Genomic DNA, 57,671 nt, shown 5'->3' on the forward strand with positions numbered 1-57,671 from the left:
AGGTCTCAGGCGGCGAATTCAAATTCATGTTCGGCTTATGGTCGGACAAGATATTCCCGCAAACCGTTTGCTGGAAGGATAACACCACTCTTTATGTGAAAGCCCTCCGGGAGGAAAATGGCGCAGATCAAACTTATTACTATAAGATACCTTTGGATCAGGTACAATGATTCATTTTTGGTAAATGACCGATAAAGAGGCTGTCTCAAAATTTTATTTTTGAGTTCAGCCTCTTGTTTTATTGTCTATTGCTTTTCTTACCTAATTCTTTTTATACTCTTTTCCCTCTTATTCTTTTATAATAAAGCAATCTTGTAATAATAACATCGTTCGCCCGACTATAAAGTAAAGATTAAAACAAATGAAGTCGAACAAAAATGCATTTCTGAAGATGTTGACTGCCTATCAGGGGATTATCCACAAGGTAAACCGGGTATATTTCAGATCGGAAGCGGACAGAGAGGACAACTTTCAGGAAACCGTCTATCAGCTCTGGCGATCTTTCCCGGCATTGCAAAACAAGGAGAAACCCGCATCGTGGATCTATAGGGTAGCAATCAATACCTCTATTTCGAAAATAAGAAAGGATAGTCGCATCGAGTTTCATGACTCGCCGCCGGAGGGAGAGACCGTTGACCCTTGGGAACAGCAGGAACAGGACGAAAACTGGCAAAGACTTGTCAATGCCCTTCAAAAGCTGAATGAAATAGACAAGTCTATCATGCTGCTTTATATGGAAGACTATAGTTATGAAGAAATAGCAGAAATAGTGGGGATAAGCAGCTCCGCCGTCGGCGTAAAGATTCACAGGCTGAAAAGCCGATTACAAAAACAATTTAAAAAGTAAAGCATCATGGAAGCACATGACATTAAAGAAACCTGGAAAGCGGGAGTGGAAAAGAATATCAAACCGTATCCCGAAGAGAAACTGAACGAGATGGTAATCAAATCCGCGAGAAAATCAATCAAGACAGTGTATCCCGGAACCGTCTTCCGACTCGTTGTGGTCGCCGTGGTTGTTTACCTTATTGTAATGCTGTTTATAAGAGAGCAAAGCATGGAAAGAGCGTATGTGGATATAGCCGCTTTGGCCGTATTGTCCGTTTCCTATTTCCTTTGGGAACGTTCCGCTTACAGAATGCGGAAATACACCAACGGCATGGCTGTAAAGGAATGGTTGGAATACCGGATAAAAGAAATTGAGAAAGGCGTAAAGTTCAATACCAAATATGGTTGGATCGTATATACGTGTTCCTTTCTCTTGGCGATAGGTTTCTATGTGTTCTATCTGATAGTAATGAATATAACTCCCGGCATACTGAACGTCATCGTTGTTCCACTCGGCATAGCCATTTACCTGCTGATTATAGACCGTTCTTTAGGGCGGAATTACCGGAAAACCCTCCGTGAACTGAAAGATTTATATAAACAGTTTGAAGTGGAGGATTGAAAACAACTATATCAAGGAAACGAATCATCATCGGGCAGACGCAGGCACTTACTGTAAGCGCCGGTACATCCCATCCGACCGGAAATCAGAAAAACGGCCAGGCGGAAGATGAGCATGCTAATAAGGAACCAGTGATTTCGTATCACTTAATATTGAATACCTTATGAAGTAGATTTCCAGCCAAAATAACTGCTACCCAACTTTTTAAACGTATGTCAATACCCACTGGATATTTTAACTTTCAAAATTTAATTTATTACACTGTAAACACATAAGCTTTGAGTTTGATGAATACTTCTACAAATAGAATAAACCTTTTAGCTTATATTTTGATAAATGTTGATCCTCACCATCACGGCTCTTTCATTTAAACTCTGGTTAAATGCCTAAATCTTTGTTCCTCTTTTATTTGTATTTTTCCCATTGCATTAAGTTATTGTCAATGCAATATCTAATAAGTAGGCATACGATTGCGAAGAGTCTATCTGTCAGAAACTTTGAGATTTCGCCACTTTTTTAAATGAAAGAGCCGTGTCCTCACCATAATAATTTATAGCATGTTATTTGTTTAATTAGTTTGTATTCTATATCTTTGATGTATCAAGCTAAAACATCAAACACTTAATCTCCTGTAGGGTTTGATGCTAATCAATAACTTTAAATATCAATGTATATGAAAAATCTATCCTTTATCTATTTTTTATCTATCTTCTGTATTTTGTCTCTTGCCGGATGTAGCAAAGATGAAGATAAGATTGAAACTCTTATTATTGCCTCAGAACAACGATTGGGACTTTCGCCCGGCGGAGGAAACACATTCCCCTACTATATAGCCAAAAATACGGAGGATGACGAATGGAGATTCTATTGCTCCTATATCGAAGGATTCAATTATGAAACAGGATACGAATATGTTATAGAAATCAAGATACATGAAGATGATCTTGACCCCACAATGGCAGATCAGGAACTACGCTCATATTCATTACACAAAATTATATCTAAAGAGAAGAAAGATTCCGAGAACTTACCAGAAAATTCAGAACCTAAGACAGATAAAATATGAAGATAAAATATATCACATTATTCGTTGGTTTTCTTTTATTGACAGCTTGCGAAAGACAAGAACTTTTTACTGGTGAGGAAACGAAAATACTAGAAAACAGAATAGCGGAATCACAAGAAGAGGTAGTGACATTGAATAGTGGAATTCGATTAAGCAGACAAGGATCCGATTATGTTTTTCAAGGTGATATATTGTTGACACCTGAACAAGTGGGAATGTTGGATCAACCCATGATTACCAGAAGCGGATATTCTACAGATTGGAGAAAAAGATGGACAGGAAATATTGTATACTATTCGATTGCGAATGACTTCAGAAAACGGCCAAAACTGGAACGAGCCATCGAACATTGGAGTGAACGGACTAATTTAAAGTTTTATACCCGTACAAACCAGAAAAATTATATCGAATTTGCGAGTGATCCTAATATTTGTGATTCTTATATTGGCATGATTGGAGGTAAACAAAGAATTCGCATTGCAGATTGGGCAGAGATGGGAGATATAGCCCATGAAATCGGCCATGCAATCGGATTAGTACACGAACAATGCAGACCGGATAGAGATGATTATATTACGATACTCTATGATAATATAATAAAAGACAAATGGCATAATTATGACAAGCTAACTTCTGGAGTCGGCGTATCAAACATAACAACTCCTTTTGACTTTCAATCGCTCATGTTATACGGGTCATGGACAAGCTTTGCTATAGATCCTCAAAAACCGACAATGGTTAAAAAGTCGGATGGCAAAGGATTTTATCAACCTTCACAACTATCAAAAGAAGATGTTCTCTCAGTCAATACCTATCTATATTCCATTGAGAAGTTTCAAATAGACGGAGATGATGCCTTGTTAATACCAACTGACAATGCATGGTATCATATAATGTTTGTGCCTTCCGATGCAACAGTAACTTGGAGTATTTCTCCAGCAAATTCAGCTACTATTATTTCTGGGTAAGGAACACAAAATGTCTGTCTTTCTATTAATTCAAATACAGTCACGTCCCTAAAAGCTACTATACGTTTTAAATCTGGCTATGTGAGAACTGTTCCTGACTTTAATATCATTGCTTCCAAAGCACCTATTATTAAAGGTATTAAAATGTTTAAGTATGGACAGGGAGCAGGAGAATATACTCTTCAAGCATTAGTTACAGATCCTTCCGCTACATGTACTTGGGAAAGTGATCAGGATACTCGATTTTATGAAATTCTTTATCCGGACGATGCCAGCTTTCTGGAACACCCAAACCTATTCAAAGCAATTGACTTCTACACCACAGGAACTCATAATATAACTTTGTTTGCAACAAATAGTTATAGTTCCTCTTCCTATAGCCAAAGTGTATTTGCGGAAGACAAGAAAGACAATTGGTCATTTAGCATATTTCCCAACCCTGTCACTGCCGGAGAGAAGATTAATTTAAATGTTACATCTAACCACAAGTTCAGAAGTATTGAGAGATATACTATTTCCATTTATAAAAACAATAAATTAATGTGCCAATCATATAGTAATCAAAAGAATATATCTATTGATATTTCGGCATTAGCACAAGGAAAATATATTGTAATTGTAGATAATGGAATATCTAAATGTAGCCAGATATTATATATTAATTAGCAGAAATCTTACTCTACTACGAGATATCTACTTTGTAAACATCATTAAGAAATGTGTCAAAACTAAAATGACCACTCTAAAAAGTTACAGATTGTAACTAACAATTATAAAAGAGCCATATCAAACTCTGTTTTTGAGTAATGATATGGCTCTTTTCATCATTGATTTAGGGAGTCAAGTTTCAGATTAAAAGTTGTCCTTTCATCAAATTGCGTTTTGACACACACCTCATCAACAGCTCAATCAGTCCCAACACTTCCGAAATGTATGTGATAGTATACGTATCTTTATCGTTTGCCTGTAAAAGTCTCACTCTGACCTGCCGGAATTACAACTTCCTTCACCTTCCGCCCGATCTTCAAACGGCAGGCATTTCCCTGTTCGGAAAATACCTTTACCACAGTTTTACCTAATTTACTCCAGGCAATATCTATAATGAAACCACCGCGGGCACGCAGCCCCGTAACCTTTCCTTCTGCCCATACATCGGGTAATGCCGGCAGAATATCTATCACACCGTCATGGCTCTGCAACAACATTTCCGCCACACCGGCAGTATACCCAAAGTTACCGTCGATCTGGAAAGGGGGATGTGCATCGAACAAATTCTTATATAATCCCCCATGCCGATTTACTTCCGGCCCGAAGTCGGTGGGGGTGAATAAATTCCGTATAATGCGGTAAGCGTGATTTCCATCGTGCATACGGGCCCACATGTTGATCTTCCATCCCATACTCCAGCCCGTAGCTTCATCTCCACGCAATTCGAGCGTACGGCGGACAGCACTGACAAGTTCGGGTGTCTTGCCCGGTGTTATTTCACATCCCGGATGGAATCCATACAAGTGTGACAAATGGCGGTGGTGCGGTTCTACTTCATCAAAGTCTTCACTCCACTCCATAATCTGCCCCCACTTTCCGATACGGTAAGGCACCAGTTGCTTTGCTCCCATCACGTGCAGCAAGAGAGTATCGGCAGGAGGAAGAATAGAATCGGCAGCTAAAATCGCGGCTGCTTCGGCCGTATTGCTGAAGAGTTCACGAATAATGGCCATATCCATCGCCGGAGCCGGAGCTACGGCCGAAGTTTTCTTTTCCGGAGTCTGAAACTGATTCTCGGGTGAAACTCCCAACGGAGTTTGCCACATCCCGTTTTTTTCCACCAGCCAGGCGTTATAAAACCGTGCGGCATCGCGCATCAGCGGATAGGCTGTCTCACGGAGAAACTTCTTATCCCCCGAAAATAGGTAATGATCCCACAAATGCCGGCAAAGCCAGCCGGCACTCATATTCCACATAAACCAGGTAGGTTCACCGTCTGCCGGTCCCGACTCACGCCAGATAGAGGTGATATGATGGGAAGTCCAGCCGGGAAGGTTATACATCTTTGCAGCTGTAGCGGAACCATTGACCGCAAGTTCCCGAATCAGTCGGAAAAGCGGTTCACTGCACTCAGGCAGTCCGGTGGTTTCGGCCAGCCAGTAATTCATCTCAGTATTGATATTAATGGTATAACTGCTGCTCCATGCCGGAACCACATCCTTATTCCATATACCTTGCAGATTGGCGGGTTGTCCGCCTTCACGTGAAGACGCTATCAGCAGGTAACGCCCATACTGAAACAAAAGTGCTGCCAGAGCATTGTCCGGATTGTCCCTGAATCCGATAATACGGTGGTCGGTAGGCAGACCAGAATAGTCTTTCTCCGATTTCAAGGTCAACGCCACACGACCGAACAGCCGTTGATAGTCTGCCAAGTGACGTTTCTTCAGATCTTCATAAGGCAGTTGCCCGGCAACGGAAAGAATCGTATCCAACTTGGCCTGATAATCACTGCCGTCCTGTGAAGGACTTCTATCAAAGCCATTATAGCTGGTGGCAGCAGCAACCAAAAGAATTATTTCACCCTCTCCGCTCACTTTCAACTGATTGTCTTGCAAGGTGGCATTTCCTTTCAGTACCTTCACCCGGCTTTGGAAAAACATCCCTTTGCCGCCAACCTCATCGGCATACAGCACTTGTTTGTCGGTCTTTCGGCATCCGTGACTATCGAAAAGTTCCGGATGGCGATCTGTCAATCTGTTCTTTTCGAGGAAGTCCAGCGTCCGCCGCTCTACACAACCCGGAGCCTGTCCCGAAAGAATCAACTCTTCACCCGTACCATCCACTTTCGCTGTCGGATGCTCCGATGTATAGCTCACCGCTACATTTACAGGTGACCGACGTGAAGCAGAGATACGAATCACCATTACCCGGTCCGGATTGGATATAAAGTATTCACGGGTATAGCGGATGCCTCCTGCCTGATAGCGAATAGTATGTACGGCATCTTGCAGATTCAGTTCACGCACATAGTTTTCCACCTTTCCCTGAACATCAAAGCTTAGAAAAAGGTCGGCCAAAGGTTGATAGCTCTGCGAAAGCCTACCTTGCCAGTTCCGGGTTATCAATCGGTGGGCACCCGCATAATCGCCATGGTTCAACAAGGCAAGCACTTCATTGTATACACTTCCGATAGAAGGTACGCCAACACCGGAAAAAGGTTCACCGCTATACAGTGTGCTTTCATTCAGTTGCAAATGTTCTCTCCCGGCATCTCCGAATACCATCGCACCCAAATATCCATTTCCCAAAGGAAGAGCTTCATTCCAGTTGGCAGCAGGCTGCCGGTACCAAAGCGAAAGATTATTTCCGCCGAACAACAGGCAGGCTTCCAGTAAACAAAAAAGAGTGGTAAAAATGTGTTTCTTCATAACTATCAGGGTTAATTCATTTCAAAAACTGTATTTCTATATTCCCGGAAGGCAAAGTTATTAAAATAAATTTCCATCTTTGTATTCCTATCAAGAGAATATAGTTATGAAGACAGTAATCATTGAAAACAAAGAGCAGGTAGAAGAAATTATATCCCGTTGCGATATTTGCTTTGTCGGTATCACCGACCTGGAAGGTAACCCATATGTGATCCCCATGAACTTCGGCTATCAGGATGGAGTGATCTATCTGCATTCCGGCCCCACAGGCAGCAGCATCGATATGCTGGCAAAAAATAACCGTGTCTGCATCACTTTCAGTATAGACCACGAATTGGTATTCCAGCACCCCAAGGTGGCATGCAGTTATCGGATGCGGGCCAAAAGTGTGATTTGCAGAGGACGCGTAAACTTTATCGAAGACCTGGAAGAAAAACGTGAAGCACTCAATATATTGATGCGCCATTATAGCAGCCGGGAGTTTGTGTATTCCGATCCGGCAGTCAAGAACGTAAAAATCTGGGAGATTCCGATTGACAGTGTTACGGCAAAGGAATACGCAGTGCCGCATACAAAATAAATTCACCACAGATTACACCGATTTACACAGAATTTTCAGCCAGCAGATAAGCAGGCGAATCATCAGTCTGTGTCAATCAGCGTAATCTGTAATGAGAATAAATCAAAGCGGATACTCTTCAAACGCATACAAGATAGTCGATAAATAGCGTTCTCCCGTATCCGGCAGCAATACAACGATCAGCTTTCCTTCATTTTCCGGCAGTTTTGCCAGCTCTGTAGCCGCATATACTGCCGCTCCCGAAGAAATGCCGACCAAAAGTCCTTCTTTGGCAGCCAACTCACGACTGGTGCGGATGGCATCGTCATTTCCCACCTGCCTGATCTCGTCTACTACGGCTGCATGATAAGTTTTAGGAATAAACCCGGCACCAATCCCTTGTATCTTGTGCGGACCGGGAGCTCCACCGGACAACACCGGCGAATCGACAGGCTCTACGGCAACGATTCGTACGGCAGGATTATGCTCCTTCAAAGCAGCTCCTACCCCGCTTACAGTACCTCCCGTTCCCACTCCGGCTACAAAGAGATCCACCTTTCCATCGGTATCTCTCCAGATCTCCTGACCCGTAGTACGGACATGGACTGCAGGGTTAGCCGGATTTTCAAACTGTTGCAGGATAACAGATCCGGGAGTGGCAGCCCTCAGTTCCTCGGCTTTGGCGATGGCTCCTTTCATTCCGTTCGCTCCCGGAGTAAGCACAAGCTCCGCTCCCAGTGCTTTCAGCAGATTCCTGCGTTCCATACTCATTGTATCGGGCATGGTCAATATCAGCTTATAGCCTTTGGCAGCAGCCACAAATGCCAAACCGACTCCGGTATTTCCACTGGTTGGCTCTATAATAACAGATCCTGGCCTCAACGTCCCCTTCACTTCGGCATCTTCAACCATAGCCAGAGAGATACGGTCTTTCACGCTCCCTGCCGGGTTGAAATACTCCAGTTTTGCCACTACACGAGCCTTCAGCCCATTACTTGCATTGTAATTACTCAGTTCCAGTAACGGGGTGTTACCCACTAAATCTGTCAGTTTCTTTGCTATCTTTCCCATATCTGTCTATTTAGTATATATCTGTTTATTAATAATATGACAAAGGTAGTGCAGATTTAGTTCATTCTCAATACCATAAGTATGGTAAATTCATACTACGAATGAGGGAGAAACCTCCCCCTTAAAAACATCAACCGGACCGTCAGGTTACCTTCCGTCCGCAATAAAATTACGAATATAATTCGCTACCAGGCAACAGCCGGGGACGTATACCTGCCCATGATCGAACCCCTGCAATTCGTATAGCAATACCTTCTTATTACCGATATTCTTCAGTACCGAAGCCAATAAGGCATTCTCTTCATAGCGGTCGGCCATCTCAAGATTCCGGTCGCCGGTAATCAGTACAAAAGGCGGCGTATCTTTACGGACCTTGTTGCAAGGAGCATATTGGTCGATCACCGGAATACCCTCGGGCAACGAGCGTTCCTTACGTATCGTGAAGTGTGTCACAGTCTGTCCGCTGATAGGAAGATAAGCAGCTATGCTATCGGCATCTACCCCGTATTCCTGAAGATAAGACTTATCCAGTCCCACCATTAAAGTCAAATAGCCTCCTGCCGAATGACCGGTAACGAAAACACGTCTCGGTGAGCCTCCATACTCTTCTATATGTTTATAAGCCCAGGCCACGGCAGCGGCAGCATCATCGGTATAAGCCGGATTCTGAGCTTTAGGACTCAGGCGGTAATTGACAGCGACGACTGCAAATCCCTGATTCATAAACATCTCTGGAACATGCTTTCCGCCTCCCTCCAATCCTCCGCCGTGAAACCAGACAATCGTCGGAAAGTCTTTCTTTCCGACCGGATAGTAAACATCGAGCTTGCAACGTTCTTTACGGTAACCGTCCGTTTCCCCCGCAGGAATATACGAAATGTCTTTTACTGTTTTGTACGTCTCCTGTGCCTGTAAGGTGAAGGCAACGAACAGGAGAATAAATGATAAATACTTTTTCATGCTATTAAGTGTTTGTGAATTACTTGGGCAAATATAATACAATAACGACACTGTTTGAAAAAATAATAGCTTCCTTTATACACTCAATATCAAAAAAGCATAGATAAGTGGTTGTATTAATTCCTATTTAATTACCTTTGTCAATATCATAACCTCCAAACACTTATTTCAATATGAGAAAGATCACCCTCATTATGTTTACGCTGCTAATCTGTGCAGTGCAACAAGTAAAGGCACAAACTGACAGTATGCTCATCCGACCGACAGTAGATAAGAGAGTCGAACTACTTAGCATTATTTTCCGTTTAACGGGTAATCCGGAGTATAACAGAAACGATTTCAAACTCTACACAGACCGCATCGAATCGCATTTTTCTCCCTATAAAAACCACGAACTTATATCATTCGCACGCTCGTTGGTCAAGACTGACGGTGTTTCATACGATGCAGTGATGAGTATGGCCATCAATCTCGATAACCAGTTCAATCTGCCCGAAGATTATGGTTCACTGGACTCTCGTTGGAATAGGAGTCAAGTAGGGTCATTCATCAAACTGCTAAAGAAGTTTGTCAAAGACAGTCGTTTCGATGCCTTTTATCACTCGAACGAGAACTTATATAAAGAGGCTGTAAGTCGTTTTATGCCTATTTACAAAAGCATAGATACCCAATGGTATAATGATTTCTACGGGCAGAAGTCTAACGACCGGTTTCACATTATACTTTCAATGTCCAATGGCCCGGGAAATTACGGACCGAGTGTCACCGACAAGGAAAACGTACATAATGTCTTTTCAGTCATGGGAGCATGGGTTACTGATTCCGTAGGAATGGTTGTTTATCCGCCTGAATTAATCTTACCAATTTTAATCCACGAATTCAACCATTCATTCGTAAGCTTCGATCCGGAAATGTTCCGCACAAGCGGAGAACAGATTTATGCTGCGGTTGGCGAACAGATGGCGCGCCAAGCCTATGGACAATGGTCTATTGTCCTCACCGAAGCAATGGTACGTGCGGCAGTCATAAAATACATGAAAGACCATAACTTCCCGGCTGTCGAAATCACCAAAGAAACCGTCATACAAAAAACACGTGGCTTTGTCTGGATAAGCAAGCTGGTCGATGAACTCGAGAAGTATTCCTCTGGCCGCACGACATACCCGACCCTCAACAGCTATATGCCGCGGCTGGCAGAAGCTTATACAGGCTTTGCCCAATATACCGCAAACTATGATTCTATCCGTCCCAAAGTAGTTTCGATCGACGAATTTACCAACGGCGATACAACCGTTCGGAGCGACATCAAAACTATTACTGTCCACTTCGACCGTCCTTTGGTGGGCCGCGGACACTCTTTCAATTATGGTCACCTCGGAATGGAGGCAATGCCTAAAATTTTAAATGTCAACTACGCCAATGACAACCGTACCGTGATTATCGGAGTAGAATTGTTACCCGGGAAAGAGTATGGAATCACTCTTTTAGGACTCTCTTTCCGCACTCCGGAAGGAGATGCCATAAAACCCTACGAAATTTCTTTCAAGACGGCAGAGTGACACAAATTCTCTCTCACTGTCTGTGATCCAGGTAGTAAAAGGCAACCCCGTTTTAGACAAAAAGAGAAAGCAAATAACTGCATTAGCCTAAAATTGATTATCTTTGCACCCCAAAACGGAATATTATCAGAGTAATTGCTCTTTTTCAACTTTACAGGATTACTCTTCCATTTGATAGAAATACACAACTGATTGATAATATAAAAAAGACTATAATATTATGGCATTGCAATGTGGTATTGTCGGACTACCCAACGTAGGTAAGTCAACACTTTTTAATTGTCTGTCCAATGCGAAAGCACAGGCGGCAAACTTCCCTTTCTGTACAATCGAACCGAACGTGGGCGTAATTACCGTGCCCGACGAACGTTTAAATAAACTGGCCGAACTGGTACACCCCAACCGCATCGTCCCCACAACAGTAGAAATCGTAGATATCGCCGGACTTGTGAAAGGTGCCAGCAAAGGTGAAGGACTGGGAAACAAGTTCCTGGCCAATATTCGGGAAACCGATGCCATCATTCACGTACTCCGTTGCTTCGACGACGACAATGTAACCCATGTGGACGGAAGTGTAAATCCGGTTCGCGACAAGGAAATCATCGATTACGAATTACAGTTAAAAGACCTGGAAACCATCGAGAGCCGTATCCAAAAAGTACAAAAACAAGCTCAGACCGGAGGAGATAAAGCCGCTAAACAAGCTTATGACGTACTTGTGCAATTCAAGGATGCATTGGAACAGGGCAAATCGGCGCGTACGGTAACGTTCGAAACAAAAGACGAACAGAAAATAGCGAAAGAATTGTTCTTACTCACCAGTAAACCCGTAATGTATGTTTGCAATGTGGACGAAGCAAGTGCGGTAAATGGAAACAAATACGTAGACATGGTACGTGAGGCAGTAAAGGACGAAGACGCCGAAATCCTGGTAGTAGCCGGAAAAACAGAAGCTGACATAGCCGAACTGGAAACCTACGAAGACCGTCAGATGTTTCTTGCCGAAATCGGCCTGGAAGAATCGGGTGTGGCACGTCTCATTAAATCGGCCTACAAACTGTTGAACCTGGAGACTTACTTCACTGCCGGTGTACAGGAAGTACGTGCCTGGACTTACGAAAAAGGATGGAAAGCTCCACAATGTGCCGGAGTGATCCATACCGACTTTGAAAAAGGTTTTATCCGTGCCGAAGTTATCAAATACGAAGACTTCCTGCAATATGGCTCGGAGGCTGCTGTCAAAGAAGCCGGAAAGTTGGGCGTTGAAGGAAAAGAATACGTAGTACAGGATGGAGATATCATGCATTTCCGTTTCAATGTATAACTCATCCGGAATCATCTATTTTCATTCATAAACCGAAGAGGAAGGGTCATAACCCATTTCACCACTGAGTAACACGGAGTATCACAGAGTTTTTTTAAAAACTAATAATCAACAACTTTAAATCTCCTCCGTGTTACTCAGTGTCCTCTGTGGTGAGTCTCGACACCTCCTCCTGTTTTATCCCTCCTCTCTTCCAACGAAAACTCCCGGTTTTCTACTACTATCTTCAAGCAAATCATTATCTTTGCGACCGGATATCATGCCTAACAAGCAACACATAAAATATCAATAAATATGGAAAGTACCAACAGACTTCGTTATCTTATCGCAGGAACCGGAGGCGTAGGCGGAAGTATAGCCGGCTTTCTGTCACTTGCCGGAAAAGACGTCACTTGCATTGCCCGTGGAGCACATCTGCAAGCAATACAACAAGACGGACTCAAATTGAAATCAGATTTGAAAGGTGAACATGCTCTACGGATAAATGCCTGCACGGCAGAAGAATATAACGGAAAAGCTGATGTGATATTTGTATGTGTCAAAGGGTATTCCGTAAACTCTATCACAGAACTTATCAAGCGGGCAGCCCACGACCGAACGATTGTAATTCCCATATTGAATGTATACGGCACAGGGCCACGCATCCAACGTCTCGTACCGGGAGTCACCGTACTGGACGGATGTATCTACATTGTAGGCTTTGTTTCCGGACCGGGCGAAATCACTCAGATGGGAACCATCTTTCGTCTGGTATATGGTGCACACCGGGGAACCATTGTTCCGGCAGGGATGATGGAGGCCGTACAGAGGGACTTACAGGAAAGCGGCATCAAAGTAGAAATTTCTCCCGACATCAATCGGGATACCTTCATTAAATGGTCTTTTATTTCAGCCATGGCAGTCACCGGAGCTTATTTCGATGTCTCGATGGGAGAAGTTCAGAAACCCGGCAAAGTGCGCGATACTTTTATCGGACTCTCTACCGAAAGTGCTGCTCTGGGAAAGAAACTCGGAATTGAATTTAAAGAAGACATAGTCACATACAATCTGAAAGTTATTGATAAGCTGGCTCCCGAAAGCACAGCATCCATGCAAAAAGATATAGCACGCGGACACGAATCAGAGGTACAAGGTCTGCTCTTTGACATGATAACAACAGCCGAAGAGCAAGGCATCGATGTGCCTACTTATCGGGAAGTTGCTAAAAAATTCATCAAACAATAAAGATATCAATATGAACAACCTTCTTTTATCTATCAACTGGAACCCAAATCCGGAATTATTTAATCTTTTCGGCATCTCAATCCGTTATTACGGACTATTGTGGGCTATCGGAATATTCTTTGCTTACATAGTGGTGCACTATCAATATCGTGATAAGAAGATAGACGAAAAGAAGTTCGAACCGCTTTTCTTTTACTGTTTCTTCGGCATCCTGATCGGGGCACGACTGGGACATTGCCTGTTCTATGATCCGGGATATTACCTGAATCATTTTTGGGAAATGATACTTCCGGTTAAATTTCTTCCGGGAGGTGGATGGAAATTCACGGGTTATGAAGGACTGGCCAGTCATGGAGGTACCCTCGGGCTGATCATTTCTCTCTGGCTCTATTGCCGCAAAACGAAAATGAACTATATGGATGTGGTAGATATGATTGCCGTAGCCACTCCTATTACGGCATGTTTCATTCGCCTTGCCAATCTGATGAATTCCGAAATCATAGGTAAGGTAACCGATGTATCCTGGGCATTCGTTTTCGAACGGGTAGACATGCAACCCCGACATCCGGCACAGCTTTATGAAGCAATCGCCTATTTTATGCTCTTCCTGGTAATGATGTTCCTCTATAAAAACTATAGCAAAAAACTACATCGGGGGTTCTTCTTCGGACTTTGCCTGACAGCTATCTTCACCTTCCGCTTCTTTGTAGAATTCCTGAAAGAAAATCAGGTGGACTTCGAAAATAGCATGGCACTGAACATGGGTCAATGGTTAAGCATCCCGTTCGTAATCATCGGTGTTTACTTTATGTTTTTCTACGGAAAGAAAAAGAGTGTAAAATGAAACATATTATTGATATTAAAACTTGGGAGAGAAAAGAAAATTATGAATTTTTCCTTGGTTTCCAGAATCCTACTATCTCCATTACTTCAGAAGTAGAATGTTCGGGTGCCAAAACACGTGCCAAAGCCGCCGGAGAATCCTTCTTTCTGCACTACCTTTATGCCGTGTTGCGTGCTGTCAATGAAATTAAAGAGTTTCGATTCCGCATTGATTCTGAAGGACAGGTAGCCTATTTCGATACAGTGGATATGCTGACTCCCATTAAAGTGGCAGATAACGGACGTTTTTTTACTGTACGACTTCCCTGGCATCCTGATTTTAAGACTTTCTACACAGAAGCCAAAGCCATCATTAGCGGAATAGATCCGGATAAAGACCCTTATGAAGCAGAAAAGACAGGAGGTAATGATTTACTGGATGTAGTGCTCCTCAGCGCCACTCCCGATTTATATTTCACCTCACTGACCTGTACACAGGAACATCGTCACGGTAGTAATTACCCGTTGATGAATGCAGGTAAAGCCGTCATAAGAGGTGGTGTATTAGTGATGCCCATCGCTATGACCATTCATCATGGGTTTATTGACGGACACCACTTATCTCTGTTTTATAAAAAGGTGGAAGAATTTCTTAAATAATTATTTTCCCCTGACTATCTTTTTGATATCGTTCAGTTTGTTTAATGCTTCAATCGGAGTCAGATTATTCACATCCAGATTAAGTATCTCATCCCGGATCTGACATAAGACCGGGTCATCAAGCTGAAAGAAACTCAACTGCATACCTCCACGATTCTCACTGACTTCTGCCAGCGGCTTACCGGAAATTCCCTGCTGGCGGTTGTCAGATTCGAGTTGCTTCAGAATTTCATTGGCACGTCTCACAATACTTTTAGGCATACCGGCCATCTTGGCCACATGGATACCGAACGAGTGCTCACTTCCGCCCCTTTCAAGTTTCCGGAGGAAAATAACTTTGTTATCCACCTCCTTAACCGATACGTTATAATTCTTAATGCGCTTAAAGGATTTCTCCATTTCGTTTAGTTCATGGTAGTGGGTAGCAAAAAGTGTACGTGCCTTTGCCTTCGGATGCTCGTGGATATACTCTACAATAGCCCAAGCTATGGATATTCCGTCGTAAGTAGAAGTTCCGCGTCCCAATTCATCGAATAGGACAAGGCTTCGGGAAGAAATATTATTCAGAATATCAGATGCTTCATTCATCTCGACCATAAAAGTAGATTCTCCTACAGAGATATTGTCACTGGCACCGACCCGAGTAAAAATCTTATCTACCAATCCGATATGGGCGCTTTCGGCCGGAACGAACGAACCAATCTGGGCAAGCAGGGTGATCAATGCAGTCTGCCTTAACAGAGCCGACTTACCGGCCATATTCGGACCGGTAATAATGATAATCTGCTGGGTAGCGTTATCCAACAACACATCGTTAGCTATATATTTTTCTCCGATAGGCAGTTGCTTTTCAATTACCGGATGCCGTCCCTGACGAATATCCAATACATCATTATCTTCAATCACCGGGCGGATATAATTGTTCTCTTTGGCTACATTGGCAAATGAAAGCAGGCAGTCAATGCGGGCTATCTGGTTGGCATTGATCTGGATGGCAGGTATAAATTCACTTAATGCCTGTACAAGTTCTGTATACAGGCGAGTCTCCAATACCAGGATCTTGTCTTCGGCACCCAGAATTTTCTCTTCATATTCTTTCAGTTCCTGAGTGATATAACGCTCCGCATTTACTAACGTCTGCTTACGTATCCACTCTTGCGGCACTTTATCTTTATGCACATTCCGCACTTCAATATAGTATCCGAAAACACTGTTATAAGCAATCTTCAAACTTGGTATTCCTGTCAGTTCACTTTCACGTTGCTGTATCTTAAGCAGATAATCTTTGCCAGAATAAGCTATCTGACGTAATTCATCCAGTTCCGGATTCACTCCGTCTTTAATGACTCCTCCCTTATTTATCAACAAAGGAGGATCATTATTAATTTCCTTCTCAATGCGGTCGCGAATAGAAATACAAAGATTCAACTGCTCTCCAATACGATTCAAACTGGGATTATCGGCCTGTTGACAAGCCTCTTTAATAGGTTCAATTGCTTGTAAAGCAACTTTTAACTGTACTACCTCACGAGGAGAAACACGCCCGACGGCTACTTTTGAAATGATACGTTCCAAATCTCCGATCCGATGCAGTTCGTCTTCAATCAACTCCCTGAAATCCGGTTTACGAAAGAAGTACTCTACTACATTCAGCCGGTCGTTAATGGGTTTCTCATCTTTTAAAGGAAATACCATCCAACGCTTCAACAGACGGGCTCCCATAGGACTGATAGTCTTGTCAATAACATGAAGCAAACTGCTGCCGCCATCGTTCATGCTACCGATCAACTCCAGACTGCGCACTGTAAATTTATCAAGACGCACATATTTGTCTTCTTCGATACGGGCTAATGAAGTGATATGTCCTACCTGCGTATGTTCCGTCATATCCAGATATTGCAGGATAGCTCCGGAAGCTATAATACCATTCTTGAGATGCTCAACCCCGAATCCTTTCAGATTTTTTGTTTCAAAATGCTTCAGCAACTTCTCCCGGGAACTGGATTCGGTAAACACCCAATCATCCAGTTCAAAAGTAAAGAATTTACTTCCGAAGTTTCCTTCAAACATTCCGCGTTTCCCACGTTCGAAAAGAATCTCTTTCGGAGCAAAATTATTCAGCAGCTTATCTACATAGTCAAAAGGTCCTTCAGCCGTCAGGAACTCTCCGGTAGAAATATCCAGAAATGCTATTCCACAAGCCGATTTTCCAAAATGAACAGCTGCCAGAAAGTTATTTTCTTTATAATTTAAAACGTTATCATTGATAGAAACACCGGGAGTAACTAACTCCGTAATGCCGCGCTTCACCAATTTCTTCGTTGTCTTAGGATCTTCAAGCTGGTCACATATGGCCACCCGCTTACCTGCACGGATCAATTTCGGCAAATATGTATCTAACGCATGATGCGGAAATCCCGCCATCTCAACGGTTTTACCTTTTCCATTGGCACGTTTTGTGAGAGTAATTCCTAATATTTCAGCTGCAATAATCGCATCGGTAGAATAAGTTTCATAGAAGTCTCCGCACCGGAACAGCATCACTGCATCCGGATGCTTAGCCTTCAGGTCAAGAAACTGTTTCATCATCGGGGTTAATTCAATATCATTGCTCACGGATAGTCTTCTTTTTAAGTTCATAAATAACAAGGCAAAGATAGCGGTTTCCCTCAAATCTACCTATCCTAACAGACAGTTTTACCATACCTAAAATAATGTATATTGATCGGTCTGCCCCTTATTCCGATAATAAGTTTGGCTATCATCATTTCTAAATAAACCTTTCAAAAAGAGTCTGTTTTATTAATAACTTTATTATATCCTTTAAAATATATTATAAAATACCTATTTTTATCCGAATTACTTGCTATTTCCGCAGGAAGTCGTACCTTTGCAATGTGTTTTTCATAGTATTAGATTTAAGGTTAACAAAGGTTGGAGCAAGGCGTTGCTCCTTTTTTTATGCCTATACCCCAACATTCTCTCAACTGAAAGAAATATCAAAACGCCCTCCGATCCACCCCAAAATAGAATATCAGAGCCTTCAATACTTAACAAATCACATTATTTTCTTAAAACGTGTTATAAAACATACTAAATTACTTGGTTTATTTGCTATTTTCGCAGAAAGCCGTACATTTGCAATGTGTTTTTCATAGTATTAGATTTAAGGTTAACAAAGGTTGGAGCAAGGCGTTGCTCCTTTTTTTATGCCCGTACTTATCTATCCCACTCCATAAGGCTTCTCTAAAAAAGCTTATAAAAACCTTAACTTTTAGCCTGTTAATAATTTCTATCATGAAACAAATGGAGCAATAAACGTACATAAAGACAAAAATACTGGTAACAGTGATTATATTAGCAGAAAAATAATAAAGAAATCGGGATATAGTTTACAAAGACTATATCCCGATTCGTTATCCTTTCAGCACATCTTCGTGCTCAAACCTATTGAATGAATGTCATCATTTTTATCTTTTGAGTAATCATATACCTAATCGATGATTACAAATATAAATACTAAAATTCAAATTATCAACAAATATAAGATTTTTATTTTCTGATTCTTCCTTTCCATACCTATTTTGTTTTTTAGCTATCTTCGTGGTTATCTGAAAATAATCATGTAAATTTGCTCCCTCATATAAAGCATATATTATAAATCACTATAAACAAAAGGTTATCGCTATGGAATATAATTTCAGGGAGATCGAAAAGAAATGGCAGAAAATTTGGGTAGACAACCATACCTACCAGGTAAATGAAGATGCATCCAAACAAAAATTCTATGTACTCAATATGTTCCCCTATCCTTCGGGTGCCGGACTGCACGTAGGTCATCCTCTGGGATATATTGCCTCAGACATTTATGCGCGCTATAAACGCCTGCAAGGATTTAACGTATTGAACCCGATGGGATATGATGCTTACGGACTGCCGGCCGAACAATATGCTATTCAAACCGGACAGCACCCTGCAATTACCACTGTTAATAACATCAATCGCTATCGTGAACAATTAGATAAGATTGGTTTCTCTTTCGACTGGAATCGTGAAATTCGCACTTGCGATCCGGAATATTATCATTGGACTCAATGGGCATTTATCAAAATGTTCAACAGCTATTATTGCAATGATGAAAAACAGGCACGTCCCATCGAAGAGTTAATAGAAGCTTTTGGTACCAATGGAACACAAGGTATGAACGTAGCCTGTGGCGAAGAAATGGACTTTACTGCTGACGAATGGAATGCTAAAAGCGAAAAAGAACAACAGGAAATCCTCATGAACTACCGTATAGCCTATTTGGGCAATACAATGGTAAACTGGTGTCCGGCTTTGGGTACCGTACTTGCCAATGATGAAGTAGTTGACGGTGTTTCCGAAAGAGGCGGCTATCCCGTTATTCAAAAAGTGATGCGTCAGTGGTGCCTGCGCGTATCCGCTTATGCACAACGTTTGCTCGACGGACTTGAAACCGTAGAATGGACCGACTCGCTGAAAGAAACTCAACGCAACTGGATAGGACGCAGCGAAGGTGCTGAAATGAACTTTAAAGTGAAAGATTCGGATATTGAATTTACTATCTTTACAACCCGTGCCGACACGGTATTTGGAGTTACTTTCATGGTGCTTGCCCCGGAAAGTGAATTGGTAGCCAAGTTGACCACTCCGGAACAAAAAGCCGAAGTAGACGCTTATCTGGACCGTACCAAAAAACGTACCGAACGCGAACGTATTGCCGACCGCAGCGTAAGCGGCGTATTCTCCGGAAGCTATGCCATTAACCCATTGACCAACGAACCCATACCGGTATGGATTAGCGATTATGTATTAGCAGGTTACGGTACTGGTGCCATCATGGCTGTACCTGCACACGACAGCCGTGACTATGCTTTTGCGAAACATTTCAATCTGGAAATTCGTCCGCTGATCGAAGGTTGCGATGTCAGTGAAGAAAGCTTCGACGCCAAAGAAGGCATCATGATGAATTCTCCCCGTCCGGGAGCTCCCGAAGGCGGACTCGTATTGAACGGATTGACCGTAAAAGAAGCAATCGCCAAAACTAAAGAATATATCAAGGCAACCGGATTAGGCCGTGTGAAAGTCAATTTCCGTCTGCGTGATGCAATTTTCTCACGTCAGCGCTATTGGGGCGAACCATTCCCGGTTTACTATAAAGACGGAATGCCTTACATGATCGATGAAAGTTGTCTCCCGTTAGAGTTGCCGGAAGTAGCTAAATTCCTTCCTACAGAAACAGGTGAGCCCCCATTGGGACATGCTACCAAATGGGCATGGGATACTGTCAACAAATGTGTAACAGACAATGACAAAATCGACAATGTAACCATTTTCCCACTGGAACTGAATACGATGCCGGGATTTGCCGGTTCATCCGCCTATTATCTGCGCTATATGGATCCGCGCAATCACGAAGCCCTCGTTTCTCCCGCCGTGGATCAGTACTGGAAAAATGTAGACTTATATGTAGGAGGTACGGAACATGCTACCGGACACTTGATTTATTCACGTTTCTGGAATAAGTTCCTGCACGATTGGGGTATCTCCGTAGCCGAAGAGCCTTTCCAGAAACTGGTCAATCAGGGAATGATACAAGGACGAAGTAACTTTGTTTACCGTATCAAGGATACTAATACTTTCGTATCTCTCAATCTGAAAGATCAATATGAAGTTACTCCTATCCACGTCGATGTCAACATCGTATCCAACGATATCCTCGATCTGGAAGCTTTCAAGGCTTGGAGACCCGAATACGAAATTGCCGAATTTATTCTAGAAGACGGCAAGTATATCTGTGGATGGGCTGTTGAAAAGATGAGTAAATCTATGTTCAATGTGGTAAATCCGGATATGATTGTTGAAAAATACGGTGCCGATACACTCCGCATGTACGAAATGTTCCTCGGACCGGTTGAACAGTCAAAACCTTGGGATACGAACGGAATAGATGGCGTACATCGTTTCATCAAAAAATTCTGGTCTTTGTTCTATGACAGAAACGGCGAATATCTGGTAAAAGACGAACCGGCTACCAAAGACGAACTAAAGGCACTCCATAAGCTCATTAAGAAAGTAACCGGTGATATCGAACAGTTCTCCTACAATACTTCGGTAAGTGCTTTCATGATCTGTGTCAACGAACTCTCAAGTTTGAAATGCAGCAAAAAAGAAATATTGGAGCAGCTCGTTGTGGTCCTCGCTCCCTTCGCTCCCCATGTTTGCGAAGAATTATGGGATACATTAGGAAACACCACTTCCGTATGTGATGCACAATGGCCGGCATTTAATGAACAATACCTGGTAGAAGATACGGTTAATTACACGATTTCTTTCAATGGCAAAGCCCGCTTCAATATGGAGTTTCCTGCAGATGCCGCCAGCGATGTAATTCAAGCCACCGTACTTGCTGACGAACGTTCGTTGAAATGGACAGAAGGTAAAACACCGAAGAAAGTTATCGTAGTCCCGAAGAAGATTGTTAACGTTGTTATTTAATACCTACACACAAAATGATTAGTAAACCCACAAAATCCGATGTAATGCGAGAGTTGAGAGATTATATTTTCATCACTCTCGGACTGATAAGTTATGCGTTAGGCTGGACAGCCTTTCTTATTCCTTATCAGATTACTACAGGTGGAACAACCGGTATCGGTGCCATCATCTATTATGCAACAGGCTTTCCTATCCAATGGTCTTATTTCATTATCAATGCTGTGCTGATGACATTTGCCATTAAGATACTTGGTCCGAAATTCAGTATAAAGACGACATATGCCATCTTTATGCTTACTTTCTTCCTATGGTTCTTCCAACTGATCATTGTGGACGATAAAGGAGCTCCGCTTCAGTTGGTAGGAGAAGGGCAGGACTTTATGGCTTGCATCATCGGAGCCATCATGTGTGGTCTCGGATTAGGGGTGGTATTTAATAATAACGGCAGCACGGGTGGTACCGATATCATTGCAGCCATTGTTAATAAATACAAGGATGTTACTCTCGGACGAATGATCATGTTTTGTGATATCATCATCATCAGTTCATGCTATTTCATTTTTAACGACTGGCGCAGAGTGATATTCGGTTTCGTTACCTTGTTTATCATCGGCTTCGTTCTGGACTATGTAGTCAACAGCGCCCGTCAATCGGTACAATTCTTTATCTTTTCGAAAGATTATGCCAAGATTGCCGACCGCATTACGAAAGAAACCCATCGGGGAGTGACCGTACTTGACGGATTGGGCTGGTACAGCCAGAATAATGTAAAAGTATTAGTTGTACTTGCCTACAAACGTCAGTCACTCGATATTTTCCGTTTAGTGAAAGATATCGATCCGAATGCTTTTATTTCGCAGAGTTCGGTAATCGGTGTATATGGTGAAGGATTCGACCGCCTGAAAATAAAATAAACTGCATACAATGAAACGTAAACTTGTTTTCGCAACCAATAATGCACATAAGCTGGAAGAAGTATCTGCTATCTTAGGAGATAAAGTCGAACTACTCAGCCTGAATGACATCAATTGTCATACAGATATTCCGGAGACAGCAGAGACTCTTGAAGGCAATGCATACCTCAAATCATCTTTTATTTACCGCAACTACGGATTAAACTGCTTTGCCGATGACACGGGACTGGAAGTTGAATCACTGGGAGGTGCTCCGGGTGTCTATTCGGCCCGTTATGCCGGTGGAGAAGGACACAATGCGGAAGCCAACATGTTGAAACTCCTCCACGAACTGGAAGGAAAAGACAACCGTAGAGCACAATTCCGTACGGCTATTTCGCTCATTCTGGATGAAAAGGAGTATCTCTTCGAAGGAATCATAAAAGGCGAAATAATCAAAGAAAAAAGAGGTGATTCCGGATTCGGATACGATCCGATATTCGTTCCTGAAGGATACGACCGGACCTTTGCCGAATTAGGTAATGAAATTAAAAATCAAATCAGTCATCGTGCTTTGGCTGTGAACAAACTATGTGAATTTCTTCGTTCGATCTGATTGATAAAACGAAATAAATAAAATGAATCCTTCGGCTGAATATAATTTCAAACCGAAGGATTTTTTTATACTTACCGATGTCGGCAGACGGCACTTCCCCACCCGCTACTAATGTGACCAAGTATGACATCAAACATCAGGAGATAAATGGGTACATGCAAAATACATAACGAAGCTGAATAAAATTCATTTCAATACTTCATTCATCCTGAAACACTAAGCTTACATTACAAAAACATCCGGATGTTCTGCATTAGAACATCCGGATGTTTTATATCATAACATGGGGATCTTATTTAGCAAAACATCCCCATGTTGTTACTCTATACTCTTTACTTTATTCTTCCGGACTCTATCCTTTTTCTCTGGTCCTTTATCCAATTTATACCTCTTTTTCCTAAAGAGTAACCGCTATTCAATGGATCTTTCCTGTTTAAACACTATACACTTATTATTAACAGGTATTTCAACCGATCTTGTTAATAACAAAAAATCGTATTATACCTTTATATATAAGTATAGTACGATTCTTTTATATGATAAATACATTCAATATTAACCGGAAAGTTAACTTATTATTCACAACCTGTTTATAAGCTTAACTTAGCTGAAATCTCCAGCATCCGTTTAATCGGCTTTACCGCCTCTCTGGCAACTTCCGGGTCAACAGTCACTTCTGGGAATTCGTATTTAAGGCAATTATAGAGCTTTTCCAGCGTGTTCAGCCGCATGAAGTTACATTCATTGCATCCACAGGTACTATCGTTAGGAGGAGCCGGAATGAATGTTTTTTGAGGGCACTTTTTCTGCATCTCGTGTAAGATACCTGCCTCCGTGGCCACAATGAACCGTTGCTTGTCACTGTTTACTGCATATTTTAATAAAGCCGCCGTAGAACCCACCATATCGGCCAACTTTAATACCACACTCTTACATTCGGGATGCGCCAATACTACCGCATCGGGATATTGTGCTTTCAGTTCTACAATCTTCTCCACCGAAAACTGTTCATGCACATGGCAAGCTCCGTCCCACAACAGCATTTCACGTCCTGTAATCGAATTGATATAATTCCCCAAGTTACGATCCGGGCCGAAAATAATCTTTTCATCCCTCGGGAAACTTTCAACGATCTGTTTTGCATTGGTCGAAGTCACTACTACATCTGTCACCGCTTTCACAGCTGCCGTTGTATTCACATACGAAATCACCGTATATCCCGGATGTGCTTTCACAAACTCAGCAAACTTGTCCGCCGGACAGCTGTCTGCCAACGAACATCCTGCATTCAAGTCGGGCACCAGTACCTTCTTGTCCGGACAAAGCACCTTTGCGGTTTCTCCCATGAAATGAACGCCACACATCACAAGAATATCCGCATCGGTTTTGGCTGCAATTTGAGCCAAAGCCAAACTGTCTCCAATATAGTCGGCAATATCTTGTATTTCGCCTTTCTGGTAATAGTGTCCCAAGATTACCGCATTCTTTTCTTTTTTCAGTTCATTGATGGCTGCTTTCAGATCAATGCTTTTGTCTACGGGTTCGTCAACGAATCCCTTATTCACCCATTCTTCTCGATTCATTATATTCTTATTTTTTCTCTTCTTTTAAAAAGAAATCCTTTGTTAGTGATTATAGCCTGTTAATAGTGTTAGCAAATAAACCGGCTTTTTCTTGCCGGATAAGTTATTAGTTACTTATCTAAGTTTATAATCAGTTTATGAACGTGTCTATTTATTGATAATAAGCTATATTGCTAACTTCATTAACACCTTGTTGATAAAGTGCAAAGTTAAAAACTTTATGGATATAAACAGGCTAATTAGTACTGAAAAATCTGTTGAAGTATGCTTGGAAAGTTGAAGCTAACTTTTTTGTATTGTTCATATCCTGTTGCTCTTATACCTTCATTTGAATAATGCAAGAATTAGTTTTCAAAATATATGCTGATTCTTTTGACAGGTTTTAAACCGTTATCAACACCTATGTTAACAAGAAAAGAATTACTTTTGCAACATACTAACAGAAACGACATCATCATGCGAAAATTGAAAATAACCGAGCTGAACCGGATAAGTATAGAAGAGTTTAAAGAAGCTGATAAATTGCCTTTAGTTGTAGTGTTGGACGATATACGGAGTTTGCATAATATCGGTTCTGTGTTTCGTACGGCAGATGCTTTCCGGATTGAATGTATTTATCTGTGTGGAATTACGGCTACTCCTCCCCATCCCGAGATGCATAAGACAGCTTTGGGCGCCGAGTTTACAGTGGATTGGAAGTATGTTAATAACGCAGTTGAAACGGTTGATAACCTCCGGAGTGAAGGATATGTGGTATACTCTGTCGAACAGGCGGAAGGGAGTATCATGTTGGATGAGTTAACACTGGACCGTTCGAAGAAATATGCTGTAGTTATGGGAAATGAAGTAAAAGGAGTGCAGCAGGAGGTTATTGACCATTCGGATGGCTGTATTGAGATTCCCCAATATGGCACAAAACATTCATTGAATGTATCGGTAACAGCAGGAATTGTGATTTGGGATTTATTTAAAAAGTTGAAGTAGACTATTGATGACCTGTTAATAAGAAAGGTGTGTCGAAACTTGTATTCACCGCAGAGTATCATGGATAACTATCATTAGTTAACAATCAATTAAGTTCAGTCTATGTTCTGTGGTGAATTAGGATATATTCTTTTGAGTTGTAAGAATCTACACTGTTTACAATTGTCCGCTTTCTACCAACAGTATCACTCGTTCGGTTAACTTATCTTCTCCTTCGGGGTCATATTGTTTTTTCAAACTGGCTCCGAAAAGAGCGGCAAATGTCTGATAGAATCCTGCTTTAAAAGGTCCCATAAATGCTTTTACCAGTTCATAAGAACTTTGATGGCTTTGCCGGTCTATCAGCTTTATCAACAGTTTGCCTTGTGCAAAAGAGAGCTTTTTCATTCGTGGAGTATATTGCTCCTTCAGTCCTTTTTCTACCCGTTTGATATGACGTTGGCGGGCTTTTTCGTTGGGCAGGGTCTGTAAGTATTCGTAAGTTTCAATGATGGTGCGGTTAATTTCTCTGGCAATGGGATACACTTTCTTCACGTTTCTCACCAATTTATAATATTCCATCTGCTCTTTTCTGTTTCTGAATTTTAAAGGCTTGAATATATGAATGGTCGGAATCTGGAAAGCCGGGATTGTATCACCATTATACACACACATAGGTACCAGGTATCCACCGAGATTTGTTTTTTCCTGTGCCAGTGATTCGGAAGAAAACAATACGACGATAGATAACACCAAAAGTCCTATGGTAAGCCTCATATTCATTTTGCAAAAATAAAGGATTAAATTTATATTAATGATTTTCCTTGCAGCATTAACCTATTTAAATTATCTTCGACAATTCGTTTGCTATTTAAAACACAATAATCACACTCGATATGAACGAAAGCATATCTATATTGGGTATATTCCTACTTGTTAATATAATGTTGATAACTTCTACTTGCCATGCTCAGAATCGTTCGGATTATCCTTGGGAAGAGGTGATGGAAAACTTGTCTATATCCGATGAAGAAGGAGATACACGTAATTGGGAGAATGAATTGGAGGAATTAACCGATCTTGTTAACAACCCTGTTAATATAAACTCTGCCACCAAAGAGCAGCTACAGCGGTTTCCTTTTCTTAATGATGTTCAGATTGAGAATTTACTTGCGTACATTTATATTCACGGATCGATGCAGACTGTCTATGAACTTCAGTTAGTGGAGGAGTTGGATCGGCAGACTATTCAATATCTGCTTCCTTTTGTCTGTGTAGAGCCTGTTGATAAGAAAGAGTCTGTTACGTTAAAGCAGATTTTAAAATATGGAAAACATGAAGTGGTGACTCGTATGGATGTGCCTTTGTATAGGCGTAAGGGATACGAGAAAAATTACCTGGGTCCTGCTGTTTATAACTCGGTGAAATACGGATTTCATTATCGGGAAAAAGTTTATGCAGGCATAGTTGCCGAGAAAGATAGCGGCGAACCTTTCGGAGCTTTACATAATAAGCAGGGATACGATTATTACTCTTTCTATCTACTCCTTCATGATATAGGAATACTGAAAACGGGAATTGTAGGAAACTATCGGTTGAATTTCGGTCAGGGACTGGTACTCGGACAAGGTTCTATGTTTGGAAAAACAGCTTATTCTTCGTCTTTCACTTTCAGAAATACAGGGATACGCAGACATGCTTCTACCGATGAATATAATTATTTCCGTGGGAGTGCCATAGCTTTAAAATGGAAACAATGGACACTTTCCGTATTTTATTCACATCGTTCGTTGGATGGAGTGATAAAAGACGGTGAAATTACCTCGATTTATAAAACAGGTTTACACCGAAGCAAAAAGGAAGCTGATAAAATGAATCAATTGGTTATGCAGATGGGCGGAGGAAATATCAGCTATACCGGGAATAGTTATCAACTGGGTATAACCGGTGTTTACTACTGTTTTAACAGGTCTTATGAACCGGAACTTAAAGACTATTCAAAATACAATCTGCATGGTCGTTCTTTTTATAATCTGGGTATGGATTATAAATATCGTTTTCATCGTTTTTCTATACAAGGAGAAGCAGCTTTGGGGATCAGTGGCATGGCTTTTATGAATCAGGTACTTTATTCTCCTTTACAAGATATACGGTTGATGTTGGTTCATCGTTATTATTCCCATGATTATTGGGCTATGTTTGCTCATTCATTTAGTGAAGGAAGTAGTGTTCAGAATGAAAACGGATGGTATTTAGCTGCTTCTGTAAATCCTTTCAATCGCTGGACGTTTTTCATTTCCGCCGATCTGTTTTCTTTTCCTTGGTGGAGGTACCGGATAAGTAAGGCTTCGAAAGGAGTGGATCTGTTCTTTCAGGCAGATTACGTTCCGTCAAAAACGGTTGATATGTATGTGAATTACCGTTATAAACAGAAAGAGCGTGATGTGACCGGTACGAAGGGAAAAGTGATTCTGCCTACCTATCATCACCGGTTGCGTTATCGTTTGAACTATTTACCCTGTTCTTCGTTATCTTTCCGGACAACTGTAGATTATAACCATTTTCATTCATCCGGGAAAACGGCGGGGAAAGGTTATCAACTGACGCAAAAGGCCGGATGGAAACTTTCCCGGTTGCCTCTGACAACAGAATTGCAAGGTAGTTATTTCCATACAGACGATTATGATTCACGTATTTATATCTACGAGAAAGGGTTGCTGTATTCTTTTTATACTCCATCTTTTCAGGGAGAAGGTATTCGACTGGCTATTCATTTTCGCTATGATATGAACAAGCATTGGACAGCAATTGCCAAGCTCGGACAAACTACGTATTTTGATCGTGATGAAATAGGTTCCGGCAACGACCTGATCAGGGGAAATAAAAAAACGGATATACAAATGCAGCTGCGTCTAAAGTTTTAGTAATTTTGTAGAAATTCAAAACAGTTTCTAAGATTGAACGATTAAACAGAATTAAGTATGACTATTATTTTTCCTTCTCCCATATTCGGACCGGTTCATTCACGCCGGTTAGGGGTCTCACTTGGAATAAATTTACTTCCTTCCGACGGAAAAGTATGTTCTTTCGATTGCATTTATTGTGAATGTGGTTACAATGGCGAACATCGTCCTAAATCTTCATTACCGACCCGCGAAGAAGTCCGTATGGCTCTGGAAGATAAATTGAAAGAGATGAAAAGTAACGGACCTGCTCCCGATGTACTGACTTTCGCCGGAAACGGTGAGCCGACTGCTCATCCTCACTTTCCGGAGATTATCAAGGATACACTTGCTTTGCGTGATGCTTACTTTCCGGATGCAAAGGTGAGTGTGCTCAGTAATGCTACTTTTATCAACCGTCCGGCTGTATTCGATGCATTGAATAGGGTGGATAATAATATTTTGAAGTTGGACACGGTGGATGAAGAGTATATCCGGACTGTAGATCGTCCGAACGGACGATACGATCTGAATGGAACAGTCGGACTTTTAAAAGCTTTTAAAGGCAATTGTATCGTGCAGACTATGTTTATGAAAGGAAAATATAAGGGGAAAGATGTGGATAATACTTCTGACAAGTATGTACTTCCCTGGCTGAAAGTCGTGAAGGATATCGCCCCGAGACAGGTGATGATTTATACGATCGATCGGGAAACTCCCGATCAGGACTTGCAAAAAGCTACTCATGAAGAGTTGGATCGTATTGTGACCCTTCTCACGAAAGAGGGGCTTTCGGCATCTGCTTCTTATTGAGAATTATTCTTAATATGTCATTTATAAACAGATTTTAATAGGATGAAATCAATTGATATCAACGAACTTACTGATAATTTCTTTGAGTCCATCAGTAAAGAATGGATGCTGGTAACTGCCGGTAATAAAGATGCGTTTAATACCATGACCGCCAATTGGGGAGGTATTGGTTTTTTGTGGAATAAACCAGTGGTTTATGTTTTTATTCGTCCGGAAAGATATACGTTCGATTTTATACAAAATAACGATTATTTTACTCTTTCTTTTTTAGGACAGGAGAATAAGGCCATACATAAAATATGCGGTTCTAAGTCGGGACGTGAAGTAGATAAGATAAAAGAAACCGGATTAAAGCCAATTATTACGGATAAAGGTAATATTCTGTTTGAACAGGGAAGACTTAATATGGAATGTCGGAAAATGTACACAGATGTGCTGAAGAAAGAAAATTTTCTGGATCCGTCTGTCTATGAACAGTGGTATACTACCCATGGAGGTCTGCATCATGTCTATGTGGCAGAGATTACAGGAGTGTGGATAAAAGAGTAAATTTTAAATCATTTGAACCTATGAAAAACAATTATCTGATATGTTCCCTGCTGTTTACCACGGGTATGCAGAATGCTTGGGGAGCCCAAGCGACAAACCATAAAACAAATCCGGATAAAACGAAACCCAATATTATTCTGATTTTGTGTGATGATATGGGATTTTCTGATTTATCGTGTTATGGGGGAGAAGTGCATACGCCCAATATTGATTTCTTGGTGGAAAACGGAATACGTTTCAGCCAGTTTAAGAACACAGGGCGCAGTTGTCCCAGCAGAGCTGCTTTGTTGACAGGCAGATACCAACATGAAGTAGGTATGGGTTGGATGACTGCTGTAGATGAACATCGTCCCGGATATAGAGGTCAAATATCAGAGCAATATCCTACTATCGCAGAAGTGTTTCGGGAAAACGGATATCATACTTATATGAGTGGTAAATGGCATGTTACCGTTGACGGTGCATTCTCCAAGCCGAATGGAAGCTATCCGGTTGAGCGGGGATTCGAAAAATACTATGGTTGTCTTTCTGGAGGTGGAAGTTATTATACTCCGAAACCCGTATATTCCGGGTTACAGCATATTGCAGAGTTTCCAGAAGACTATTATTATACCACAGCCATTACCGACTCTGCCGTTAGTTTTATCCGTCAGCATCCGGTTGATGAGCCTATGTTTATGTATTTGGCCCACTATGCCCCTCATTTACCTTTGCAGGCTCCTAAAGAAAGAGTGGACGCTTGCCGTGAAAGATATAAAGTGGGATATGATGTGTTGCGTAAACAGCGTTTCGAGCGCATCCGGAAAAATGGTTTAACGGATTCCGAAAAACAGCTGCCGGTATTTGAGAGGGAATTCAGAGGAAAACGGCCGGCCTGGGATAGTCTTACTCCGCAGCAACAGGAACGTTGGATTACGGAGATGGCTACTTATGCCGCTATGATTGAAATTATGGATGATGGTATTGGAGAAGTAATAAAGACCACTAAAGAAAAAGGTATATTTGATAATACCGTATTTTTATTCTTAAGTGATAATGGAGCCACCAATGAAGGTGATCTGATCACACAGCTGCGGGCTGATTTGAGCAATACTCCTTTCCGCAGTTACAAACAATGGTGTTTTCAGGGAGGTACCAGTTCACCTTTGATTGTAATGTATGGAGGCGGGCAACCTGATGGGAAGAAAGGAGTGGTTTGTCATGAATTCACTCACATTATCGATCTTTTTCCCACTTGTCTGGATATAGCTTCTGTGAAATATCCCCGGGAGTTTAGGAATCATTCGATTAATGCTCCGGAAGGTAGAACCATTTTTCCGGCATTAAAAGGAAAGAAGCTACCGAAAAGAGATTTGTTTTTCGAACATCAGACATCTTGTGGAATCATATCCGGGGACTGGAAGTTAGTCAGGGCCAATGGTAAGCAACCCTGGGAGTTGTTCCATTTATTGCAGGATCCGTTTGAGCAAAACGATTTGTCTGCCAATTATCCGGAAAAAGTAAAAACACTGGAGAAAAAATGGGATGAATGGGCAGAGAAGCAACACGTATTTCCATTTGAATACAGGCCATGGACAGAACGTATCAATTATTATAAATCGCTGTATCCCGATCAGTCCGGGAAAGATTAAATACTTGAGTAAAGTAAGTAAGAGGAGTTGTATCAAAACTCTTTCACCATAGATTACACAGATTATCATAGACTAAGAATATTACTTTAGATTTACTCTAAAGTTACTCTGTGTCCTCTGTGGTGAGTTTCGATACATCCTCTTATATTTTCTTATCCGGAAAAGTACCTTTCCTTTATTGAAGGAAGGAAGTTAAACCAGATTTTTTCTTTTCAAATACATCCAATATCCTGTGATAGGTAATGAAGTTCCTATCAAAGCAGCAATAAAGGTGATGATTTTTGAAAACATTCCTGCATAGGTTCCGAAATGTAAGGCACGTACTACTTTCCAGACGGGAGCCCCCCGTTTTACTTCCACATCAAAGATAAAACTTACTACATCTCTGTACCATTGAAAGGACCACATTAATCCGGTCAGTGCACATACCAGCAAGATAAGTGCTCCATAGAATCCCAGTACGGAGTGTAGATCGAACATGAATCTCCGTTTTCCTCTTTGGTGTTCTATTGTCAGCCGGCTTTTTTCCCATTTGCGTGGCCAGTAAACTGTAAGCCCGCTGATCAATATAAAGATGAAAAAAAGAGTGGAGATGCCTACTATCATTTTGCCTGTCGTTCGGGTATCATCCATAAGCCACCGATGCAGCTTCATCACTATCATTAACGGACTTTCGCGGATAGATTCATATCCCATCATTGCCAGGAGTTCCTCTTTGAATACGAGGATGGCACCTGTAAAGCAAATAATACTGATCAGAATCCCTGCCGGAAGGGAGAGCCAAAGATGAATATAACGGCAATATCTTTTTATCTTCATTTAAAAACGGTAAGAGATTATTGCTGAGAAATTACGTGGATCGATCTGGTTGATGTATCCTCCACGATAGTAAGAATTATATCCTAATGCGTCGAACAAATTGTTCAGGTATACACGGGCAGTAAACTTGTGGATACTATAGGCCAACTGGGCGTTTATTGTAGTATAACCGGGCATGTCAAAAGGCTTTTCGTTGGTCATGGAACCGTGTCCGTCCGGTTTGATTGCAAAATCATTCACAGGACGTTTACCTACGAAATAGACTCCTATACCGGCTGATAGTCTTTTTAATACTCCTTTGTCGAATCGGTATTGAATCCATCCGTTAGCAGTATGTTTAGGGGTATTCATCGGGGCTGAACCATTTTTAAAGGCCGGGCTGTTTTCGTATTTTGCATCCAGATAAGCGTAACCCATCATTACTTGGAGGTTTTCGAGTATACTTCCGCTTAATTCGGTCTCGATACCTTTTCTTTTCAGACTTCCCGCTTTATCAAAATAACCGGTAGGTTGAGTAGTTCCCGGATGATAAGTACTATAAGAGAGGTTTTTAGTAAGGATATCGAAATATGTCAGATTAAAGCGCAGGCGGTTATTCAGCCAATCGGACTTGATGCCTACCTCAAATTGGCGGGTATTCGACGGACCTATTTCGTCTCCGTTCTCCATTCGTCTGGCTGCATGGAGGAGGCTGGTAGTGGTTGTATATGAACCGAACAGATTAATGTTCTTTATAGGAGTCAGCATGATGCCCAACATCGGATTCCAGGCATCTCCGGTAGTGGGACCTGCACTTGTATCGTCCTGACTGCTGATATAACTGTACCTCAGTCCCAGGATAGCCTTTATATACTTATTAAAAGTCATTACCTCCTGTGCCATTATTCCATAACTTGAAGAATTGGATTTTACCGGGGTCTCGGGAACAAATTTAACCGCGACAGGTAGCACATTCGAGATGCTCGGGGCCAGTACATTGATAGTGTCTATATTGACAGGGGTATAATTGGTGATCGACAGATCGGTGTTTTTGTAGTCGAATCCCAGTTGGAATGTATGTTTAACAGGACCGGTGAAAATGTCTCTGCCGATAAAGTCAAGCTGGAAAGTTGAGTTGCGGTCATCGCGTAATGAACGTGAAATTGTTCTTCTACGCATGTTATATTCTTTATTGACCACGGTTTTTACGGAAGTACTTGTATTATCCACTTTATATGAAGAGCCGAAGTATGCTGCCCGCACACTGATATTATCTGTCAACTGGCGGGTGATGCGTGCGGCATAAGTCAGCGTCTTGTTGTTTACATTATCGTTTTTGAATCCCAGGAATTTGTTGTGTGGCATGTCGTAGAGATTCTCTTCCGTATCTTTCGATAAATTGACTGAACTGGTATAAGGAGTACGGTTATCATTCAGGTAATCCATTTCTACGGTAACGCTTGTTTTGTCATCCGGACGCCATTCTAATGAAGGGTTGATGTATACTCGATTGGAATGGATGACCGGGCGATAATTATCCGAACGTTCGAAGGCACCGTTCATACGGAAAGCAATCGTCTGATTTTTATCCAGAACGGACTGTACGTCGAATGTGGGGCGGAACAATCCCCAGCTGCCTGCCCGTAAAGATACTTCTCCTTCATTGGTGAACTTGGGTGTTTTGGTTACTACGTTGATTACTCCGCCTGCACTTCCGAGGTCGTTTCCGATACCTTGTGTGACGGCTGCGGAACCTTTGATGACCTGTATGCTTTCTACTCCCTGCATTTCGGATAAAGCAGAGCCGGTACGGAAATCGGAATCTATCCGGACTCCATTCTTTAGAATAGGTACTCCCCGGTATCCGCGGATGGACATACTTTCTCTTACTCCGCCATACGATCCGAAAAGAGTAACTCCAGGTACATTTTTTGTAACATCGATTACGGTGAGTGCTCCCTGTTCGGCAATCGATTTTTCTGAGATTACAGAAATACTCTGTATCTGTTCACTGGGGCGTAATGGCATGCGGGTGATGGCATCCAGTTTTTTCGGTTGTTTATATCGTTCTCCGAATACTTCTACAGTCGATAGCAAATTCTCATCCGGTAAAAGTGTAAAAGAGAGCTGTGCTGCACTTTTTGAGGTGAGATCGACTGTACGGGTTTGAGTGGCATACCCCACAAAGCTGATATTTATCTTGTAAATTTTGCGTGCCAGATTACGCAGAATAAAGCGCCCTTCACTATTGGTTGTTGTTCCGATGGTAGTTCCTTCTATTTGGACAGTGGCCGAAGCCAATGGCGTATCAGTTTCGTCATAGACTACTCCACGGATGGTAGGGACTCTATCGACTGACTCTGGTTCTGTGGCAAAAAGTAACGATGGGAATATTAGTAAAACTAATAAAATCAGGGTACTATAAATTTGCTTCATACATTCAACAGCATTAAATTAATATTAAAATTTAGTGAGCCGCAAAGGTACGTGTACATAAAAGTGTGTACAATACCTATAAAAAGGTATAATACAATGCAGAATCCATAGAATTGGTGATTTAAAAATAAAGAAAGCGGATGAAAGTGATCATTTAGTCACTTCCATCCGCCTGTTGTGTGCAGATAGTATCAGATTATTAATTCATAATTTCTTTGGCTCTGTCCAACGCTACATTTATGTTCGGACAGATATTTTGTTTTCCCAGTAATTCATAGAAACTGGATTTCTCAAGTGTATTGTGTACTTTCTCGTTTACTCCCGAAAGTACGATAGTGATCTTTTCTTTTTGGGACATTTTACAAAGGCTGGTCAGGTTATGAATACCGGTTGAATCGATAAATGGAACTTTACGCATACGTATGATACGTACTTTGGGGCGGTCGCCCAACTGTGCCATTGTTTCTTCAAATTTGGTTGCAATGCCGAAAAAGTACGGACCATTAATTTCATATACCTCCACTCCGGTAGGTATTATCAGGTGTTCTTCGCGCACGGCGATGTCCAGTTCGTCATTCGGGTCAATTTCATCTTTAATAACAGAAATTTCGGTCGTTTCCATTACACGGCGCATGAACAGGATGCAGGCAATCACCAGGCCTACTTCGATGGCGATAGTCAGGTCGAAGATGATGGTGAGGAAAAAAGTGATAAGCAGTACTGTTACATCCGATTTGGGATTTTTCAGTAATGCCTTGAAAGTGCGCCATTCGCTCATGTTATAAGATACGATAACCAATACTCCTGCCAGACATGCCATTGGGATGTACTGTGCCAAAGGCATCAGGAAAAGGAGGATCAGCAATAAAACTACAGCATGGATTATACCGGCCACCGGTGTTTTACCGCCATTATTGATGTTTGTCATTGTACGGGCGATGGCTCCGGTAGCAGGAATACCGCCAAATAACGGTGTAATAAGGTTGGCTGTTCCCTGGGCAATCAGTTCGGTGTTCGAATCGTGCTTATCGCCCGTTACACCATCGGCTACGGTTGCTGACAATAACGATTCGATTGCTCCCAAAACGGCAATGGTAATAGCTACCGGGAACAAGTCCTTGATGGCCTCCCAATTGAGTGCAGGCATGGTTGCGTCAGGTAATTCGGATTTGATTGTAAAACGGTCGCCAATGGTATCGATGGTGTCAATACCGGCGTATGTTTTCAATAAATATACTACTATTGTTACTACAATGATGGCAATAAGGGAACCCGGAATTTTCTTTGAGAACCGGGGGGTAATGGCAATAATTATGATACTGGCAATACTCACAATAGTGTTCCACCAATTGATTGTATCGAAATGGCGGAAATAAATCATCCATTTCCCGATAAAATCTCCCGGTACTTTCTCTCCACCGAAGTTCAGTCCGAATATGTCGGCAATCTGGGTCGTAAAAATAGTAACGGCTATACCGCTGGTAAAACCTACAATGATCGGATAAGGAATAAATTTAATGATTGCTCCCAGTTTAAAAACTCCCAATAAAATCAGGAGTATGCCGGCCATTAGTGTAGCTACAATCAATCCTGCTTCTCCGTATTGCTGGATGATACCATAAATGATAACAATGAATGCTCCGGTAGGTCCTCCGATCTGTACTTTGCTTCCTCCGAGCAAAGAGATGATGAATCCTGCAATGATGGCTGTAATAATTCCTTTTTCGGGCGATACACCTGATGCGATACCGAATGCGATAGCCAGAGGCAGGGCTACAATGCCTACAATAATACCTGCCATCAGATCTGACATAAACGTTTCCTTAGAGTAGTTTTTCAAGGTCGAGAATAACCTTGGTTTGAAATCCAACACTTTCATTTCCTTCTTTTACTTATATATAATGTGATAAATGTCGCTATAATTTTCGTTTTGCAAAGTCGAGGTTGCAAAATTACATAAAATAAATGGCAATATGATGTTTTTGAACACCTTATTTATTTTTGATCAGTTTTATCTATGCTTTTATAGATATTATTAATGAATATAATTCCGGCTTTTGTGAACTAATTCCTTATATTTGCGTTATTAATAAAAGCAAGTAACCGACAAACGTAATTACCAATCTAAAATATATCAGATTATGACTAAAAGTATTAAAGGCACTCAGACAGAAAAGAATTTGCTGACATCATTTGCAGGTGAATCACAGGCAAGAATGCGTTACACTTATTTCGCAAGTGTGGCTAAAAAAGAAGGTTACGAACAGATTGCAGCTATCTTTACAGAGACTGCCGATCAGGAAAAAGAGCATGCAAAACGTATGTTTAAGTTCCTTGAAGGAGGTATGGTTGAAATCACTGCAAGCTACCCTGCAGGTGTTATCGGTAATACTCTTCAGAATTTGCAGGCTGCAGCAGCAGGCGAACACGAAGAATGGTCTTTGGATTATCCGCATTTTGCAGATGTTGCAGAACAGGAAGGTTTCCCAATGATTGCTGCCATGTATCGTAATATCTCTATTGCAGAAAAAGGGCATGAAGAAAGATACCTTGCTTTCGTAAAAAATATAGAAGTTGCATCTGTGTTTGCTAAAGAAGGCGAAGTCGTATGGCAGTGTCGTAACTGTGGTTATATTGAAGTGGGTAAAGAAGCTCCTGAGGTATGTCCTGCATGTCTGCATCCACAAGCATATTTCGAAATCAAGAAAGAAAATTATTAATAGAATCAGACTGTATTTTGCAGAAAGGTGGAGCTATATTCTCAAATAGCTCCACCTTTTCTTTTATCTCCTTGCTGGATTATTTTTTCTATTTACCGGCATGTGGATAATCAATTGTATAGTGAAGACCACGGCTCTCTTTACGCTCCATAGCCATGCGCATTATCAGGTAACCCACATTAATCATATTACGCAGTTCACATATTTCTTTAGATGCCACGCTTCGTTTGAACAGGCTTTCAGTCTCTTCGTATAAGATATCCAGACGATCCCAAGCACGTTTCAACCGGAGATCGCTACGGACGATACCTACATACGTACTCATGATTTGATTCACTTCTTTCATGCTTTGGGTAATAAGTACCATTTCTTCGGGTGAGCGGGTACCTTCATCATTCCACTCCGGAATTTCTTCGTTATAAGAATATTCGTCAATTACCGATAAGCAATGTCTGGCAGCGGCATCCGCATAAACCACTGCTTCTATCAATGAGTTTGAAGCCAACCGGTTGCCACCATGTAAACCTGTACACGAACATTCTCCGGCGGCATATAGCCGTTCAATAGAGGATTGACCATTCAGATCTACTTTAATACCTCCGCAAAGGTAATGAGCCGATGGTGCTACAGGGATATATTCTTTGGTAATGTCGATTCCCAGGCTAAGGCACTTCTCGTATATATTGGGGAAGTGTTTTTTAGTCTCTTCCGGATCTTTATGAGTTACGTCGAGGTAGACATGGTCGTCTCCACGATTTTTCATTTCATTATCGATAGCACGTGCTACGATATCACGCGGTGCCAAAGACAAACGGGGATCATATTTCTGCATGAACTCTTTCCCGTCCATGGTACGAAGTACACCGCCATATCCCCTCATTGCCTCGGTGATAAGGAAAGAAGGACGATCGCCCGGATGATAAAGCGCTGTCGGGTGGAATTGTACGAATTCCATATCTTTTACGGTTCCCTTTGCCCGGTATACCATGGCAATGCCATCTCCGGTTGCTACAAGCGGGTTGGTTGTAGTCTGGTAAACAGCTCCTACCCCGCCTGTTGCCATTAATGTCACTTTGGCCAGATAAGTATCCACTTTACCTGTTTTAGGATCGAGGATGTAGGCTCCATAACACTGGATATCCGGTGTTTGTCGAGTGACGGTTACTCCTAAATGGTGTTGGGTCAGGATTTCGATGGCAAAATGATTTTCGATTACCGTTATATTCGGATGTTGTTGTACCGCTTGAATCAGGCTGTCCTGAATTTCAGCGCCGGTATTATCTTTATGATGCAGGATACGAAACTCCGAATGGCCTCCTTCCCGGTGAAGATCGAACTCCCCTTTTTCATTTTTGTCGAAGTTTACCCCCCAACTGATCAACTCTTGTATTTGCGCAGGAGCTTCACGTACGACTTTTTCTACGGCGATACGATCGCTGATCCAGTCACCGGCAATCATTGTATCTTCAATATGTTTCTCAAAATTGTCGACCAGCAGATTGGTCACTGAGGCCACTCCTCCTTGGGCAAAATAAGTGTTTGCTTCTTCCAGCCCGCTTTTGCAAACAAGGGCTACTTTTCCTTTATGTGCCACTTTTAGGGCAAAACTCATTCCGGCGATACCAGAACCGATTACGAGGAAATCGAACTTTTTAACCATAAGTTTCAGTGTTTATCACCGCAAAGCTACGAAATAAGTTTTTTCGTTGTACTTTTCGTTGCCATTAATTCATAAATTTACTAACTTTCCGCCAAAAATCTGACAAAATGAACCGTATCTTTCATGCTCGCATTGTCTGGTATCAATATTTCCTGCTGGTTGTATTGGGCGTTAATGCTTTTGGTTTCTTATGGTGTAAGAATATTATATTGGCTACTCTGATGATGTTGTTCCTGATTGTTATTATCGAACAGATCATACATACTGTCTATACCGTTACTACAGACGGTGTTCTGATACTCAATTATGGTCGCTTTATCCGTAAGAAAACCATTCCTATTGCAGAAATTACTTCTATCCGTAAGATCCATTCCATGAAATTCGGAAGTTTCGCAGTAACGAATTACTTATTGATAGAATATGGAAAGGGAAAATATGCTTCTGTGCTTCCGGTGAAAGAAAAGGAATTTGTAGAACTGATTGAAAAAACAAGAAACTTAATTTAGTGAACTATGAGATACCAGGTTATTATTATCGGTGGAGGTCCTGCCGGCTATACGGCTGCCGAGGCTGCCGGAAAATCAGGACTGAGTGTGTTGGTTTTTGAGAAACAAAACTTAGGAGGCGTTTGCCTGAACGAAGGGTGTATACCCACAAAAACATTACTTTATTCGGCAAAAACCTATGATGGTGCTAAACATGCGTCAAAATATGCTGTGACGGTTCCGGAAGTCTCTTTTGATCTTCCTAAGACTATTGCTCGTAAATCGAAGGTGGTGCGTAAACTGGTTTTAGGGGTAAAATCGAAGTTAACGTCCAATAATGTTACTATTATAAGTGGAGAGGCAATCATTTTGGACAAGAATACAGTCCGTTGTGGTGAAGAAACTTATGAATGTGATAACTTAATTCTCTGTACAGGTTCCGAAACTTTTGTTCCTCCTATTTCCGGAATCGATAATGTAAACTATTGGACACATCGTGAAGCGTTAGACAATAAGGAATTGCCGGCTTCACTTGCCATTGTGGGCGGTGGAGTGATCGGTATGGAGTTTGCGTCCTTTTTCAATAGTCTGGGTGTGAAGGTGACCGTTATTGAGATGATGGATGAAATTCTGGGAGGCATGGATAAAGAGCTTTCTGCCTTGTTGCGTGCTGACTATGCAAAGCGGGGCATTCAGTTCCTGTTAAGTACCAAAGTCGTTTCATTGGCACAGACGGAAGAAGGTTCTGTGGTTTCTTATGAAAATGCTGGGGAGACAGGAAGTGTAATTGCCGAAAAGCTATTGATGAGTGTAGGGCGTCGTCCGGTGACAAAAGGCTTTGGACTCGAGAACCTTAACCTGCAACGGACAGAACGCGGAAATATTGTAGTAAACGGGCAAATGGAAAGTTCATTACCCGGAGTGTATGTCTGCGGTGATTTAACCGGGTTCTCCCTATTGGCACATACCGCTGTTCGTGAAGCGGAAGTAGCCGTACATGCAATTCTTGGAAAAGAAGATAAGATGAGTTATGCCGCTATCCCCGGAGTAGTTTATACTAATCCGGAAATAGCCGGTGTCGGCCAAACGGAAGAATCTCTGACAGCAAAAGGCATTGCTTACCGTGCCGTAAAGCTTCCGATGGCATATTCCGGACGTTTTGTTGCCGAGAATGAAGGAGTGAATGGAGTATGTAAGGTGTTGCTTGGCGAGGACGATACCATTCTGGGAGCACATGTTTTGGGTAATCCTGCTTCTGAAATTATCACGTTGGCAGGGATGGCTGTAGAAATGAAGCTGAAGGCAGCCGAGTGGAAGAAGATTGTTTTTCCACATCCTACGGTTGCCGAAATTTTCCGTGAAGCATTGTAAGAGTCGCAAATTGCAGGTTACGGGTTATAAGTGTCATGCAGATAAGCAAGCAGTTGCCCGTAATCCGTAACTTGCATTTTGTCACTCGTAGCTTATAAGCATTATGAAGAAACTGAACTTATTTATTTTATTCTCTTTTTATTTTTCGATTATCACCTGGGGGCAGGCCAACTTTGCAGCGATTGATTCACTTGTTAAAAAGGAGTTGCCTCAAGGTTCCGAGGTTGGTATTTCCGTGTATGATCTGACTGCCCGGAAGACACTCTACACCTATCGCGATACCAAACTTTCGCGTCCGGCATCTACCATGAAACTTTTAACTACCATTACTGCACTTGCCCGGCCGGATGCAGATGAACCTTTTTGTACTGAGGTGTGGTATAAAGGTACAATAGAGCATGATACACTTTGCGGAGATATCTATGTGATTGGCGGGTTCGATCCGGAGTTTGATGATGAAGGAATGAATGCATTGGTAGAGGAAGTGATTACTTTCCCTTTCTCAGTGCTGAAAGGAAATATTTACGGAGATATATCGATGAAGGATTCTCTCTATTGGGGAAGCGGTTGGGCATGGGATGATACCCCCTATTCTTTTCAGCCCTATTTATCACCATTAATGTATCATAAAGGCATCGTAAAAGTGACAGCTGTTCCGGGGACAATACAAGGTGATTCGGCACGTTTAAGCTTTGAGCCGTCATCGTCTTATTATACTGTGACCAATGAAACTAAAACACGTACATCTTCTGCCGGTAAATTCTCTGTGTCAAGAGGTTGGCTGGAAAATAAAAATAATCTTATTGTCAGTGGAAATGTTGAGAATAGAAAAACAGGTGATATAAATGTGTATTCTTCGCAGGATTTTTTCATGCATACTTTTGTCGAACGTTTACGTAATAAAGGTATTGAGATTTCAGATCATTATGCTTTCGACAGCTTTCGTTCCGACAGTCTTTCTACTTGTATGGCACGTTGGGAGTGTCCGGTTCAGGATGTGATAGCCCAGATTATGAAAGAGAGTGATAATTTGAATGCGGAAGCACTACTTTGTCGTTTAGGTGCTCAGGCCACAGGTAAGAAGCAGGTTTCGGCTAAAGACGGAATTGAGGAAATTCATCGATTGATTCAGGATTTGGGACATGATCCGGATAACTATAAGATAGCTGATGGTTGTGGATTGTCCAATTACGACTACCTCTCTCCCGCCCTGCTGGTTGATTTTTTGAAGTTTGCTTACTCGCGGACAGATATTTTCCGGAAATTATATAAGGCTCTTCCGGTTGCAGGCATCGATGGAACACTAAAAAATCGTATGAAACAAGGGGCGGCGTTTAAGAATGTACATGCCAAGACCGGTTCTTATACTGCTATTAATACATTAGCCGGCTATCTTAAGATGGCCAATGGACACCTGGTGGCATTTGCCATAATGAACCAGAATGTACTTTCAGCCGCCAAAGCAAGGCATTTTCAAAATAAGGTATGCGAGATACTGGCAAACCATAAATGACGAACGATGAACCGACTGTGATTTCCGCAGTCGGTTCATCGTTCCCCGTTTATCGTTCATATTCTGCCCAGTTCACATTTTTCATGTTTCCGCTTTTAGCCAGTTCGGCGTGCATTCCCAAAGCGGCTTGAATGGCATGAGGAGTCTGTGACCTATTACCTGCCAGCTTCAGGTAATCCCATAGAATCTGTTTGTAATCCGGGTGTGCGCAATTCTCAATGATTGCTTGCGCTCTTTCTTTCGGGCTCTTACCGCGTAAATCGGCTACTCCTTGTTCGGTAATAATAATGTTGACGGAGTGCTCGCTATGATCCATATGAGAAACCATCGGAACGATAGAGCTGATCTTACCTTCCTTGGCCACTGACGGACAGGTAAAGATGGAGATATAAGCATTGCGTGTAAAGTCTCCCGAACCGCCGATACCGTTCATCATCTTGGTTCCGCCGATGTGGGTAGAGTTTACATTGCCATAGATATCCGCTTCGATGGCTGTATTGATAGAGATGATGCCTAAACGTCGAACTACTTCGGGGCTGTTAGAGATCTCTGACGGGCGGAGAATCAGCTTGTCACGGAAAAAGTCCATATCGTCATAAATGCCCTGCAGGCAATCGTTGGTTACGGTCAATGAACAGGCACTACCGAACTTTACACGTCCTTCGCGAATCAAACCGATCACAGAGTTTTGGATAACTTCTGTATACATTTCGAAAGCAGGGATTGTTTTGTCACGTCCCAATGCACCCAAAACAGCATTTGCAATGTTGCCTACTCCCGATTGTAACGGAAGGAAGGTAGAAGGAATAATGCCGCGCTTCATATCGGCAGCCAGGAAGTCGGCTACGTTCTGACCGATTTTATCGGTAATAGGATCGGCATCTGCAAACGAGCGAGCTTCATCGGGCCAGTTTGTTTCTACTATACCTACGATCTTTTTCGGGTCGACCTGTATATAGGGTTGTCCGATGCGGTCACTCGGTTTATAGATCGGAATTTCACGGCGATAAGGCGGATCGAGCGGTTCGTATACGTCATGCATTCCCATCATGTTTTTGCTGTGTGCACTGTTCAGCTCGACAATGATCTGATCGGCCAGACGACAGACAGTCGGAGCAATTCCGCCGGCAGCCGTCAGGTAAATTTTTCCATCCGGAGTTACTTCGCAGGCTTCGATAATGGCTACATTCACTTTTCCCATGAATCCATAGCGTACCTCTTGTGCCATTTGTGAAAGGTGAATGTCATTATAGGCAATCTCACCGTTGTTCACAGCTTTGCGGAAATCGGGGTTGGTGGTGTAAGGGGCACGATAGCGGATGGCTTTTACACGTGATAATATACCGTCACATGAATCGCCGGTAGAGGCTCCGGTAAAGATGCCGATTTGGAAAGGATTCCCTTTTGCGTGTTCCGCTTCCGCTATTTTTGCTATTTCGGAAGTAACCGCTTTGGCCGTTCCTGCGGGTGTGAAACCGCTGAGGCCGATGTTGTAGCCATGTTTGACAAGGCTGGCAGCTTCTGCTGCAGAAATGGATTTGAATGCCATAATTATAGTATTATTTTCGTGTTAGGAATAATTATTTCAATATTTTCTATTTAAGATCTCGGACCAGATAATGGCTTTTCGGGTGTCTTCGGCCGAATGAATGGTAAATTCCGGGTCGTTGGTCGGAGTCGTTTCTGTCTTTTGAGAAACTTTTCTATTGTTTTTTACTTCCACTTTCTGAGAAGTGGGTTGGGGATGTAATGGTTGGTATTTTCGCGTGACTTTCAGAACTTCCGGTTCTTCAGTATCCGGAATGGGTATGAAAGGCTTTTGGGCAGATCTTTCTGTTTTGTTCTTTTTGATCTGTCTGATAAGAGGTAATGCGAAAGCAGCCATAATGACGAGGACTTTTACAATATCATCCATAGTACTTTTATTTTCTACAGTCCGCCAAAGTTATACATTTAATCTGATTGATACCAATATTTTGGCATGAAAAAAGGGCAGCTTCACAGCTCCCCTTAATTTTTTTAACCTAAACCTTAACTATGAAAAAATCTAATGTTTCTTTCATTGCACAAATGTGTGAAATAAAATTAATAGTGCCAAATCCTTACGCCAAAAATGTTTGTTCTATTAACATAAATTATTCTTTTGACTCTAAATTGATAAGCTAAGGTGTTATTTTAGTTTCATTTTACAACTTTTTGAGGATGAAGCAGTATCTTTGCGGGCACAAATTTAAATTCTGAATTTATGAACGAATTGACGGGAGCGGACTTTAAATCCGCAACTGCTGATGACAACAAGAAGTTGTTTATCGAGACTTATGGCTGCCAAATGAATGTGGCAGATAGTGAAGTAATCGCCTCTGTGATGCAAATGGCGGGTTATTCGGTTGCCGAAACGCTGGAAGAGGCTGATGCGGTGTTTATGAATACCTGCTCTATCCGTGACAATGCCGAACAGAAGATTCTGAATCGCCTGGAGTTCTTCCATTCAATGAAGAAAAAGAAGAAGCATCTGATTGTAGGCGTATTGGGCTGTATGGCCGAGCGGGTAAAAGATGATCTGATAGAACATCATCATGTGGATCTTGTAGTAGGACCGGATGCTTATCTGACTCTTCCGGAACTGATCGCTTCGGTCGAGGCGGGTGAGAAGGCAATGAATGTAGAACTTTCGACTACTGAAACCTACCGGGATGTGATTCCTTCGCGTATCTGTGGTAACCATATCTCCGGATTTGTATCAATCATGCGCGGATGCAATAACTTTTGTACCTATTGTATTGTGCCTTATACCCGTGGACGTGAACGTAGCCGGGATGTGGAGAGTATATTGAATGAAGTGGCCGATTTGGTATCAAAAGGTTACAAAGAGATCACTCTGCTGGGGCAGAATGTAAACTCTTATCGTTTCGAGAAGGAGGGGGGAGAAGTAGTTACTTTCCCAATGTTACTTCGCCTGGTGGCTGAGGCTGCACCGGGAATACGTGTCCGTTTCACCACTTCGCACCCCAAAGATATGAGTGATGAAACCTTGGAGGTGATTGCACAGGTTCCTAACGTATGCAAACACATTCACCTTCCCGTACAAAGCGGAAGTTCGCGTATCCTGAAATTGATGAATCGCAAATATACGCGGGAATGGTATCTGGACCGGGTGGCGGCTATCAAACGTATTGTACCCGATTGCGGACTTACTACCGATATATTTTCCGGTTTCCATTCCGAAACAGAAGAAGACCATCAGGAATCACTTTCGCTGATGGAAGTTTGCGGTTATGATGCAGCATTTATGTTTAAATATTCGGAGCGTCCCGGCACTTATGCTTCCAAGCATCTGGAGGACAATGTTCCCGAAGAGATAAAAGTCCGTCGGCTGAATGAAATCATTGCTTTGCAGAATCGCTTGTCGGCCGAATCCAATAATCGTTGCATCGGTAAAACGTACGAAGTGTTGGTTGAAGGTGTTTCGAAGCGTTCACGCGAGCAGCTGTTCGGCCGGACCGAACAGAATAGGGTAGTGGTATTCGACCGCGGAACTCACCGGATAGGTGATTTCGTGAATGTGAGAATCACAGAAGCCAGTTCTGCCACATTGAAAGGTGAAGAAGTCTTCGGCTAATCCGGGTTTTTGTATATAAGATAAAAAAGGTGTAGTCATCCGGAAGGTATGACTGCACCTTGTTTGTTATATGGTTACATTGTTTTATCTTTGTGCGTACCTTAGAAAATAGAACACTATGAAGAACAAATTATTTATTTTATTTGCATTTTGTATTTCAGTTCATGTTTATGCTCAACAGTCTTCCAGGGAGATACCTTTAAAATATGGAGCTACCAACATTGGCAAACGTCAGGATGATGCTATGAAGCGGTTTCGCGACAATCGTCTCGGAGAATTTATTCATTGGGGACTGTATGCCATTCCCGGTGGCGAATGGAAAGGTAAAGTATATCATGGGGCTGCCGAATGGCTGAAATCATGGGCCAAAGTCCCTGCTGCCGATTGGCTGGAACTGATGAAACAATGGAATCCTGTTAAGTTCGATGCCAGACAATGGGCCCGGATGGCCAAAGAGATGGGAGTGAAATACGTTAAGATTACGACAAAACATCATGAAGGTTTCTGTCTCTGGCCCAGTCAATACAGTCAGTATACCGTAGCGCAGACGCCTTATAGAAAAGATATCTTAGGTGAATTGGTGAAAGCTTACAATGATGAAGGTATCGACGTACATTTCTACTTCTCGGTGATGGATTGGAGTCATCCCGATTATCGTTATGAGATTTCATCGAAAGAAGACAGTGTTGCTTTCAGCCGTTTTCTGACTTTTACCGATAATCAGTTAAAAGAATTAGCTATCCGCTATCCGACGGTTAAGGACTTTTGGTTTGACGGAACCTGGGATACAAGTATTAAAAAGAACGGTTGGTGGACGGCTCATGCCGAACAAATGCTGAAAGAGCTTGTTCCGGGAGTTACCATTAACAGCCGGCTTCGTGCCGATGATTACGGTAAGAGGCACTTTGACAGCAATGGTCGTCTTATGGGAGATTATGAGTCGGGGTATGAACGCCGTCTTCCCGATCCGGTGAAAGACCTGCGGGTGACTAAATGGGACTGGGAAGCTTGTATGACTGTTCCCGAAAATCAGTGGGGATATCACAAGGATTGGTCGTTGAGCTATGTTAAAACCCCGATAGAGGTGATCGACCGCATTGTGCATGCGGTGTCGATGGGAGGAAATATGGTAGTGAATTTCGGTCCTCAGCCCGATGGAGACTTCCGTTCGGAAGAGAAAGAGTTGGCGATGGCATTGGGATGCTGGATGAAGAAGTATGGTGAATGTATATATGGATGCGACTATGCCGGATGGGATAAGCAGGACTGGGGATACTATACCCGTAAGGGGCAAGAGGTATACATGGTTGTATTTAATCGTCCCTATTCGGGACTTCTTAAAGTAAAGGTTCCCAAAGGTACCGAAATAGAAAGAGCCGTTTTGCCGGACGGACAGGCAGTAAAGGTAACTGAGACTGCCCGGAACGAATATAATGTGGCCATGCCTTTGCAAGATCCGGACGAACCGTTTATAATCAAACTACAGGTTAAGGAGGCCTCCGGAGCAGCAGACGGATATCGGGACGCATTGACGTAACGGCATCCCGTCACGCTATGCACTTGCTTTAACGAACCATTAAAACAAAATATCATGAGAAAACTATCTTATTTAATCATCGTGTGCTTATACTTGTGCAGTGGTGTCATTCCTCTGATGGCACGTCAGGTCACGGCTTTCAATACCGGTTGGCAATTTAAGAAAGGTCCTTTTGCTACAGATCCGATGCGGGCCGCCTCCCAATGGGATGGAAAGTGGGAAACGGTCGAAATTCCACATACCTGGAATGCCATGGATATGCAGGTACAGTCGGGCTCTTTCTACGAAGGGGCAGGCTACTACCGCAAAACACAGTTCTTTCCCCACGACCTGGAGGGTAAGCGTGTTTTTTTGCGTTTCGAAGGGGTAGGAGCCTGTGCCGAAGTGTACGTCAACGGGAAACTGACAGGTACGCACAAAGGTGGTTATTCTGCCTTTGCATGCGAAATAGGTACAGCGCTCAAACTCGGTGCCGAGAATGAAATCGTTGTTAAAGCTGACAATAAAGCCCGCCCCGATGTAATTCCGGTCAATCAGAATCTTTTCGGTGTCTACGGCGGTATTTACCGTCCCGTATGGCTGATTGTAACCGAACAGAATAATATAACGGTTACCGATTGTGCCTCGCCGGGTGTCTACATCACCCAAAAGGATGTATCAAGGAAATCGGCCGATATCACCGTAAAAGTGAAATTGGATAATGCCGGACTTCAACCTGCTGCTGTGACACTCGAAAATACCATTTATACGCAGGAGGGCCGGAAAGTCGGCACACACAGCCGGTCGTTTGATTTGAGTCCGCAAGGGACACAAACTTATTTGTCCACTTTTAAACTGAAGAACCCACATCTCTGGCAGGGACGTAAAGATCCGTATCTTTATAAAGTTGTCTGCAGGCTGATGGCAGGTGGGAAAGTGATTGATGAAGTGGTGCAGCCTCTCGGTGTGCGTAAGTACGAGATAGTAGCCGGAAAAGGTTTTTTCCTGAACGGTGAGAAGTATCCGATGTATGGTGTAACCCGTCATCAGGATTGGTGGGGATTGGGGAGCGCCCTTAAAAACGAACATCACGATTTCGATTTGGCCGCCATTATGGATGTAGGAGCCACTACCGTCCGTTTTGCCCACTACCAGCAATCAGACTACCTTTATTCGCGCTGTGATACATTGGGACTGATTCTCTGGGCCGAAATACCTTGTGTAAACCGGGTGACCGGATACGAAACCGAGAATGCGCAAAGCCAGCTTCGCGAGTTGATCCGCCAGAGTTTTAATCACCCTTCCATCTATGTGTGGGGGCTTCACAACGAAGTGTATCAGCCACATGAATATACGGCTGCATTGACCCGGTCTCTCCATGATCTTGCCAAGACAGAAGATCCGGACCGTTACACTGTTTCGGTCAACGGATATGGACACATGAATCATCCGGTCAACCTGAATGCGGATATACAGGGTATGAACCGTTATTTCGGCTGGTACGAGAAAAAGATACAGGACATCAAGCCTTGGGTGGAGCAACTCGAAAAGGAGTACCCTTATCAGAAGCTGATGTTGACCGAATATGGTGCCGATGCCAACCTGGCTCATCAGACCGAATATCTGGGTGATGCTCTGAATTGGGGCAAGCCATTCTATCCGGAAACGTTCCAGACTAAGACACACGAATATCAGTGGAGTGTCATCAAAGACCATCCCTATATCATCGCTTCTTATCTTTGGAATATGTTCGATTTTGCCGTACCGATGTGGACACGTGGTGGTGTTCCGGCACGTAATATGAAAGGGCTGATTACCTTTGACCGTAAAATAAAGAAAGATTCTTATTTCTGGTACAAAGCCAACTGGAGCGAAGAGCCTGTTCTCTATCTCACGCAACGCCGTAATGCCGACCGTGAGAAGCGGACAACTGCCGTTACCGTCTATTCCAACATAGGAACTCCTAAAGTATATCTGAATGGGCAAGAGCTGAGCGGCATCCGCAATGGATATACCGATGTGCACTATGTGTTTGACAATGTGTCGCTTGCCGACGGGAAGAATATGCTCAAAGCCGTAGTTTCAGTCAGAGGGAAGGAATATGTTGACGAGATTGAATGGAACTATTCCGGTGAGAAAAACCGGGAGATCGATTCATACGAAAATAAGGATGAACATTCGGGTTTCTGATAGTAGATTTCAAAAATCATCCTTTCCTACGAAAAATGCATTTTCATCTTCCATCTTCCACCCTTATAGAGATAAACGGCTGTCTATCATGTCTATATCGCGGTGGAAGATCGCGTTTTTAAGCCGTTTATCTTCCACCTTTATCTTCCATCTTCCACCTCCGTATTTAAGGAGTAAATAGACTGTAGATATTTAATATACAAATACATAGAGTCGGTATTCTATCTGTTTGTGTCCTTTATTGTATTTTGTTTTTCTTGCTACCTTTAGTGAAAATGGTCTTTTCTTTATCCCGTCCCGCATACCCGGGCTGATGAGCCCGCATACCTGGGCCGATGGGCCCGGGTATGCGGGACGGGATAATGATGCTGTATAAAGATGTAATACTCTTATTATAAGTATGTTATGAAATGAAGATAAATGACATGTTTTCTTTTGAATTTTCTTCTTGAATAGAGTATAAAGCCTTGTAGTTTTAGAAAACTTCTTTAATATATTGCGTGGGTGGAACTTTATAGAATTTCTTAAATTGTTTTCCGAAATATTTGGCATTGCAAAAGCCTAAAAAAGTGGCTATTTCCGTGACAGTGTATTGTTGCGTAACCAATAAAACTTTAGCTTTATTCATTTTGAAATAATGCATGTATTCTGTGGGTGTTTTATCCGTAATTTCTTTTATTTTAGTGTAGAATTTGGTACGGCACATTCCCATATCGGCACTTAGCATGTCAACTGTATAGCTTTCTGTTGAAAGATTCTTTTCCAGAAGCTTGTCCACTTTGTTTATGAACAGTGCGTCCTCTTCACTTTTTGCAGTTGGTGAAGGCAGATTGTCCGACAGATTTTTCTCCAGGAGTTTCATGATGCGTTCATGTTTATTGATAAGCATTTGTATGTCCACTTTGAGTCTGCAAATATTGATTGCCCGCGATTCCAATTTATCAACTCCACAGTCTATATGATCAAGATAGCTTCTGTTATCATTGGCGCTGATCAGAAGAATAACAGGAATATGGACCATGCTTGTATTCGATTTTACTTTGGAGCAGATTTCTTTTCCATGTATGCCTCCTACTGTTTCATCAATAATGATAATATCCGGTATCCGCTGCCCCGAGAAACGTACTATCTGTTCAGGGTTTTCAACGACTGTTATTTTGAAAAGCGTAGAGAATGCTTCATGTAAATAACCGCTTAACTCTTTATCTGCCATGACCAACAGGATATGTTGCTTGTTCTTGTCAGAATGGATGATTTTATCATCTTTCATTACAGGAGGCACTACTTCCGGGCATTGTACGGTATTACAATATCCGTTTATGGGTACAGTAACCCGGATGGTTATTGACCGCCCATGATAGTCGCCGCTCAACTTTCCTCCATGCAAACGGATTATCTTTTTTATAATTTGGAGACTTCCGCAGTAGTGCATTAACATGAATGTGGAGATAAACGAAAGTGTCTTTTTATGACTTTGCTTGTATTCCGGGCCATTCGTTATCCGGAGGTTCCAGTGGTTGACGCTGTGTGATACATTCATGTTTATGCAACCTTTGCAAGGCGTGGCTTCGATCATTTTATTCAGCAGGCATTGCAGGGCAGCAGTCATAGTCATTTCGTCTACCCGGCAACTGATATAACTGAAATCTTTGCTGATATTTAATTTTATTTGGCGAGTGTCGGCATATATCCGGCATTGATTAACGATTGAGGTGATAAAAGTGTAAAGTTCGAATTCAATGGGAGAAGAGCCCGGATGCAGTTCATTCTCTTTGTCGTCGAATACGGCAATGTTCTGGTAGCAGCTCATGATATGGTTAGTGTATCTGAGTATCCGCTTTATCTTTTGGGACGTAGATTCGGAGAGGTTGTCCGAAACGACCTCTTCCAGTAGGTGATGGATCAAAGTCAGTGGTGTCTGAGTTTTATGGGTTATATTTAAGATCAGCCCCAATTTTTCGTGAGGAAATAGCTTTGTGCTGTATACCATTCGATAATATACGATAAGGGAGATCAGTAATCCTATTGCCAGACCTTCAATAGGATAAGACCATAACAGCAGCCATAAGGACATTGGGAAAACAGTGGCTCCTTGAGACTGATTCGCAAAACTTTCATTCATTTCAATTAATGTGTTGGCTTGGATGCAGGGACATGCGTAATTAAATTGAATGTCCATCGAGATGATTAGTAAAAGAGTTAGAATTAATTTCATAATTGTAATTAGATAAATATTAATTTTATGTTCTTATTCAATTCGTGAATTTTTATACATTTTTTATTTTTACGAATATCCCAACTGTTGTTGGTGCTGCAAGTATATGACTTTTTGTACATCCTGATTGGGTATAATCTTTCAAAAGAAATGGGTAATATTTGGTACAGAAATGCTGTGTGTATCTTTTTCATCATATAATTTTTCTCTTTATGGGAGGGCATTTATTATTTTGAATTATCAAGTCCGTTTCTACTGTTCCTGTCCGGATGGTTCTATTTTACATGTTTTTTATTCCTGTTTAGATGTTGATTAGTTATATTAAAAGGTGTCATATTAAGTTTGTTGGGTGGAAGAAAACTTTCAATGAAATATATTCCAGAATTGAAATGAATTTAGCTTTCGGATGCTTCTTCTTTGTCTGTCACAAATACTTTGTATAACTGATTTTATTTGTAATATATTGGTATATAGGTGTAAGTTCCGGAATTTTATTCTCAAATATAATGTGTTTTTTTGATTCATGGAGATATTCTTATCAGCTGGATTTAGTAAAAATAGTAGTGGAATAAGAGCCTGACACGGCTGTTCTAAGTGTTAATTTAATGAGCTAATTGAAGTTAAATATAAGATATTACTTATTATTACCTGTATATGGGGTAAATATCAGTATTGTAATGTTGTGTAATAAATTGTAATACACCGAAATATATGTATGATGTAAATGTTTATTCGTAAATAGAAATATTAAAATATTCTAATTTTGATATGAAAAATAGACCAGCGGCCCAGATTTGCCTTTCTATGCTTGTTTGAGGTAGATATTTGAGGACTTGTCTATCTGCATCGATAATGGGGTAATTGTGTGTTTGTTCTCTATTAATCAGCGAAATCTATAGAATGGGACTTTGAGATAATATTGTAAAGTATTACATTTGTTTGCAAAAAGAAGCCATGATGAAACGCTCTAAGCTATTTTTATGGATTTTGGGGATATTGGTGCAAGCAATTTTAGTCGGTATGCACTTCTATCAGAGGAACGTGGAAGCAATGTATATCGAAACCGAGTCTCTTTTGAAGGAAGTATTGAATGAGGAATTGCACAGGAAGCAGCAAGAATTGAAGTTGTTTTATATTTCCAAAGTGATAATCGATACTATTCCTTTGACCATTCGTGTAACGACGAGTGAGGGAGTCAAGACTTTTACTGTTGATGCTAAGAAAAGTAAAAAGAATATTTCACCAAGTATGGCAGAGCGGTCTTGGCACTCAGTTGCCTGTATGAAAAGTGGCTTATCTACAGATACTTTGAATTTACTTTGGAACAATAAGCTCAAAGAGCGAAAAATTCTTGCTAAAACCGATGTACATTTATCAATAAACCATTTAGATAATTCTATTTCTTATTTTAAATGTAAAAACTGTAATCGTTTTTGTTCCGGAACACATAAAATTACTTTTTATGTAGGTAATAGATGTGAAGTTGAGATCATTGCTTTTTGGTCTTATCCATGGCGGGCGATATATCGGTATCATAGCTCTCCATTTAAAATAATAGTGGGTGTGACAGTTGTTCTTATCATTATTTTCTGTAGTTGGTATCTGTACTTATCTAAAGTTCGAAATGATAGAAAGCATTTAGCTAATGATCGGGATCGTGAAAGAAAGGTGCGTATGCAATTGGAGAAAGACCAGAAAAGATTAGAGGCAAAACAAAAAGAATATGAAAAGCGTATAAAAGACTTTTCAGCAAAAGGCGAAGAATATGAAGAAAAACGTAAAAATATGGAGGGAATATTGAAAGGGTATGAGATACAAATTCAAAAACTGAAAGAATTAAAAGAATCAGGGAAAGAACCGTTACTTTACAGGTTGAGTCCAAAGGTTACTTTTGATTCTTATGCAAAGGTATTAATTTGTGGCGATCAAACGATACCTCTTACTTCGCAGGCATGTCAACTATTGGATACTTTCCTGAATGCTCCTGAATATATTTTAACATACGAGGAGCTATTGGAATGTTTATGGAAAGATGGTACTGGGGATATGACTCGTTTGCGAGTCGCTATTTCTCGTTTACGTGTTGCGTTGAGTGTAGATCCTGAGATTTCTATTTTTCAGAGAGGTATTAATAAATACCAATTAGTACTGTCTGAAATAGGTTAATTTAGGGAGACTTTCGTACTATGTAATAAAATGTAATGTATTATATGATGTTTTATTGGTTAGTAGCCTTTAACTTTGCAGTGAATAATTAAAATATATATCTTATGAAAATGAAGAACTATTTAAAAGCAACATTTCTTTTGGCTGCTATCGTTTCGGTTTGGCTTTTAAAACCTACAGAAAAATCTCAGAATGTGGATCCTCTTTTATTGCAAAATATAGAGGCGCTGGCAAGTGGAGAAGGACCTTCACATGCTCGTTGTTATGGACCAGGATCTGTAGATTGTCCTATTAATCACGACAAGGTGGAAATAGTATATGAGGGATTCAGTGTAGGAGAATAAAGCTATACTCTTAAAAGAGGAATCGATTTAGAGGAAGGGAGGTGTAATTTCAAATACTTAAAATATAGGGCTATAGCAAAGATAAAACTTTTCTAATCAGCTATAAATTAAAAAGATCATGGGAAAGAATATCAGTATACTGATTTTAATAGGGACTATTCTTTTAGGATGTCATCCGGAAAAAGAGAAGATTGAGTTCTCAAACAGACTGATTTGTAGCGATAGCATATCGCGAGAACTGGTTGTTTTAAATGATACGTTTTTATTTTCGTATCCTTTGCAAATAGAATGTATAGATTCAGTATTACTGGTATTGGATAATGTTAATAATAACTTCTTCCATCTGTTCACTCTAAAGGGTGTACCCATAAAATCATTTGGAGAAAAAGGGCAAGGTCCTGCTGATTTTATAAATGTGGAATCGTTCAATTTATCTGAAGATAGGGAAACCATGTATGTCTACGATACGTCATTACGTAAAATAGTGAAATATGATGTTTCTTCTTTTTTAAAAGATTCATTGAAATGGGAGGTTATACAGGTGAATTATGATAGCTTGCCTCAAGCCGAAGTGCCTACAATAATCTATGATATGCTTTCTCTTAAAGATTCAAACTTTCTTGTGAAAGCAAATCATAAGGGCCTTCGGTTTGGGCTATTAAAAGATGGAAAGGTTACTCAATTATACAATTCTTTCTCAGATTGTGTAAATACGAATGATGATGAAGAGGTCTGGTCAGTCTTCTGTAGCAATGCCAAAACCAAATTAAGACCTGACAGGACGAAGATGTTGAATGCAACCTATCTTGGAGGGGTATTGGAATTGTTCGATTTGAATGATAATTGTTCCTTATCATTGGCAAAGATTCTTTATATTTACGAACCTAAATATGGTATTGCCGAAGGGGCAATACCCAAATATGCTGTTTTCAATGAAACGACTCGGATTGGTTTTGAGGACGTATATGTAACCAATAATAGTATATATACATTATTGCACAGTATAGGGAATGAAACCTTACCTTCGGAAATTACTGTATTTAATTGGGAGGGAATTCCAATAACTAAAATTAAAACAGGGCGCTCCCTCTCTAATATTGCCGTCGATGGGAAGGATAACACAATCTATGTAATTGCCGAGAACGAACAGAATGCTTATGAGCTTTCTTGTTTGTCTTTAAATTGATTTATATCTTGTGTTTGAGGTCTTTCACATGTCATTTGACATGAATGGCAATAAATGGCAATAAAATTGATAGCAGTTTATCCAAAATCTTTTTACCTTTGCTGTATTGTTAATCTAATCTAATAAAGTTATGAAGAATATCTTGTTAACACTTCTCTTGTTTATACTTTTTTCATGTAAAAGCACTGGAGATAAAACCGACTGTGAAGTATTACATGTCGATTTGGTTGAACGCCCTGTTGCAACAGAAGAATTATTTTCTAAAATATCTGTCATTCCATTGGAAACCAATGATAGTTCCTTTCTTGTAAGGCCTGTAAAAGTTATTATAAAAGATAACAGATATTATATTGTCGATGAAGGGGTTCCGGCTGTGTTTTCTTTTGATGAAGAAGGGCATCTTTTGCATAAAATAGGTAAAAAGGGACAAGGTCCCGGAGAGTATCGTGAAATATACGATGCCGTTATTAAAGAGAAAGAAAATGCAGTGTATATGCTATCTCCATTTGGCTCTCTTTATGTGTATTCTCTGGATGGAAAATTCATAAAAGAAATAGAACTGCCAACGAGGGCAAATTATCAATTGATAGAGGAGCTGGAGAGTAAGTATTTCGTTACATGGACACTTCCTGCCTCTGAGAATGAAAATTGTATCAGCGTTATTTCTAAAGAGTCTTTCAAGAATGTGAAAGAATTTTGGCATGTTCCTCCCGTTCTCACTACTCTGAATTCTAAACCTTTTTATAATTATGAACATAAAGTATATTTCTCCAATCCTTATCAAAATGAAGTATATGAAGTAAGGACAGATAGCTTACGGGTTGCATACCGTTGGGATTTTGGAAAAGATAATCTTGATTTGAAGGAGTATGGATTCACTTTATTAGAGGATCAAAAGGTTGAGGAATACAAATTAATGTTGCAGTATTTACGTGATTCTACTGTGCCTTATTTATTAAGGCATCAATTTCAGAATAAAAAATATTATTATACCATGTTGACGTTTGGCTTTCGGCATCGGATAAATCTGTTTTATCGAAAGGATGACGGCAAGAGTTTCTTTTTTGAGAAAACAGCGGAAGGTGTTTTGCTCCATCCTTTAGCCTTTAATGAAGATTTCCTGACTTGTATTGTTTTCAATGAAGACTTTCCAAACTATGAAAAAGTGCTTCCTCCGGAGGAATATCAGAAGCTGGAAGAGCGTTTAGAAGATGATAACCCCTGTTTAATCAAATTTTATTTTAAATGAAAAATCTTATACTGGTGTTAGGTTGTTTTTTCTTTCTAATCTCATGTCAGCAGACCGAGAAGGAAAAACTTGAAGAACTTGTTAAAAATTGGTATGGGAAGGAGGTACTATTGTAAAGAAAGTGATACTGGATAGATGGGGTATATGCATCTCGGTGGATAGTAATGATGAGCGACTCTGCCTGATGACAAAGGAAACGGATGGTGGAGAAGAACGTTATCATTATTATTGTTATCAGTTAAACTGACTTTTTTGTTAGGATGTTACGAGTTTGCTTGATATGTATATTTTTTGTTTTTCAAATCTTTCTTTATGCAGGGGTGGAACAGACAAGCGGGAGGAGACTTTGTTATTTTCGGGCAATAACCGTGATGAATTTGAAACGGTACTGAATACAATCTATTTTGGAGGAATATTGGAATTAGTTGACTCGTACAAGAGTTCTTGTTTGCGTGTGAAATGAACAGAATGCTTACAAACTGTTTTGTATATCTCTAAATTTGTTATTTAATTTTTTTCTGTCTTTTAGCTTCTTGTTAGGAAATAATATTATTTTTGTCAGTAAAATAAATCGAAATGACAAAAAATGAATTGCTTTCGTGTGTTATTGGA

General features: G+C 41.3%; 47 protein-coding genes (2 of these 47 cut by a window edge). 34 read left to right on the top strand and 13 right to left on the bottom strand.

Annotated elements, in window-relative coordinates:
* The 7 genes from FDF36_RS19300 to FDF36_RS19330 all read left to right on the top strand — a co-directional run.
* On the top strand, positions 1 to 170 hold the final stretch of the coding sequence (locus FDF36_RS19300) for a DUF5991 domain-containing protein (protein ID WP_220392431.1). It extends 976 nt beyond the left edge of the window; 170 of the gene's 1,146 nt are visible here — the last part of the coding sequence; its start codon lies off the left edge, out of view; it ends in the stop codon at positions 168 to 170.
* Positions 171 to 361: 191 nt separating this feature from the next.
* Positions 362 to 847 carry an RNA polymerase sigma factor gene (locus tag FDF36_RS19305; RefSeq protein WP_220392432.1) on the top strand — a complete coding sequence of 162 codons (486 nt, stop codon included), beginning with the start codon at positions 362 to 364 and terminating at the stop codon, positions 845 to 847.
* A 6-nt stretch (positions 848 to 853) separates the two neighbouring features.
* A complete protein-coding gene (locus FDF36_RS19310) occupies positions 854 to 1,450 on the top strand; it encodes a hypothetical protein (RefSeq protein ID WP_220392433.1) in 597 nt (198 codons plus the stop codon).
* The gene (locus tag FDF36_RS19315) at positions 1,447 to 1,617 is read left to right on the top strand and encodes a hypothetical protein (RefSeq protein WP_220392434.1); all 171 of its coding nucleotides are present in this window, start codon (positions 1,447 to 1,449) and stop codon (positions 1,615 to 1,617) included. Before FDF36_RS19310 ends, FDF36_RS19315 begins: the two co-directional genes overlap by 4 nt.
* Positions 1,618 to 2,123: 506 nt before the next feature.
* Complete coding sequence (locus tag FDF36_RS19320; RefSeq protein WP_220392435.1) at positions 2,124 to 2,516, top strand: DUF4377 domain-containing protein; 393 nt, start codon at positions 2,124 to 2,126, stop codon at positions 2,514 to 2,516.
* A complete protein-coding gene (locus FDF36_RS19325; protein WP_220392436.1) occupies positions 2,513 to 3,484 on the top strand; it encodes a M12 family metallopeptidase in 972 nt (323 codons plus the stop codon). Before FDF36_RS19320 ends, FDF36_RS19325 begins: the two co-directional genes overlap by 4 nt.
* Before the next feature lie 81 nt (positions 3,485 to 3,565).
* Positions 3,566 to 4,150: a T9SS type A sorting domain-containing protein gene (locus FDF36_RS19330; protein WP_220392437.1), complete on the top strand. Its 585-nt coding sequence runs from the start codon at positions 3,566 to 3,568 to the stop codon at positions 4,148 to 4,150.
* A gap of 287 nt (positions 4,151 to 4,437) precedes the next feature.
* On the opposite strand, the gene FDF36_RS19335 is transcribed toward FDF36_RS19330, so the two are convergent.
* Positions 4,438 to 6,903 carry a glycoside hydrolase family 95 protein gene (locus tag FDF36_RS19335; protein WP_220392438.1) on the bottom strand — a complete coding sequence of 822 codons (2,466 nt, stop codon included), beginning with the start codon at positions 6,901 to 6,903 and terminating at the stop codon, positions 4,438 to 4,440.
* Between the two features lie 106 nt (positions 6,904 to 7,009).
* On the opposite strand from FDF36_RS19335, the gene FDF36_RS19340 reads away from it, so the two are divergent.
* Entirely contained in the window at positions 7,010 to 7,483 is a 474-nt protein-coding gene (locus FDF36_RS19340; protein ID WP_220392439.1) for a pyridoxamine 5'-phosphate oxidase family protein, read from the top strand.
* Positions 7,484 to 7,585: 102 nt separating this feature from the next.
* Here the strand turns inward: FDF36_RS19340 and cysK are convergent, their stop codons facing one another.
* Positions 7,586 to 8,533, bottom strand: coding sequence for a cysteine synthase A (gene cysK / locus FDF36_RS19345; protein WP_220392440.1), 948 nt, complete (start codon positions 8,531 to 8,533; stop codon positions 7,586 to 7,588).
* Between the two features lie 147 nt (positions 8,534 to 8,680).
* Entirely contained in the window at positions 8,681 to 9,493 is an 813-nt protein-coding gene (locus FDF36_RS19350; protein ID WP_220392441.1) for an alpha/beta hydrolase, read from the bottom strand.
* A 173-nt stretch (positions 9,494 to 9,666) separates the two neighbouring features.
* Here FDF36_RS19350 and FDF36_RS19355 point away from each other — a divergent pair, with 173 nt between their 5' ends.
* From FDF36_RS19355 to FDF36_RS19375, 5 genes are all read left to right on the top strand, one after another.
* Entirely contained in the window at positions 9,667 to 11,052 is a 1,386-nt protein-coding gene (locus tag FDF36_RS19355; protein WP_220392442.1) for a DUF4932 domain-containing protein, read from the top strand.
* 220 nt (positions 11,053 to 11,272) lie between these two features.
* Positions 11,273 to 12,376, top strand: a complete 1,104-nt coding sequence (gene ychF, locus FDF36_RS19360; RefSeq protein WP_005782865.1) for a redox-regulated ATPase YchF — start codon at positions 11,273 to 11,275, stop codon at positions 12,374 to 12,376.
* A 294-nt stretch (positions 12,377 to 12,670) separates the two neighbouring features.
* Complete coding sequence (locus FDF36_RS19365) at positions 12,671 to 13,600, top strand: ketopantoate reductase family protein (RefSeq protein ID WP_220392443.1); 930 nt, start codon at positions 12,671 to 12,673, stop codon at positions 13,598 to 13,600.
* 10 nt (positions 13,601 to 13,610) lie between these two features.
* On the top strand, positions 13,611 to 14,444 hold the full coding sequence (gene lgt, locus FDF36_RS19370; protein WP_220392444.1) for a prolipoprotein diacylglyceryl transferase: 834 nt from the start codon (positions 13,611 to 13,613) through the stop codon (positions 14,442 to 14,444).
* Entirely contained in the window at positions 14,441 to 15,082 is a 642-nt protein-coding gene (locus FDF36_RS19375) for a chloramphenicol acetyltransferase (protein ID WP_220392445.1), read from the top strand. The genes lgt and FDF36_RS19375 overlap by 4 nt, the downstream gene beginning before the upstream one ends.
* Here the strand turns inward: FDF36_RS19375 and mutS are convergent, their stop codons facing one another.
* Entirely contained in the window at positions 15,083 to 17,698 is a 2,616-nt protein-coding gene (gene mutS, locus FDF36_RS19380; protein WP_220392446.1) for a DNA mismatch repair protein MutS, read from the bottom strand.
* A 1,071-nt stretch (positions 17,699 to 18,769) separates the two neighbouring features.
* Here mutS and leuS point away from each other — a divergent pair.
* Genes leuS through FDF36_RS19395 form a run of 3 tightly spaced genes read left to right on the top strand, consistent with a single transcriptional unit; the run spans position 18,770 to position 23,110 of the window.
* The gene (leuS, locus tag FDF36_RS19385) at positions 18,770 to 21,601 is read left to right on the top strand and encodes a leucine--tRNA ligase (RefSeq protein ID WP_220392447.1); all 2,832 of its coding nucleotides are present in this window, start codon (positions 18,770 to 18,772) and stop codon (positions 21,599 to 21,601) included.
* Between the two features lie 14 nt (positions 21,602 to 21,615).
* On the top strand, positions 21,616 to 22,515 hold the full coding sequence (locus FDF36_RS19390) for a YitT family protein (RefSeq protein WP_005783550.1): 900 nt from the start codon (positions 21,616 to 21,618) through the stop codon (positions 22,513 to 22,515).
* Between the two features lie 10 nt (positions 22,516 to 22,525).
* Positions 22,526 to 23,110, top strand: a complete 585-nt coding sequence (locus tag FDF36_RS19395; protein ID WP_005822500.1) for a non-canonical purine NTP diphosphatase — start codon at positions 22,526 to 22,528, stop codon at positions 23,108 to 23,110.
* A gap of 590 nt (positions 23,111 to 23,700) precedes the next feature.
* Here the strand turns inward: FDF36_RS19395 and nadA are convergent.
* A complete protein-coding gene (gene nadA, locus FDF36_RS19400) occupies positions 23,701 to 24,693 on the bottom strand; it encodes a quinolinate synthase NadA (RefSeq protein ID WP_220392448.1) in 993 nt (330 codons plus the stop codon).
* A 456-nt stretch (positions 24,694 to 25,149) separates the two neighbouring features.
* On the opposite strand from nadA, the gene FDF36_RS19405 reads away from it, so the two are divergent.
* The gene (locus FDF36_RS19405; protein WP_005782842.1) at positions 25,150 to 25,677 is read left to right on the top strand and encodes an RNA methyltransferase; all 528 of its coding nucleotides are present in this window, start codon (positions 25,150 to 25,152) and stop codon (positions 25,675 to 25,677) included.
* A gap of 156 nt (positions 25,678 to 25,833) precedes the next feature.
* On the opposite strand, the gene FDF36_RS19410 is transcribed toward FDF36_RS19405, so the two are convergent.
* On the bottom strand, positions 25,834 to 26,433 hold the full coding sequence (locus tag FDF36_RS19410) for a DUF4294 domain-containing protein (RefSeq protein ID WP_005822507.1): 600 nt from the start codon (positions 26,431 to 26,433) through the stop codon (positions 25,834 to 25,836).
* A 119-nt stretch (positions 26,434 to 26,552) separates the two neighbouring features.
* On the opposite strand from FDF36_RS19410, the gene FDF36_RS19415 reads away from it, so the two are divergent.
* From FDF36_RS19415 to FDF36_RS19430, 4 genes are read left to right on the top strand one after another with little or no spacing between them, the layout of a single operon-like run.
* Entirely contained in the window at positions 26,553 to 28,580 is a 2,028-nt protein-coding gene (locus FDF36_RS19415; protein ID WP_220392449.1) for a helix-hairpin-helix domain-containing protein, read from the top strand.
* Between the two features lie 57 nt (positions 28,581 to 28,637).
* Complete coding sequence (locus tag FDF36_RS19420; RefSeq protein ID WP_032535576.1) at positions 28,638 to 29,411, top strand: radical SAM protein; 774 nt, start codon at positions 28,638 to 28,640, stop codon at positions 29,409 to 29,411.
* A gap of 42 nt (positions 29,412 to 29,453) precedes the next feature.
* Positions 29,454 to 29,960, top strand: coding sequence for a flavin reductase family protein (locus FDF36_RS19425; protein ID WP_005782834.1), 507 nt, complete (start codon positions 29,454 to 29,456; stop codon positions 29,958 to 29,960).
* Between the two features lie 20 nt (positions 29,961 to 29,980).
* A complete protein-coding gene (locus tag FDF36_RS19430; protein ID WP_220392450.1) occupies positions 29,981 to 31,591 on the top strand; it encodes an arylsulfatase in 1,611 nt (536 codons plus the stop codon).
* 192 nt (positions 31,592 to 31,783) lie between these two features.
* Here the strand turns inward: FDF36_RS19430 and FDF36_RS19435 are convergent, their stop codons facing one another.
* From FDF36_RS19435 to FDF36_RS19445, 3 genes are all read right to left on the bottom strand, one after another.
* Positions 31,784 to 32,410, bottom strand: coding sequence for a PepSY-associated TM helix domain-containing protein (locus FDF36_RS19435; protein WP_220392451.1), 627 nt, complete (start codon positions 32,408 to 32,410; stop codon positions 31,784 to 31,786).
* Positions 32,411 to 34,825, bottom strand: coding sequence for a TonB-dependent receptor (locus FDF36_RS19440; protein WP_220392452.1), 2,415 nt, complete (start codon positions 34,823 to 34,825; stop codon positions 32,411 to 32,413). It lies immediately after the preceding gene.
* A 199-nt stretch (positions 34,826 to 35,024) separates the two neighbouring features.
* Entirely contained in the window at positions 35,025 to 36,704 is a 1,680-nt protein-coding gene (locus FDF36_RS19445) for a SulP family inorganic anion transporter (protein WP_220392453.1), read from the bottom strand.
* 262 nt (positions 36,705 to 36,966) lie between these two features.
* Between FDF36_RS19445 and rbr the strand changes: the two genes are divergently transcribed.
* Positions 36,967 to 37,545, top strand: coding sequence for a rubrerythrin (gene rbr / locus FDF36_RS19450; protein WP_005783570.1), 579 nt, complete (start codon positions 36,967 to 36,969; stop codon positions 37,543 to 37,545).
* Positions 37,546 to 37,633: 88 nt separating this feature from the next.
* On the opposite strand, the gene nadB is transcribed toward rbr, so the two are convergent.
* A complete protein-coding gene (nadB, locus tag FDF36_RS19455; protein WP_220392454.1) occupies positions 37,634 to 39,205 on the bottom strand; it encodes an L-aspartate oxidase in 1,572 nt (523 codons plus the stop codon).
* 107 nt (positions 39,206 to 39,312) lie between these two features.
* On the opposite strand from nadB, the gene FDF36_RS19460 reads away from it, so the two are divergent.
* From FDF36_RS19460 to dacB, 3 genes are all read left to right on the top strand, one after another.
* The gene (locus FDF36_RS19460) at positions 39,313 to 39,711 is read left to right on the top strand and encodes a PH domain-containing protein (protein WP_220392455.1); all 399 of its coding nucleotides are present in this window, start codon (positions 39,313 to 39,315) and stop codon (positions 39,709 to 39,711) included.
* A gap of 6 nt (positions 39,712 to 39,717) precedes the next feature.
* The gene (gene lpdA, locus FDF36_RS19465; protein WP_220392456.1) at positions 39,718 to 41,061 is read left to right on the top strand and encodes a dihydrolipoyl dehydrogenase; all 1,344 of its coding nucleotides are present in this window, start codon (positions 39,718 to 39,720) and stop codon (positions 41,059 to 41,061) included.
* A gap of 103 nt (positions 41,062 to 41,164) precedes the next feature.
* Positions 41,165 to 42,574 (top strand): D-alanyl-D-alanine carboxypeptidase/D-alanyl-D-alanine endopeptidase, encoded by a 1,410-nt coding sequence (gene dacB / locus FDF36_RS19470; protein ID WP_220392457.1) that lies wholly within the window; start codon positions 41,165 to 41,167, stop codon positions 42,572 to 42,574.
* Between the two features lie 49 nt (positions 42,575 to 42,623).
* Here dacB and FDF36_RS19475 read toward each other — a convergent pair whose 3' ends face one another.
* Entirely contained in the window at positions 42,624 to 44,123 is a 1,500-nt protein-coding gene (locus tag FDF36_RS19475; protein WP_220392458.1) for a butyryl-CoA:acetate CoA transferase, read from the bottom strand.
* 36 nt (positions 44,124 to 44,159) lie between these two features.
* Positions 44,160 to 44,489, bottom strand: a complete 330-nt coding sequence (locus FDF36_RS19480; protein ID WP_220392459.1) for a hypothetical protein — start codon at positions 44,487 to 44,489, stop codon at positions 44,160 to 44,162.
* A gap of 330 nt (positions 44,490 to 44,819) precedes the next feature.
* Between FDF36_RS19480 and miaB the strand changes: the two genes are divergently transcribed.
* From miaB to FDF36_RS19495, 3 genes are all read left to right on the top strand, one after another.
* A complete protein-coding gene (gene miaB / locus FDF36_RS19485; RefSeq protein WP_220392460.1) occupies positions 44,820 to 46,193 on the top strand; it encodes a tRNA (N6-isopentenyl adenosine(37)-C2)-methylthiotransferase MiaB in 1,374 nt (457 codons plus the stop codon).
* A gap of 118 nt (positions 46,194 to 46,311) precedes the next feature.
* The gene (locus FDF36_RS19490; protein ID WP_220392461.1) at positions 46,312 to 47,730 is read left to right on the top strand and encodes an alpha-L-fucosidase; all 1,419 of its coding nucleotides are present in this window, start codon (positions 46,312 to 46,314) and stop codon (positions 47,728 to 47,730) included.
* Positions 47,731 to 47,784: 54 nt separating this feature from the next.
* The gene (locus FDF36_RS19495) at positions 47,785 to 49,899 is read left to right on the top strand and encodes a glycoside hydrolase family 2 protein (protein WP_220392462.1); all 2,115 of its coding nucleotides are present in this window, start codon (positions 47,785 to 47,787) and stop codon (positions 49,897 to 49,899) included.
* 475 nt (positions 49,900 to 50,374) lie between these two features.
* On the opposite strand, the gene FDF36_RS19500 is transcribed toward FDF36_RS19495, so the two are convergent.
* A complete protein-coding gene (locus FDF36_RS19500; protein WP_220392495.1) occupies positions 50,375 to 52,078 on the bottom strand; it encodes a helix-turn-helix domain-containing protein in 1,704 nt (567 codons plus the stop codon).
* A gap of 993 nt (positions 52,079 to 53,071) precedes the next feature.
* Here FDF36_RS19500 and FDF36_RS19505 point away from each other — a divergent pair.
* The 6 genes from FDF36_RS19505 to FDF36_RS19525 form a co-directional block, all read left to right on the top strand.
* Positions 53,072 to 54,280 (top strand): winged helix-turn-helix domain-containing protein, encoded by a 1,209-nt coding sequence (locus FDF36_RS19505; protein WP_220392496.1) that lies wholly within the window; start codon positions 53,072 to 53,074, stop codon positions 54,278 to 54,280.
* 104 nt (positions 54,281 to 54,384) lie between these two features.
* A complete protein-coding gene (locus tag FDF36_RS19510; protein ID WP_220392463.1) occupies positions 54,385 to 54,624 on the top strand; it encodes an NVEALA domain-containing protein in 240 nt (79 codons plus the stop codon).
* A 118-nt stretch (positions 54,625 to 54,742) separates the two neighbouring features.
* Positions 54,743 to 55,810: a BF3164 family lipoprotein gene (locus tag FDF36_RS19515; RefSeq protein ID WP_220392464.1), complete on the top strand. Its 1,068-nt coding sequence runs from the start codon at positions 54,743 to 54,745 to the stop codon at positions 55,808 to 55,810.
* A 130-nt stretch (positions 55,811 to 55,940) separates the two neighbouring features.
* Complete coding sequence (locus tag FDF36_RS19520; protein ID WP_220392465.1) at positions 55,941 to 57,059, top strand: 6-bladed beta-propeller; 1,119 nt, start codon at positions 55,941 to 55,943, stop codon at positions 57,057 to 57,059.
* Between the two features lie 121 nt (positions 57,060 to 57,180).
* A complete protein-coding gene (locus FDF36_RS21365) occupies positions 57,181 to 57,306 on the top strand; it encodes a hypothetical protein (RefSeq protein ID WP_259281480.1) in 126 nt (41 codons plus the stop codon).
* Positions 57,307 to 57,635: 329 nt separating this feature from the next.
* Positions 57,636 to 57,671, top strand: the 5' end (the start) of a protein-coding gene (locus tag FDF36_RS19525; protein WP_220392466.1) for a winged helix-turn-helix domain-containing protein. The gene runs 1,104 nt beyond the window's last position; 36 of the gene's 1,140 nt are visible here — the first part of the coding sequence; its start codon is at positions 57,636 to 57,638; the stop codon falls past the right edge of the window.

Source organism: Bacteroides fragilis, from assembly GCF_019583405.1.
Taxonomy (GTDB): domain Bacteria; phylum Bacteroidota; class Bacteroidia; order Bacteroidales; family Bacteroidaceae; genus Bacteroides; species Bacteroides fragilis_B.

Excerpts from the sequence above, each read along its gene's own strand:
- FDF36_RS19305 (WP_220392432.1), top strand. The coding sequence starts at position 362 with ATGAAGTCGAACAAAAATGCATTTCTGAAGATGTTGACTGCCTATCAG.
- FDF36_RS19310 (WP_220392433.1), top strand. The coding sequence starts at position 854 with ATGGAAGCACATGACATTAAAGAAACCTGGAAAGCGGGAGTGGAAAAG.
- FDF36_RS19320 (WP_220392435.1), top strand. The coding sequence starts at position 2,124 with ATGAAAAATCTATCCTTTATCTATTTTTTATCTATCTTCTGTATTTTG.
- FDF36_RS19325 (WP_220392436.1), top strand. The coding sequence starts at position 2,513 with ATGAAGATAAAATATATCACATTATTCGTTGGTTTTCTTTTATTGACA.
- FDF36_RS19335 (WP_220392438.1), bottom strand. The coding sequence starts at position 6,903 with ATGAAGAAACACATTTTTACCACTCTTTTTTGTTTACTGGAAGCCTGC.
- FDF36_RS19340 (WP_220392439.1), top strand. The coding sequence starts at position 7,010 with ATGAAGACAGTAATCATTGAAAACAAAGAGCAGGTAGAAGAAATTATA.
- cysK (WP_220392440.1), bottom strand. The coding sequence starts at position 8,533 with ATGGGAAAGATAGCAAAGAAACTGACAGATTTAGTGGGTAACACCCCG.
- FDF36_RS19350 (WP_220392441.1), bottom strand. The coding sequence starts at position 9,493 with ATGAAAAAGTATTTATCATTTATTCTCCTGTTCGTTGCCTTCACCTTA.
- FDF36_RS19355 (WP_220392442.1), top strand. The coding sequence starts at position 9,667 with ATGAGAAAGATCACCCTCATTATGTTTACGCTGCTAATCTGTGCAGTG.
- ychF (WP_005782865.1), top strand. The coding sequence starts at position 11,273 with ATGGCATTGCAATGTGGTATTGTCGGACTACCCAACGTAGGTAAGTCA.
- FDF36_RS19365 (WP_220392443.1), top strand. The coding sequence starts at position 12,671 with ATGGAAAGTACCAACAGACTTCGTTATCTTATCGCAGGAACCGGAGGC.
- lgt (WP_220392444.1), top strand. The coding sequence starts at position 13,611 with ATGAACAACCTTCTTTTATCTATCAACTGGAACCCAAATCCGGAATTA.
- FDF36_RS19375 (WP_220392445.1), top strand. The coding sequence starts at position 14,441 with ATGAAACATATTATTGATATTAAAACTTGGGAGAGAAAAGAAAATTAT.
- leuS (WP_220392447.1), top strand. The coding sequence starts at position 18,770 with ATGGAATATAATTTCAGGGAGATCGAAAAGAAATGGCAGAAAATTTGG.
- FDF36_RS19390 (WP_005783550.1), top strand. The coding sequence starts at position 21,616 with ATGATTAGTAAACCCACAAAATCCGATGTAATGCGAGAGTTGAGAGAT.
- FDF36_RS19395 (WP_005822500.1), top strand. The coding sequence starts at position 22,526 with ATGAAACGTAAACTTGTTTTCGCAACCAATAATGCACATAAGCTGGAA.
- nadA (WP_220392448.1), bottom strand. The coding sequence starts at position 24,693 with ATGAATCGAGAAGAATGGGTGAATAAGGGATTCGTTGACGAACCCGTA.
- FDF36_RS19405 (WP_005782842.1), top strand. The coding sequence starts at position 25,150 with ATGCGAAAATTGAAAATAACCGAGCTGAACCGGATAAGTATAGAAGAG.
- FDF36_RS19410 (WP_005822507.1), bottom strand. The coding sequence starts at position 26,433 with ATGAGGCTTACCATAGGACTTTTGGTGTTATCTATCGTCGTATTGTTT.
- FDF36_RS19415 (WP_220392449.1), top strand. The coding sequence starts at position 26,553 with ATGAACGAAAGCATATCTATATTGGGTATATTCCTACTTGTTAATATA.
- FDF36_RS19420 (WP_032535576.1), top strand. The coding sequence starts at position 28,638 with ATGACTATTATTTTTCCTTCTCCCATATTCGGACCGGTTCATTCACGC.
- FDF36_RS19425 (WP_005782834.1), top strand. The coding sequence starts at position 29,454 with ATGAAATCAATTGATATCAACGAACTTACTGATAATTTCTTTGAGTCC.
- FDF36_RS19430 (WP_220392450.1), top strand. The coding sequence starts at position 29,981 with ATGAAAAACAATTATCTGATATGTTCCCTGCTGTTTACCACGGGTATG.
- FDF36_RS19435 (WP_220392451.1), bottom strand. The coding sequence starts at position 32,410 with ATGAAGATAAAAAGATATTGCCGTTATATTCATCTTTGGCTCTCCCTT.
- FDF36_RS19440 (WP_220392452.1), bottom strand. The coding sequence starts at position 34,825 with ATGAAGCAAATTTATAGTACCCTGATTTTATTAGTTTTACTAATATTC.
- FDF36_RS19445 (WP_220392453.1), bottom strand. The coding sequence starts at position 36,704 with ATGAAAGTGTTGGATTTCAAACCAAGGTTATTCTCGACCTTGAAAAAC.
- rbr (WP_005783570.1), top strand. The coding sequence starts at position 36,967 with ATGACTAAAAGTATTAAAGGCACTCAGACAGAAAAGAATTTGCTGACA.
- nadB (WP_220392454.1), bottom strand. The coding sequence starts at position 39,205 with ATGGTTAAAAAGTTCGATTTCCTCGTAATCGGTTCTGGTATCGCCGGA.
- FDF36_RS19460 (WP_220392455.1), top strand. The coding sequence starts at position 39,313 with ATGAACCGTATCTTTCATGCTCGCATTGTCTGGTATCAATATTTCCTG.
- lpdA (WP_220392456.1), top strand. The coding sequence starts at position 39,718 with ATGAGATACCAGGTTATTATTATCGGTGGAGGTCCTGCCGGCTATACG.
- dacB (WP_220392457.1), top strand. The coding sequence starts at position 41,165 with ATGAAGAAACTGAACTTATTTATTTTATTCTCTTTTTATTTTTCGATT.
- FDF36_RS19475 (WP_220392458.1), bottom strand. The coding sequence starts at position 44,123 with ATGGCATTCAAATCCATTTCTGCAGCAGAAGCTGCCAGCCTTGTCAAA.
- FDF36_RS19480 (WP_220392459.1), bottom strand. The coding sequence starts at position 44,489 with ATGGATGATATTGTAAAAGTCCTCGTCATTATGGCTGCTTTCGCATTA.
- miaB (WP_220392460.1), top strand. The coding sequence starts at position 44,820 with ATGAACGAATTGACGGGAGCGGACTTTAAATCCGCAACTGCTGATGAC.
- FDF36_RS19490 (WP_220392461.1), top strand. The coding sequence starts at position 46,312 with ATGAAGAACAAATTATTTATTTTATTTGCATTTTGTATTTCAGTTCAT.
- FDF36_RS19495 (WP_220392462.1), top strand. The coding sequence starts at position 47,785 with ATGAGAAAACTATCTTATTTAATCATCGTGTGCTTATACTTGTGCAGT.
- FDF36_RS19500 (WP_220392495.1), bottom strand. The coding sequence starts at position 52,078 with ATGGACATTCAATTTAATTACGCATGTCCCTGCATCCAAGCCAACACA.
- FDF36_RS19505 (WP_220392496.1), top strand. The coding sequence starts at position 53,072 with ATGAAACGCTCTAAGCTATTTTTATGGATTTTGGGGATATTGGTGCAA.
- FDF36_RS19510 (WP_220392463.1), top strand. The coding sequence starts at position 54,385 with ATGAAAATGAAGAACTATTTAAAAGCAACATTTCTTTTGGCTGCTATC.
- FDF36_RS19515 (WP_220392464.1), top strand. The coding sequence starts at position 54,743 with ATGGGAAAGAATATCAGTATACTGATTTTAATAGGGACTATTCTTTTA.
- FDF36_RS19520 (WP_220392465.1), top strand. The coding sequence starts at position 55,941 with ATGAAGAATATCTTGTTAACACTTCTCTTGTTTATACTTTTTTCATGT.